The 55,928-nt window shown below is 56.2% G+C and carries 58 protein-coding genes, 1 tRNA gene and 6 pseudogenes (1 of these 65 running past the window's edge); 45 read left to right on the forward strand and 20 right to left on the reverse strand.

What is annotated here, in order from left to right; genetic code table 11:
- Positions 1-625 precede the first annotated feature (625 nt).
- The gene (locus tag DV706_RS20270) at positions 626-823 is read left to right on the forward strand and encodes a hypothetical protein (RefSeq protein WP_136351009.1); all 198 of its coding nucleotides are present in this window, start codon (positions 626-628) and stop codon (positions 821-823) included.
- A gap of 39 nt (positions 824-862) precedes the next feature.
- Complete coding sequence (locus tag DV706_RS20275; protein WP_006065940.1) at positions 863-1,519, forward strand: DUF7504 family protein; 657 nt, start codon at positions 863-865, stop codon at positions 1,517-1,519.
- Positions 1,520-1,612: 93 nt separating this feature from the next.
- Here DV706_RS20275 and DV706_RS21365 read toward each other — a convergent pair.
- A tRNA-Met gene (locus tag DV706_RS21365) sits at positions 1,613-1,687 on the reverse strand.
- A 65-nt stretch (positions 1,688-1,752) separates the two neighbouring features.
- Between DV706_RS21365 and DV706_RS20280 the strand changes: the two genes are divergently transcribed.
- Positions 1,753-2,070 carry an RPA12/RPB9/RPC11 RNA polymerase family protein gene (locus DV706_RS20280; RefSeq protein ID WP_006065941.1) on the forward strand — a complete coding sequence of 106 codons (318 nt, stop codon included), beginning with the start codon at positions 1,753-1,755 and terminating at the stop codon, positions 2,068-2,070.
- 169 nt (positions 2,071-2,239) lie between these two features.
- On the opposite strand, the pseudogene DV706_RS20285 reads toward DV706_RS20280, so the two are convergent.
- Positions 2,240-2,533 (reverse strand): annotated as a pseudogene (locus DV706_RS20285) (nicotinate phosphoribosyltransferase); the annotation flags it as partial.
- A 650-nt stretch (positions 2,534-3,183) separates the two neighbouring features.
- On the opposite strand from DV706_RS20285, the gene DV706_RS20290 reads away from it, so the two are divergent.
- Both DV706_RS20290 and DV706_RS21890 read left to right on the forward strand, forming a co-directional pair.
- Complete coding sequence (locus tag DV706_RS20290; protein WP_006065943.1) at positions 3,184-3,627, forward strand: hypothetical protein; 444 nt, start codon at positions 3,184-3,186, stop codon at positions 3,625-3,627.
- A gap of 467 nt (positions 3,628-4,094) precedes the next feature.
- Entirely contained in the window at positions 4,095-4,265 is a 171-nt protein-coding gene (locus DV706_RS21890) for a hypothetical protein (protein ID WP_006065944.1), read from the forward strand.
- 469 nt (positions 4,266-4,734) lie between these two features.
- On the opposite strand, the gene DV706_RS20300 is transcribed toward DV706_RS21890, so the two are convergent.
- Positions 4,735-5,565 (reverse strand): IS5 family transposase, encoded by an 831-nt coding sequence (locus DV706_RS20300; RefSeq protein ID WP_136351012.1) that lies wholly within the window; start codon positions 5,563-5,565, stop codon positions 4,735-4,737.
- A gap of 367 nt (positions 5,566-5,932) precedes the next feature.
- Between DV706_RS20300 and DV706_RS20305 the strand changes: the two genes are divergently transcribed.
- The gene (locus DV706_RS20305; protein WP_136351013.1) at positions 5,933-6,487 is read left to right on the forward strand and encodes a DUF7342 family protein; all 555 of its coding nucleotides are present in this window, start codon (positions 5,933-5,935) and stop codon (positions 6,485-6,487) included.
- Between the two features lie 7 nt (positions 6,488-6,494).
- Positions 6,495-6,938, forward strand: coding sequence for a hypothetical protein (locus tag DV706_RS22170; protein ID WP_206537762.1), 444 nt, complete (start codon positions 6,495-6,497; stop codon positions 6,936-6,938).
- A gap of 131 nt (positions 6,939-7,069) precedes the next feature.
- On the opposite strand, the gene DV706_RS20315 is transcribed toward DV706_RS22170, so the two are convergent.
- From DV706_RS20315 to DV706_RS20325, 3 genes are all read right to left on the reverse strand, one after another.
- Positions 7,070-8,314 (reverse strand): RNA-guided endonuclease InsQ/TnpB family protein, encoded by a 1,245-nt coding sequence (locus DV706_RS20315; protein ID WP_006065948.1) that lies wholly within the window; start codon positions 8,312-8,314, stop codon positions 7,070-7,072.
- A gap of 207 nt (positions 8,315-8,521) precedes the next feature.
- Positions 8,522-8,797, reverse strand: coding sequence for a DUF3006 domain-containing protein (locus DV706_RS20320; protein WP_006065949.1), 276 nt, complete (start codon positions 8,795-8,797; stop codon positions 8,522-8,524).
- The gene (locus DV706_RS20325) at positions 8,797-9,774 is read right to left on the reverse strand and encodes a ComEC/Rec2 family competence protein (RefSeq protein ID WP_006065950.1); all 978 of its coding nucleotides are present in this window, start codon (positions 9,772-9,774) and stop codon (positions 8,797-8,799) included. Before DV706_RS20325 ends, DV706_RS20320 begins: the two co-directional genes overlap by 1 nt.
- Before the next feature lie 627 nt (positions 9,775-10,401).
- On the opposite strand from DV706_RS20325, the gene DV706_RS20330 reads away from it, so the two are divergent.
- Both DV706_RS20330 and DV706_RS20335 read left to right on the forward strand, forming a co-directional pair.
- Positions 10,402-11,250: a hypothetical protein gene (locus tag DV706_RS20330; RefSeq protein WP_006065490.1), complete on the forward strand. Its 849-nt coding sequence runs from the start codon at positions 10,402-10,404 to the stop codon at positions 11,248-11,250.
- A 337-nt stretch (positions 11,251-11,587) separates the two neighbouring features.
- Positions 11,588-12,082, forward strand: coding sequence for a hypothetical protein (locus DV706_RS20335; protein ID WP_136351014.1), 495 nt, complete (start codon positions 11,588-11,590; stop codon positions 12,080-12,082).
- 272 nt (positions 12,083-12,354) lie between these two features.
- Here the strand turns inward: DV706_RS20335 and DV706_RS20340 are convergent, their stop codons facing one another.
- Complete coding sequence (locus tag DV706_RS20340) at positions 12,355-12,828, reverse strand: nucleotidyltransferase domain-containing protein (RefSeq protein WP_006065491.1); 474 nt, start codon at positions 12,826-12,828, stop codon at positions 12,355-12,357.
- 267 nt (positions 12,829-13,095) lie between these two features.
- Here DV706_RS20340 and DV706_RS20345 point away from each other — a divergent pair, with 267 nt between their 5' ends.
- Positions 13,096-14,874 carry a transposase gene (locus DV706_RS20345; RefSeq protein WP_206537760.1) on the forward strand — a complete coding sequence of 593 codons (1,779 nt, stop codon included), beginning with the start codon at positions 13,096-13,098 and terminating at the stop codon, positions 14,872-14,874.
- Between the two features lie 158 nt (positions 14,875-15,032).
- Here DV706_RS20345 and DV706_RS20350 read toward each other — a convergent pair whose 3' ends face one another.
- Positions 15,033-15,947, reverse strand: a complete 915-nt coding sequence (locus DV706_RS20350; RefSeq protein ID WP_006065493.1) for a phosphotransferase family protein — start codon at positions 15,945-15,947, stop codon at positions 15,033-15,035.
- Positions 15,948-16,277: 330 nt separating this feature from the next.
- Between DV706_RS20350 and DV706_RS20355 the strand changes: the two genes are divergently transcribed.
- The 3 genes from DV706_RS20355 (at position 16,278) to DV706_RS22380 (ending at position 17,850) form a co-directional block, all read left to right on the forward strand.
- Positions 16,278-16,559, forward strand: a complete 282-nt coding sequence (locus tag DV706_RS20355) for a PadR family transcriptional regulator (protein WP_006065494.1) — start codon at positions 16,278-16,280, stop codon at positions 16,557-16,559.
- A 143-nt stretch (positions 16,560-16,702) separates the two neighbouring features.
- Positions 16,703-17,638, forward strand: a complete 936-nt coding sequence (locus DV706_RS20360) for an ArdC-like ssDNA-binding domain-containing protein (RefSeq protein WP_006065495.1) — start codon at positions 16,703-16,705, stop codon at positions 17,636-17,638.
- 77 nt (positions 17,639-17,715) lie between these two features.
- Entirely contained in the window at positions 17,716-17,850 is a 135-nt protein-coding gene (locus DV706_RS22380) for a hypothetical protein (protein ID WP_275040529.1), read from the forward strand.
- Between the two features lie 97 nt (positions 17,851-17,947).
- On the opposite strand, the gene DV706_RS20365 is transcribed toward DV706_RS22380, so the two are convergent.
- On the reverse strand, positions 17,948-18,583 hold the full coding sequence (locus DV706_RS20365) for a hypothetical protein (protein ID WP_006065496.1): 636 nt from the start codon (positions 18,581-18,583) through the stop codon (positions 17,948-17,950).
- A 200-nt stretch (positions 18,584-18,783) separates the two neighbouring features.
- Between DV706_RS20365 and DV706_RS20370 the strand changes: the two are divergent.
- Positions 18,784-18,912: pseudogene (locus tag DV706_RS20370) on the forward strand (IS5/IS1182 family transposase); the annotation flags it as partial.
- Between the two features lie 266 nt (positions 18,913-19,178).
- On the opposite strand, the gene DV706_RS21590 reads toward DV706_RS20370, so the two are convergent.
- On the reverse strand, positions 19,179-19,520 hold the full coding sequence (locus DV706_RS21590; protein ID WP_049889712.1) for a hypothetical protein: 342 nt from the start codon (positions 19,518-19,520) through the stop codon (positions 19,179-19,181).
- A 296-nt stretch (positions 19,521-19,816) separates the two neighbouring features.
- Here DV706_RS21590 and DV706_RS21895 point away from each other — a divergent pair, with 296 nt between their 5' ends.
- The 15 genes from DV706_RS21895 (at position 19,817) to DV706_RS20455 (ending at position 31,998) form a co-directional block, all read left to right on the forward strand.
- Entirely contained in the window at positions 19,817-20,380 is a 564-nt protein-coding gene (locus tag DV706_RS21895; protein ID WP_006065499.1) for a hypothetical protein, read from the forward strand.
- 161 nt (positions 20,381-20,541) lie between these two features.
- The gene (locus DV706_RS21900; protein WP_169331113.1) at positions 20,542-20,697 is read left to right on the forward strand and encodes a hypothetical protein; all 156 of its coding nucleotides are present in this window, start codon (positions 20,542-20,544) and stop codon (positions 20,695-20,697) included.
- Positions 20,697-20,891 (forward strand): hypothetical protein, encoded by a 195-nt coding sequence (locus tag DV706_RS20385; protein ID WP_006065500.1) that lies wholly within the window; start codon positions 20,697-20,699, stop codon positions 20,889-20,891. Before DV706_RS21900 ends, DV706_RS20385 begins: the two co-directional genes overlap by 1 nt.
- 383 nt (positions 20,892-21,274) lie before the next feature.
- Positions 21,275-21,877 (forward strand): DUF7437 domain-containing protein, encoded by a 603-nt coding sequence (locus DV706_RS20390; RefSeq protein ID WP_006065501.1) that lies wholly within the window; start codon positions 21,275-21,277, stop codon positions 21,875-21,877.
- Positions 21,874-22,374 (forward strand): hypothetical protein, encoded by a 501-nt coding sequence (locus tag DV706_RS20395; protein WP_006065502.1) that lies wholly within the window; start codon positions 21,874-21,876, stop codon positions 22,372-22,374. The genes DV706_RS20390 and DV706_RS20395 overlap by 4 nt, the downstream gene beginning before the upstream one ends.
- A gap of 722 nt (positions 22,375-23,096) precedes the next feature.
- Positions 23,097-23,993: a hypothetical protein gene (locus DV706_RS20405; protein WP_006065503.1), complete on the forward strand. Its 897-nt coding sequence runs from the start codon at positions 23,097-23,099 to the stop codon at positions 23,991-23,993.
- 280 nt (positions 23,994-24,273) lie between these two features.
- Positions 24,274-24,516 carry an HNH endonuclease gene (locus tag DV706_RS20410; RefSeq protein ID WP_240756948.1) on the forward strand — a complete coding sequence of 81 codons (243 nt, stop codon included), beginning with the start codon at positions 24,274-24,276 and terminating at the stop codon, positions 24,514-24,516.
- Positions 24,517-24,880: 364 nt separating this feature from the next.
- Complete coding sequence (locus DV706_RS20420) at positions 24,881-25,765, forward strand: hypothetical protein (RefSeq protein ID WP_136351017.1); 885 nt, start codon at positions 24,881-24,883, stop codon at positions 25,763-25,765.
- Complete coding sequence (locus tag DV706_RS20425; RefSeq protein ID WP_006065506.1) at positions 25,743-26,912, forward strand: DsbA family protein; 1,170 nt, start codon at positions 25,743-25,745, stop codon at positions 26,910-26,912. Before DV706_RS20420 ends, DV706_RS20425 begins: the two co-directional genes overlap by 23 nt.
- 334 nt (positions 26,913-27,246) lie before the next feature.
- A complete protein-coding gene (locus DV706_RS20430; RefSeq protein ID WP_006065507.1) occupies positions 27,247-28,173 on the forward strand; it encodes a transcription initiation factor IIB in 927 nt (308 codons plus the stop codon).
- Positions 28,174-28,250: 77 nt separating this feature from the next.
- The gene (locus tag DV706_RS20435) at positions 28,251-28,763 is read left to right on the forward strand and encodes a winged helix-turn-helix domain-containing protein (protein WP_006065508.1); all 513 of its coding nucleotides are present in this window, start codon (positions 28,251-28,253) and stop codon (positions 28,761-28,763) included.
- Positions 28,760-29,212, forward strand: coding sequence for a hypothetical protein (locus DV706_RS20440; protein ID WP_006065509.1), 453 nt, complete (start codon positions 28,760-28,762; stop codon positions 29,210-29,212). Before DV706_RS20435 ends, DV706_RS20440 begins: the two co-directional genes overlap by 4 nt.
- Positions 29,213-29,412: 200 nt before the next feature.
- Positions 29,413-30,234 (forward strand): SWIM zinc finger family protein, encoded by an 822-nt coding sequence (locus DV706_RS20445; RefSeq protein ID WP_006065510.1) that lies wholly within the window; start codon positions 29,413-29,415, stop codon positions 30,232-30,234.
- A 245-nt stretch (positions 30,235-30,479) separates the two neighbouring features.
- On the forward strand, positions 30,480-31,364 hold the full coding sequence (locus DV706_RS20450; protein ID WP_006065511.1) for a biosurfactant protein 1: 885 nt from the start codon (positions 30,480-30,482) through the stop codon (positions 31,362-31,364).
- 109 nt (positions 31,365-31,473) lie between these two features.
- On the forward strand, positions 31,474-31,998 hold the full coding sequence (locus DV706_RS20455; RefSeq protein WP_049889714.1) for a DUF6735 family protein: 525 nt from the start codon (positions 31,474-31,476) through the stop codon (positions 31,996-31,998).
- Positions 31,999-32,014: 16 nt separating this feature from the next.
- On the opposite strand, the gene DV706_RS20460 is transcribed toward DV706_RS20455, so the two are convergent.
- Entirely contained in the window at positions 32,015-33,274 is a 1,260-nt protein-coding gene (locus tag DV706_RS20460; protein WP_006065514.1) for an RNA-guided endonuclease InsQ/TnpB family protein, read from the reverse strand.
- A gap of 146 nt (positions 33,275-33,420) precedes the next feature.
- Here DV706_RS20460 and DV706_RS22595 point away from each other — a divergent pair.
- The 5 genes and pseudogenes from DV706_RS22595 to DV706_RS22600 all read left to right on the forward strand — a co-directional run.
- Positions 33,421-33,519, forward strand: a pseudogene (locus DV706_RS22595) (DUF6735 family protein); the annotation flags it as partial.
- 75 nt (positions 33,520-33,594) lie between these two features.
- Positions 33,595-34,017, forward strand: a complete 423-nt coding sequence (locus DV706_RS20465) for a hypothetical protein (protein WP_006065515.1) — start codon at positions 33,595-33,597, stop codon at positions 34,015-34,017.
- 108 nt (positions 34,018-34,125) lie between these two features.
- Positions 34,126-34,617 (forward strand): hypothetical protein, encoded by a 492-nt coding sequence (locus DV706_RS20470; protein WP_006065516.1) that lies wholly within the window; start codon positions 34,126-34,128, stop codon positions 34,615-34,617.
- Positions 34,618-34,623: 6 nt separating this feature from the next.
- Entirely contained in the window at positions 34,624-34,989 is a 366-nt protein-coding gene (locus tag DV706_RS20475; protein ID WP_006065517.1) for a DUF7568 family protein, read from the forward strand.
- A gap of 77 nt (positions 34,990-35,066) precedes the next feature.
- A pseudogene (locus tag DV706_RS22600) lies at positions 35,067-35,210 on the forward strand (DUF7567 family protein); the annotation flags it as partial.
- Between the two features lie 13 nt (positions 35,211-35,223).
- On the opposite strand, the gene DV706_RS20480 reads toward DV706_RS22600, so the two are convergent.
- A complete protein-coding gene (locus DV706_RS20480) occupies positions 35,224-36,528 on the reverse strand; it encodes an IS4 family transposase (RefSeq protein WP_083902013.1) in 1,305 nt (434 codons plus the stop codon).
- 84 nt (positions 36,529-36,612) lie between these two features.
- Between DV706_RS20480 and DV706_RS20485 the strand changes: the two are divergent.
- A pseudogene (locus tag DV706_RS20485) lies at positions 36,613-36,876 on the forward strand (DUF7567 family protein); the annotation flags it as partial.
- A 201-nt stretch (positions 36,877-37,077) separates the two neighbouring features.
- Positions 37,078-38,028, forward strand: coding sequence for a MarR family winged helix-turn-helix transcriptional regulator (locus DV706_RS20490; protein WP_006065867.1), 951 nt, complete (start codon positions 37,078-37,080; stop codon positions 38,026-38,028).
- Between the two features lie 37 nt (positions 38,029-38,065).
- Here the strand turns inward: DV706_RS20490 and DV706_RS20495 are convergent, their stop codons facing one another.
- On the reverse strand, positions 38,066-39,430 hold the full coding sequence (locus DV706_RS20495; protein ID WP_006065868.1) for a restriction endonuclease: 1,365 nt from the start codon (positions 39,428-39,430) through the stop codon (positions 38,066-38,068).
- Positions 39,431-39,552: 122 nt separating this feature from the next.
- Between DV706_RS20495 and DV706_RS20500 the strand changes: the two genes are divergently transcribed.
- The 6 genes from DV706_RS20500 to DV706_RS20520 all read left to right on the forward strand — a co-directional run bounded on the left by DV706_RS20500 (position 39,553) and on the right by DV706_RS20520 (position 43,044).
- Positions 39,553-39,957: a DUF6166 domain-containing protein gene (locus DV706_RS20500; RefSeq protein ID WP_006065869.1), complete on the forward strand. Its 405-nt coding sequence runs from the start codon at positions 39,553-39,555 to the stop codon at positions 39,955-39,957.
- Between the two features lie 17 nt (positions 39,958-39,974).
- Positions 39,975-40,253 (forward strand): DUF7389 domain-containing protein, encoded by a 279-nt coding sequence (locus tag DV706_RS20505; protein WP_006065870.1) that lies wholly within the window; start codon positions 39,975-39,977, stop codon positions 40,251-40,253.
- Between the two features lie 40 nt (positions 40,254-40,293).
- The gene (locus tag DV706_RS20510) at positions 40,294-40,953 is read left to right on the forward strand and encodes a helix-turn-helix domain-containing protein (protein ID WP_006065871.1); all 660 of its coding nucleotides are present in this window, start codon (positions 40,294-40,296) and stop codon (positions 40,951-40,953) included.
- A 60-nt stretch (positions 40,954-41,013) separates the two neighbouring features.
- Positions 41,014-41,172 (forward strand): hypothetical protein, encoded by a 159-nt coding sequence (locus DV706_RS21600; RefSeq protein ID WP_006065872.1) that lies wholly within the window; start codon positions 41,014-41,016, stop codon positions 41,170-41,172.
- Positions 41,173-41,254: 82 nt separating this feature from the next.
- On the forward strand, positions 41,255-41,476 hold the full coding sequence (locus DV706_RS20515; RefSeq protein ID WP_006065873.1) for a hypothetical protein: 222 nt from the start codon (positions 41,255-41,257) through the stop codon (positions 41,474-41,476).
- Between the two features lie 152 nt (positions 41,477-41,628).
- Positions 41,629-43,044: an ATP-binding protein gene (locus DV706_RS20520; RefSeq protein ID WP_006065874.1), complete on the forward strand. Its 1,416-nt coding sequence runs from the start codon at positions 41,629-41,631 to the stop codon at positions 43,042-43,044.
- A 600-nt stretch (positions 43,045-43,644) separates the two neighbouring features.
- On the opposite strand, the gene DV706_RS20525 is transcribed toward DV706_RS20520, so the two are convergent.
- From DV706_RS20525 to DV706_RS20535, 3 genes are all read right to left on the reverse strand, one after another.
- The gene (locus DV706_RS20525) at positions 43,645-46,083 is read right to left on the reverse strand and encodes a DEAD/DEAH box helicase (RefSeq protein WP_006065875.1); all 2,439 of its coding nucleotides are present in this window, start codon (positions 46,081-46,083) and stop codon (positions 43,645-43,647) included.
- Positions 46,084-46,086: 3 nt separating this feature from the next.
- Positions 46,087-47,526: a ribonuclease H-like domain-containing protein gene (locus tag DV706_RS20530; RefSeq protein ID WP_006065876.1), complete on the reverse strand. Its 1,440-nt coding sequence runs from the start codon at positions 47,524-47,526 to the stop codon at positions 46,087-46,089.
- A 99-nt stretch (positions 47,527-47,625) separates the two neighbouring features.
- Positions 47,626-48,465 carry a hypothetical protein gene (locus tag DV706_RS20535; protein WP_049889759.1) on the reverse strand — a complete coding sequence of 280 codons (840 nt, stop codon included), beginning with the start codon at positions 48,463-48,465 and terminating at the stop codon, positions 47,626-47,628.
- 714 nt (positions 48,466-49,179) lie between these two features.
- Here DV706_RS20535 and DV706_RS20545 point away from each other — a divergent pair.
- Positions 49,180-50,106 (forward strand): M78 family metallopeptidase domain-containing protein, encoded by a 927-nt coding sequence (locus DV706_RS20545; protein WP_006065878.1) that lies wholly within the window; start codon positions 49,180-49,182, stop codon positions 50,104-50,106.
- A gap of 44 nt (positions 50,107-50,150) precedes the next feature.
- Here the strand turns inward: DV706_RS20545 and DV706_RS20550 are convergent, their stop codons facing one another.
- The gene (locus tag DV706_RS20550; RefSeq protein WP_006065879.1) at positions 50,151-51,428 is read right to left on the reverse strand and encodes an RNA-guided endonuclease InsQ/TnpB family protein; all 1,278 of its coding nucleotides are present in this window, start codon (positions 51,426-51,428) and stop codon (positions 50,151-50,153) included.
- Positions 51,429-51,922: 494 nt separating this feature from the next.
- Between DV706_RS20550 and DV706_RS22180 the strand changes: the two genes are divergently transcribed.
- On the forward strand, positions 51,923-52,258 hold the full coding sequence (locus DV706_RS22180; RefSeq protein ID WP_240756950.1) for a hypothetical protein: 336 nt from the start codon (positions 51,923-51,925) through the stop codon (positions 52,256-52,258).
- 61 nt (positions 52,259-52,319) lie between these two features.
- Complete coding sequence (locus DV706_RS20560; protein WP_006065881.1) at positions 52,320-52,643, forward strand: hypothetical protein; 324 nt, start codon at positions 52,320-52,322, stop codon at positions 52,641-52,643.
- A gap of 448 nt (positions 52,644-53,091) precedes the next feature.
- On the opposite strand, the gene DV706_RS20565 is transcribed toward DV706_RS20560, so the two are convergent.
- The 3 genes and pseudogenes from DV706_RS20565 to DV706_RS20575 form a co-directional block, all read right to left on the reverse strand.
- Entirely contained in the window at positions 53,092-54,483 is a 1,392-nt protein-coding gene (locus tag DV706_RS20565; protein ID WP_006065882.1) for a Cdc6/Cdc18 family protein, read from the reverse strand.
- A gap of 1,055 nt (positions 54,484-55,538) precedes the next feature.
- A pseudogene (locus tag DV706_RS22185) lies at positions 55,539-55,768 on the reverse strand (type B DNA-directed DNA polymerase); the annotation flags it as partial.
- 97 nt (positions 55,769-55,865) lie between these two features.
- Positions 55,866-55,928: the end of a hypothetical protein gene (locus tag DV706_RS20575; RefSeq protein ID WP_006065883.1), read on the reverse strand. 312 nt of this gene lie beyond the right edge of the window; the window shows 63 of its 375 coding nt (coding positions 313-375); its start codon lies beyond the right edge, outside the window — the gene reads right to left on this strand; the stop codon is at positions 55,866-55,868.

Below are 55,928 nucleotides of genomic sequence, written 5' to 3' on the forward strand. Positions count from 1 at the left end.
ATGTCGCCAAACTCGTTCCCAGCGAGAGACCTCGAAACGTTCGTCCTAAATGCGACGCGGACGCTTCGAACGGAACTACGCGAAGAGGCAGAGCGACACCTGATACAAGGAAACGTAAGTGCGGTTCTCGAACGAGACGACCACTTTCGACTGGAAACGACACGTGAAATACCCGACGGAATCCACTCGGGATACACCGGAACTGAAGCCGAACTCTGGCAGAAGCCGGTATCACGAGTCGAGTTTCTTTCAGGGGCACAGGGGTTCGTTCAGATCTGGATACCCATTTCTGAAGAGGAAATCAGCTTAGTATCCGTAACTCGCGGAGAATTCGATCCAAAGACGGCTGTCGATGACGTACGCCAAACTGTATCGGAAACGATTCAGTAGTGCCGTTCGGCGATTTCACAGCCCTTTCGGTACCAGTCCTCCGGAACTCCGAGCAGGGAAACGTATTTACGAATGAGTGCGAAAGATGTAGGTAACTTCGGCTGCGGTCTCATTTCCTTCGTTGCGCCATCCACGACGCTATTCGCCGGCGGTGATCGATCCGATTGCACCGCGTTTTGGACAGTGAACGCGCTTCGGTCGGGTCACGAGGGTATGAGACCGGAGAGGTGAAATTATGACATCGGAATTCGACCTCCCCTGTTCGGCATGTGGCGGTGATCTTCGAGAAGCAACGATCGAATCCCACGAACTGGGGTTGCAGGTCGAAACTGAGATGCCCCTTCTCGTCGCCGAATGCCGAACCTGTGGTGAGCGCCATTATCCCGAAGGTACACTTGCTACCCTTCGAGGGCATACGTCCTGGGAGTCGTGAACGAGCCGGCACCGCACGAGAATACATACGTAACCAAATATGAATCACTCTAAAGTAGATGACTGGACGACAGATGATGTATCCATTGACTGTGATGAACTTCCCGAAACAGTTCCGGATGGAGCGACGCTATGTATCGCAAAACCAACGCCACTCACGGAGCTAGCACTGCCATTACGCATTACGAACCGATACGCAAACAGTGCGGATTGTCGGATTATCGTAACGTCGTCGGTTAGTGCCGAAGAAACGATTCGACAACAGGAATTGATCGTCCAGTCAGGGGAGTCCCGACTTGGAGTCGTCGATACGACAGGCGAGGAACGCCTCGATGCACTCTATCAGGAGAATCCCACCATTTTTCTTCCCCGTCCGGGAGACCTCGCACAGATCTCCATCGCTGTGGAGGAACTCGAAGAATCGCTATCTTCCTCGTGTTCAAAGACGCACGTGGTTCTTCGATCGCTCACTCCGATACTCGCCGAATCGAGCCTTGACGGTGTCAGAAGTATCCTCGAACGTATAATCGAACACCAACGATCCAATTCGTCTCTCACCGTATTCAGCGTCGAGTATACTGAGCACGGCAAAGCCACGATGACAGCGCTGAAGAAACTCGTCGATGGAATCGTGTGGATCGAGCAAACGACAACTGATGACCTTCAACTCAACTATCGACGGGTGCGAAATCTATAGCGGCTATTATTCATTCGTAATCCAGTGTTCGAACTGCGACACTGACTGCGTAGTGTCACGTAGGTAGATTCGCGGAGCAAAATTCGTCAATGATAGCGGGAGGAAGATTTAAATTACCGGTCTGAGGGTTATGAGCCCGCAGGAATCCCCTGGCTATCCCATCCCGCTACGTATATTTCTGAACGTAGTTGAATCAAAAACCTATATTTGTCACGTGCGTGAATTCATTTGCAATGCAATTCTGCGACGGGTGTGGTTCGATGATGCACACAGAGGGCGACACGTGGGTGTGTCGCTCTTGTGAGAACGAAGAGTCACGGGACTCGCAAGCAGAAGCGGCGATGGCCACCCGGGAGGGGCAGCGGGACAACGGGGCACCCGCTGTGGCCGACGCGACCCAAGGCTCCATTGAGACGATGCAAGAGCCCTGTCCAGCGGACGACTGCGACAGCGACCGGGCCTACGACAAGATGATGCCGAAGCCGGGCGGTTCCTACGAGGTTCGGCTGTTCACCTGCGTCGAGTGTGGCCACAAGTGGCGCGAGTCCTGACGGCGCATCTCGTGAACCCTCTCCTAAAATACGTACAGACTCCCCTCCTCATTCCTTCCAAAAATGAACGCCGATAAACAACGGCTGTCCGCGGGTTCTGCTCTAAACTGAAAACGAATAGACTGAGGGGTGATTGTGCAGTTTTGAGCCGACAGAAACCAAGATTTTGTTACCGAGTCGGTTTCTCGGAGGGGTGAACAAAGCCAACAGTTTCGGCGTCGGTGTTCGCACGCGTTGCAGCGTCCTCGAGATCGAAGTCTCGTACAATCTCGCCGTCGCGGATCAGCGGCTCTAATAGCGGTTTACGGTCAGCAGGTGGCTCGTGATCAGTAAGCGTTACGCAGTGTTCGCCATCAGGCGTCCTGTAGATGTCCATCACACCGGGAAGCTTCCCGCGCTTTGCGATCGCGTTCTCTCCCATTTCCACGATATCCAGCGCGAAATCGATCGGATCTGCGTTACTGAAGAGACGGAACACGCGCCGGAGTGACGCGCTTCACCCCCGCCCACGGTTGGGCTGGGAACTCGCGCTGTTTATTCTTTAGACTGATCAATTAATCGTCACCCTTCGTCATCCATGGGATATTTGCCACAATTATTATATATTTACGAGAGATACGGTTCGAAGAGGTCAGAATCCTCGTCATGCATTTCTCAGGCCTTGTACTATCTGTTTTCGACCGAATGGGGTGAATCTGCCACGAGTCGCAATAGACCACCGTCAACTGCTGTAATTCGCTGTTGATGAGTTCAACCTAGCGTATGACGCCGATTCTCTCGAATTAGAGGGTCTCACCCCCTCGTCAAGCACAACTAACCCAGATGACCGTGTCTTGAAGTCCGTCGAGGCCTTCATTAACGCTTGAGAACTGCCCGACAGATCTCTCGTCCAATCTAAGCCGGTATTCGGATCCTCTGAACCTCGATAATTATCCAAAGGAAAGCTAGGGTACAACAGTGCAAACGCCGCTGGCTCTCTCTAGCCGAGGGGCCATCAGACGACATGAGTCTATTGAAGATATATCAGATACCACTCATCGGATAATGATGCGATTTGCGGTGGAGTTTGTCGCCCCGAGAGGAGCGAGGGGCTATCACACCCACTCAACAACCATGTCTTCAGAACACGAGCAACAGCGATCACGACCAACTGGCGAGCAAACTAAACAACCGAGCGAAGAACCGTGGGCAGATCTCGAGCTGACGCTCCCACATACCAGAAGTCCGACTGCCATCGTCTCATTTGTCGAGTGTGCACTCGTCGAACTCACCCACGAAGACGTCGGAGCCGAGTTCGTCTCGACTAGTGTTGCAGGAGTGAAGCGAACACAGTTCATCGCCGTCGACGACGTCGGTGAGGAATTCAAGAAGCGGTATCTCGACGAACGACTCGGTTGGCACGAAGCAACAGTTAGCCGCAAAGCAGTTCGCGACGAGCTGGTCAATCGCCTCTCACAGCGGTCGTCACTGGTCGATGAGGTAGGTCAGAATGACGTCGTCACCGCTCAAGATAGATTCCAGGTGAAACCAGTTCGGGAACTTCGAGTTCAAAAGTAGATTCTTAACCAACACAAACCCAATTATCACGCCTGTTGTTGGTTAAGTCTAATTGATGATAGAGGCATTCCAGACTACGGTGGGAACGATTCCTCGAAGCAAGACCGACACCGACAGCCACACAAGAACGAGCATGTCCAACAGCGAGTCCCTAGATGATATCCCTCGTTCGAGGACGCGTTTCGCGGTGACGATGTCGAACAACGCGTCTACGGGACAATCCCCAGACTCGTGGTCCGACGACACCGATTGTCATTGCCAGGCGAGCTAATCGTGACGACGCCGACGCTGCTGTCGGTATTTGTCCGAACAGGCCAATTGACGCCTGCTGAGGCACTCACCGTCCTCGAGGACATCAGCATCGCTCGAAGTTGGAACGCGAACAGCTACGTCCGCGGGCACGCTCATTACTTGAAGATGCCTAGCGGCAAAACCCTCATACCACTGGCATCGGAAGCGACACACAAGTGACGTCCGACAACGACTCCTCGGCGACGGTCGACGAAGAAATCCGCCGACTGTACGAGCGGTATCAGGCGGCCGAGAGCGACGACGAACGTCACGAAATTGCCCTCGAGATGGGGAAGCTTGACGGACGCCGCCACGCAGACATCTACGCAGCGCTCGAAGACGAGTGACTCAACAGGGTTCTCAGCGCCTCCTTAGCTATCGACAGCTGTTTTACTATCCAGTGAACAATTCCCCCAAACTGGACAGAATCAGAATTTTCTACCGAATACAACCGATTCACTCTCTCATACGTCCCGCTTCTGAACTCCTCGAGCAATTTCGCTACTTACCAGAACGGTTTCTCATCCCCGAAGGGGTGAGGGGAACATAGACTCCCCTCACTGACTATGAGTTCTGAGCCACCAACACCGAAACTGGGAGTCGGCTGCAAGACGCCTCGAGAGATAACGGCCACGTCACGGGAGACTCGTCGACACCTCTCTGTTCCAAACGATCGTAGCAGAGTCTCAATCGTCTCGTATGTGGAGTGGGTTCTGATCGAACTCACGCATGATAGCCTTGCTGCCGAGTACCGGTCGTCACATCTCTGGGGCACCAAATGCACGGCTTTGTTGAATCGCCGTAAGGCGGTGGATTTCATTGTTTGACGGCACGTTTGATGTTGTAGACGACACACATCAGAGCAATTTCACGGAACTCTCGATACCAGGTACGCGCTCGCACGGCATAGCCGAGCGAGCGCTTGACGGTGGAATTGACAGTTTCGGTCATTGACCGCTGAGCGTACCGATCTTCGTCAATTCGGGCGTTGTGTGCGTGATCATACGGAGCGAAGATCCGGTGTTTGATCAGCGGTCGAATGTCGAGTTCACGGAGCCGCTCGCGGAGTTGCTGCTTGTCATAGCCCTTATCGGCGGCCAGTGACTGCAGATCGCCCGCATTTCGGCGGGCGATCTGCTCACAGAGATCAGCGTCACTGCCTTCTAACGTCGTCGAACAGTGAAGATCAAGAACGGCTTGCGTTGCTGTATCGACGAGTTTTGTGACTTTGAGCGTTTGAACCCGGTAATTCGTTCGGTGGCAGTAGTGGCGGCTTGCACGATCACGTTCGTAGAATGTTGCGTCGATAGCAGCGTGTTCGGATGGATCGTGTAGCTGCGCCGACTGGCGCAGCAACACTCGACAGACGCTCATACTGATCCGGTCGAACGCCTTACACAACGTGGATGGTGAGGGGAGATCGGCCGCGTTGAGGCCGATCTCCCCGGTTATTTGTGGCATCTCCTTGAGTAAGTCAATCGTCATTCGGTAGGACGTATCGAGGTAAATCCGCAGACAATGCAGGGAAACGAGGGCATAGTCGGCGAATCCGCCGCCACCTTCCGGGGCGGCGGATTCGTCTCCGTCACCAGTGACTCTTTGAGCGACCGGCACAACTTCCCCAATGAAGCGGGAGATTTGGGTCATGGACAACTCGACTCTCCCGCTTCAACTCCTTTGATTTAGCGAACCATTCCGCCGCCGTCTAGTGATTCAACACAGCCAAATGCACACAGTATACCGCAGAGAACTCTCGAGGAGAGGCCTTCTCGAAGCGTCACTACGATGCTCGAGTTGGTTGGCATACCGAGACACTCGTTCGGGAGGAACTCCGAACAGAGCTCGTGAACAGGTTGTCACGATCACGTCCAGAGACATCAGATCCGGATCTCGATGCAACGTGTCGATGTGACCGTTTCGTGCTCAAACCGATCAGACAACTTCCTTAGCGAGAGACACGAAACAATTCGTAAGTATACCAAACTATTAGTCCGAGGCGACTCTACAGGGACCAATGAGCGATCAATCACGTGCGTGGCCACCGGAGATGGACGCTGCTGACCGCGTCAGGCATGTTGCGTTGACTCGAACGACGCCACAAAATGCTGGCTGGATTGCTGAAGAGGCAGACGTCTCGAGGGATACGGCTGCCAAATATCTCGATCGCATGGCCGATCAGGGCGACCTCGAGGTCGTCGAAACAGCTGACGGCACGTGCTACAAGCCAGACGACGTCACGCAATTCTTGCGCGAAGTCCGCACCCTCGCTGAAGAACAGTCTGTAGACGAACTCACCAACGAATTGCGTGCAATCGGTGACGAAATTGACTCGTGGAAAGCAGCGTACGATGTCGAGTCACTCGAAGAACTTCGCCGGAGTATTGGAGGTGAGGATCTGTCGTCCAGCGATCGACGTGAGCGCCTCGAGACGATCGAGGAATGGGAGTACAACATCCAGGTACGGGAAGCGCTTCAGCTTGCCATCAGCCTGCAGAGTTCACTGACGAAGCTTGACGCAGATCCGCGTATCGGAGAGATTGGCACAGGGACGCTCCCGCAAGAAGGCTAACAAACAGATGGTACTGTTTCTTGCTGGTGGCCGAGGATTCACTCGGCGCGAAGGACTTCGTCGGATCAAAGAACGCCTCGAGAAAGAACCTGGTTTCTCCAACGTCCAGTACCGACCATCACGTCTCCGTCCTCGATCTATTGTTGCCGACGTTGATACTGAGATGTTCTTAGGGAAAGGATTCCCACGAAAGCAGGCTACCTTTGAGGTTGCCTGGCGTCCCCGTGCTGGAACTGATGTCCAGCGTGTGCAGTGGGCCGACGATGCAGTCAGTCTGGGATGGCACAAAGATGACGACCACGAAGACCTTGGGACAACTCACTTCCAGATCGAGACTGATGAGGAACTATTCCACGAACCTGGACACCTCGAGGCGGAAGCGCCACTGAGTTTCTTGGAGACCTGCCTACAGCGACTCCCTGCAAAGCTTGAAGAGACAATCACGGAGTAAACTACCCCACCCTACTCCTTCGGCGCATACGCGCCTCAGTCCTTGAGGGTAGCGTGGGACCGACGGTCCCACGGACCATGCGAACGGGCAGGCCCGTTCGCAGATGGGGCTTTGATGTGGACTCCCGGCAATCAGTCGCCAGCAATAGGCTGGTAACTCTCGCCGTTCAACATCCCACCAGTTATACGCACGTCTACTGGTGCGTCTCCGCTCCCCGACGTGGGCGAAGAACGGAGTCTGTGTTTTCGCTTCCGGGCGTAGCGTAGCCCGATATTCTTCGCTGCATTGTAGTCCGCGTTCACCTCGTAGCCGCACTTCTGGCACTCGAAGTGTTTTCCGTGGCGGTTGTTCTCATGCGTGAACCCACAGTCCGTCCGAGAACAGCGTTGGGACGTGTGCTTCGGCGCGACTTGCTCCACGGCGACGCCCTGTTCGACCGCTTTGTACCCGACGTACTCGACGAGGCGTCGGAACGCCCAGATGTGGTGCCACTTCGCCTGCGGAAGCCGCTTGCGGATGTCCGTTAGATCCTCGAACACAATCACGCCACATCCGTTCTCGACGGCTTCCGAAACGATCTCGTTGGCAACCGTGTGGATGTACTGTTTCCGCCATGCTTCTTCGCGCTTGCCGAGGCGAAGCAGGGCGTTGTGCGCGGCTTGCGTGCCGCGCTGTTGCATCTCACCACGCCGCTTCTCGAACTCACGGCACCAGTGGTCATACTCGTCACCTCGCCAGAACGTGCCGGTCGAAGCCACTGCGAGGCTGTTAACGCCGAGGTCGATACCGAGGACTGTTTGGTGCTCAGTATCTTCCGAAACCTCGTCATCGTCCGAATCGTACTTCCGGGTTGTAATGTGGAAGTAGAACTCGTCGGTCGCCTTGTCATATTGGAGTGTACTCGCCCGGAACTCGTAGTCCTCCGAGAGAACGTACTGCTCGTAGGGCGTCGGGCTATCCGCCGGGAGTTCAAACTCGCACTCAACGCGCCCGTTGACAGTTGAGAGGGATACGCGGTCGCGATAGAACGTTGCGCTTCGCTTGTCGTAGACCATGCTCCACGAGGTGAACTCCGGTTGGCTCACGCGCTTGCCCTGTTTCCACCGTTCAACGACGCCTTTCGTCGCCTGGACGGCACGTCGGATGGCCTCTTGAACGAGGTTCGCAGTGAGCTCAGTTTCTTCCCGCAGCTCCGCGTAGAGTGCGTCCCGTGCGGTCGTGTTCGCGGTAACGCAGTTCGTGTAGGAACGGTCGTCCCAACAGAACTCGGCAGCACGATTCGCACAGTGAAGAAACTGTCGCGCGGATTCGTGGAGGTCGTCGCTTCGCTCATCGGGCACGACGAGTTTGACCGGCGCAGTTCGACGCACCTCCATATTTCAGATTACTACTTGACGGTTCTTATACTCTCGGGAGTCGGGTAGCTACTGTCGTGCGGTTGCGTCGTCCTTAGTCGGTTTCTGCTCACGGGCCGTAGGCCCGTTCGCACGGCTCGAGGGATCTTCGATCCCTCGCTGTCCTCTCCGACCTACTCGCTCGCTCCTTGAGGTCGGAGGCTCCACCTCGAATTTTGCTGAACTTGGTTACTCTCGGTCCGACAACCTCGTCGAGAGACGATCGAGGCGCTCCTGTGCAGACTCCTTGCGAGACTGTGTGACTTCAGGGAGATATTCGACTTCGCGGAGTTCGTTCGCTTCAACGGCGATTTCGAGAACTGCCCCTTCGTGTTGAGCCGCTGGTGGTAGCATCGTTACGTCGACATCGAGTTGGTCGACGGTCTCGTCGTCCTCTTCGAGCAAGAGCACCGCTGTCTGTCCGTCGACGATCCGATCGAGTGTCGCGGTGTAGGTTTCAGCCATTAGCCGACTAGTGGTGCTGCAGGCACGTCAACCGAGTGGGTGAGCGACGCTTGGGTGTCGTCATCGTCAGCTGGTTTCTCCTGGAGGAGATCCGAAGCATCAGTCGAGAATTCGTGTTCCGTCTCGAGTTCGACATCGCTCCCGTCAGTCGTGAGGATGACATCGCCGTGAACGGCGGTCCAGTAGGTCTCGATTCCTCGATTAGCGAAGTCCTCGAGAACCTCGTCGTGTGGATGGCCGTACTGGGAATCGTACGCACTCGAGATAATCGCCACGTCCGGTGTCACCTGGTCCATGAACGGCGTTGTCGAGGACGTCGTCGAACCGTGGTGGCCTGCCTGGTAGGCATCTGCCTCGAGTCGCTCTCCGTGTTCGTCGACCATCCGCTGCTCAGCGTCGGCTTCCGCATTGCCGGTGATGAGATAGGAGAATTCACCGAACTCGATGGAGAGTGACACACTGTTGTAGTGAAGGTCTGAGCCCGACCCTCCTTCAGGCGGGTTGAGGACATCGACAGTCGCGTCGCCGAACTCGAGGTGATCGCCGTCTTCGACGATCAGAAGTTCGACGTCGTGGCCGCCGATGTGGTCAGCATGCCCGTGTGTTGCGACGAGATGGTCGATGCGATCGATGTCCTGGTCCTTGAGGTACTCGATCACGCCAGTGCCTCCTTGACGCCAGTCGCCGGAGTCGATTAGCATCGTCTCACCGGAGGGTTCGATCAGGAGCGTGGCGTCGGCCTGGCCGACGTCGATGTGATGAATCTCGAGTTCGCCATCGACATCAGGACCATCACCTGAGTTGGGTTCATCGGCTTCGCTCTCATCGGTCTCCTCTGGATCGGTTTCGTCCTCATTGGCTTCTGTATCGTCTTCAGCGCCGTTCGGATCGACATTTTCGAGACTATCATCTGTTTCTACTGTCGGCTCATCAGTCCCTACCCCAGTTCCATCAACACAGCCCGCAAGAACGAGCATTGCCGCGACAAGGACTATCAAGAGAAGGCGTTTCACTACCTTTGTGATCGGTTATCACTACATGATCGTTCAGAATTCCATGAGGCAAAGCAGATATCTAGACGCTGAAAGCCCCTGACGCGCTCGAGTCCCGCGCCTCGCTGCGCGCCTCACAGGCTGTGGTCTTGGGTCGCCGGGGTTCCTCGAGCAACGGAAGACGCTTCGCGCCTTCCGAGCATCGCGAACGCAAGCGTTCGCTCAACGCGTCAGCCCCTTTCGATCCCACCCACGTGGACCAATGAGCTGGCTGTCGAGGGAGGTTGTTCCTTCCTCAGAGACGGCACGTCCCGCTCGACGCTTCTAATCTCCACTCACTCTCGCTCTTCGGATGCCAGTATTAAGCGCGCTTTCGGTCATCGCTCGCGCTCAGACGCGAAAACGGCTTAAAACTGGCCGCTCGCTCCGGTTGAAGCGCCGCGCGCTACTGGTTGGGTCGAATACCAGTGCGTCTCGCTCGCGCCCTGACGGGCGCTTACGAAGGCGCGAGCGAGACGCGTGTGATGGATGAGTTGGACAGCGAGAGAGCCAGGGCTGGAGAGTCGTGGTGTCGGAAAGACGCCGAGTGAGCGCCTTTGGACTTAGAATCCAATGTCTACTAAGAAGTCGGTTAGCAAGGTTGTTTCGGTCGATGAACAAGCATATGAGCAGGAAGCAGTTCCAGAGGGGCACGAGGACGTCGTCGACGAGACTCCGGAGTTCCGGGTCACGGTGGAGATGGAGATTCAGGCGAAGGTCGATGCAAACCACCCAGACGGGATCGTCGATACAAGCGGGGATCGGATCTACGGCGTGACCTTGGCCCAGGAAGAGCGCATTCAGGCCAGAGAGGAAGAACTCGAGCGAATCAGTGTACAGGCGGCGTTCGGTCGACAGGAGGGACGAGCGGAGCGAACGAGAGCGGTGGTTGAACAGAGGTATCGTGATCGGGGGCCAGTCAAGGAAGTCGATCCTCGAGAGAAACTTGGACGAGCGAAGTTGGGCCAGATCAATCGGCAGGCACAGCGGTTGTCAGAGAACGTCACCGGTGGGTACACACGAGCGGTCATCGCGAAGCGGATTGCCAGTCGGGTGCTCAAGGGCGCGGATATGTTCGAGGCAGTGATGGATACGAAAGAAGAGATGCAACACGAGGCAGGGACGATCGTGCCGATTGGGGACCTCGAGGAAATCAGGCGAGGCGAGGTCAGTGTTGAAGGTCGTGTGCTCGAACTGTGGGAGCCCTCGAGTCCGAGTATCCAACAGGTTGGGTTGCTCGAGGACGAAACTGGTCGAACGAAGTTCACGATCTGGGCGAAGAGCAATCAGACGATGGTTCGTGAGGGTGAGCGAGTACGGTTCAGGGCGGCGGCAAAGAACTGGTACAATGGGCGGTGTTCAATCGCTCTGACTCACTGGTCGGAAATCGTCTTCCCAGAGCGCGGCCGCTGGTGGGAGTAGCCGAACGAACTTTCTTTTTTGCTGGTGCCCGGTTACCCACTACCCACCTCCCCACCCACCTCCACGTTCCGGGCTGCTCACGGCCTATGGCCGTTTCGCTGCCGGGCTTTCGCAAATATGTCTAAAATCACATCAGCTGAGTTCATTGAGTCCCTCAGAAGATGATAGGTACTGACTGCTGCATACAGAGAATGGATGCAGCAGGACGTTCGCTTTATTTCTCCCAATTGAGTTTGAACTACCCGGTATAGAACCTGCGAACTGAGCAGACTGGTTAGGACAAATAGCGGTTTGACCGTGAAGAAAGTATTTAGGTGTGTTCTCTAGAATCCTGAACATGAACCGACGCGCGTTCCTTGGTACAAGTGGAGTTATTCTCTCATCTTCAGTAGTTGGTTGTCTCTCCAATACTGACGAAATATCCTCTGAAAACGGGGACAAAGCAAGTGATTCGACTGAAGAGAATTGGGAAGGTTCGACTCCGACACGTGACGAGTCTTCTTGCTCTTTTCACGCGAAGTTAGTGGAAGAACCACCGGAAGACGCCTCAATAGTGCATGTTGAAGAAGAAAAGTTGGAGGACGTCGCTATCATAAACCGCGTTTTCGAGAAGGCGGGTAATCCAGATGAGTATGAAGGAACAGCAAAAATGCGAAGCGGTGAGTATGAACAAATCCATGCCAGCCCAGACTCAACTGAAGAGTATGAAGAAGCGGTAGAAGCACTTGACTCTCTCCCTAGTTACAACAACCTCGATTACCCTAGCGGCGTTTACCTAACCACCGAGACCGAGGGAATAGTAGCCGTAATCGCCGAAGTATGTCCACTTTGATTGATATATCACTCTTATGTTTTGGTTTGGGAATTTCGGAAACATATCACATAATAACCCATCATTCGTCGCATTCGGTGATATAATATGTGTGTCCCCTGCACTGACCGATCGCTACCCATTACAGATCGGCTCTCACCTCATGCCACATTCGCGCTATGAGTTCAGCAGACACTGAACGAACAATCCGATTCCTGTCAGAAACGACGTGACCGACTCAGAGGACGTATTCAACAGACAACCGGTATTTGAGCAGGTGTATACTACGCGAATTACTCCTCGATGTATTCTGAGAGGAGATTGGCCCGTTCCGACCGTCCTAACGCCTCGTAGGCTTCAGCTTCATATTGAAGTGAAAGAACGGGGATTCGAATGTCATCGAGGTCGACAAATCTACGATGCTCGGATATATCGACCGGAGGCTCCCAAGTTCCATCGCTCTGGCGCTTTTGGATCGCCCCCATGACTTCCACACGAACGTCGTCGAGTTCAAATGCACCAAAGTGAGAACAAATCGTCTCCGTCTCTGAGAAAGATATTGGCTCGACGATCTCCTCCGCGAACAGTTTTTCAATCGCATAGGCACCGTCTTCAGTCGTCTGAACATCAATATCGTTCGGTGTCAACGGGACTCCTTGTAGCACGAAACTGGTACTGCCGGTAAGTGCCCACACATCCAAGCGGCCATCAAGTGTCGCCGAGAGCGTTTCGAGTGCGTTGAGGTACTGTTTCTCAATCGGGGGCATCTTCGTTCTACTGCAATCAGCATATCACAATAAGTGTGTTCTCGATACCGACCGATCTTCACTCTGTGACCGGTACACGCTGTGTATCTCTCACGGCTCGCTCAGCGTGTCCTGAAGCTGGCAGAAAGTGTGTGCAAGATACAGAGGCTGACGGCACCGTAGAAAGGGTATCCCATGAGTTATTAGAATATACTGAATAACTATCGTGCAACTTTGTTCTATAATCTCCATAAAGTATTTACCTAGGCAAGCCGTTAAATCAGTAACTTGGCTAATAACGTGTTCGAAGAAAATAATGAGCATCACCAGGAAAAGTTATTCTCACCTGTAAAAGACCTTCCACCCCGCATTGACGAAAAGTTACAGAACCACTGGTCAACCCACTTTTACCAACATATTTTCACCCAGATAGATGAGACGAAGTTCGGGCGGCTATACCACGACGGGTATAGCCGTCCGAACAAGCCTGTTAATGAGCTTGTTTCACTGGAGATCATCAAACACCTGCTCGACCTCTCTGACGAAGAGCTTGAATACGCCTACATCTTCGATTTTCGCGTCAGAAACGCACTGGGGAAAGAAACGCTCGGCGACAACATCTGTGAGAAGACATTCACCAATTTCCGCCGCCGGTTGATGGAACACGAAGAAGAGACTGGTCAGGATCTGTTACACGAGGTCTTCGAAGATCACCGCAGCTACTTCCAAGACGAGTTTGAGATTGACGCCAGTACGCAGCGGATGGATTCGACGTTCATCGAGGCGAACATCAAGCAACTGTCCCGTGTTGATCTCCTCGCCAAAGTCCTCCACAACTTCCTGTGCGATCTCCCCAAGGAGATCGTACAGGAATTGCCCGCTGGTATCGACGAGTTCGCAGACACCGACAACCTGGAACTGTCCTACCAGCTTGAACCAGGCGAAATTCCAGCAACCATGGAAACACTCGCCGAGCATACCGCGTGGCTTGTTGATCGGTTCGAAGATGACGATGAATACGCCGAATTGGAGAGCTTTGCTCATCTTCAGCAGGTTCTCGACGAACAGTGTTATCGCATTGCCGAGTTCGAAGACGACGAGGACGTGGACGATTCTGATGACCAGCGCCAGCCCGGTGACGACTCGTCACCGGACTGGCAACCCCTCCGAACGTACACTTCTCCCGAAGAGAAGACAGAGACTGACCAAAGTGAAGAAAACACAGAGTTATCCGGGGAAGACACCGATGACCGGTCCGATCACGTCGGGCTGAAAGAGCCCGACGCGATCGACAGCGGCTCGTTGCAAAACCCACACGACGAGGAGGCAACCTACCGCTACAAGAACGGAGAGGATTACCACGGATACAAAGCGAATGTAGCGGAGACGTGCAATGGTGAGAATCCATTCCGACTCATCACTGCGATTCGAGTCGATACCAACAACACGGACGACGGCGACCTCCTTGACGAGGACATACCGGAACTCTCGGCTGAGACAGGGCTACGTGACCTGCTCGTGGATGGTGGGTACACGCACAAGGAAGTAGAGAAGCGCTGCCGTGATCAGGAGATCACGCAGCACTTCTCTGGAATCACAGGTCAACGACCAGCAGAGGAGAAGATGTCACTGGCTGCACCGGAATGGGACGGTACCAGAATGGTTGCGTGTCCTGCCGGACACGAACCATTCGACCAGAACCACTACGAAACCGGTCGAATTTCTGGAAAAATGGAGAAGGAGTTCTGTGACGGATGTCCGCACAGAGAGAACTGTTTCGTCAAGGAACAACAGCAACACTACAGCTACGGCTTCAGAGAACGGCGGGTAGAAATTGCGCAGCGACGCAAGCGGTTAGATGATCCGGCTGAACAGGAGTTTCTGAAGTTACGTGCCGGAGCTGAGTCGTTGATCAACGAGATGTATCACAAAGACGGGGAGAAAGCGACGTTCACAGGGAAAATCAAGGTGAAAAACGGATCAATAGCGAAAGCTATCGGGAGAAACCTGAAGCGAGCCTCCGGATTCCTGGAATCGGAGGCGAAGCGAGAGAAATCGGCAGGATAGTCGGGTAAAAAATACCGTTTGTCGCTGTGGCTGGTGCTTCTGTAGTGGCGGCTCGCTTCTGATGAGATAATCACTGGTGATTGGGACGGGGTGTTCTTGTCAGAACACCCCTTTCTGCGGTGCCCTCAGAGTGTAAGTTCAGCAGAGCATATCGGTTGTTAAGACAGGCTGTTCAATATTTCAGTGATCCAGTTATCGAGTCGCTCGGCAATGGCTGACGTTTCTTTTCGGCCGTGCTGGTTTTGCACGTACAGCGACTCGAAATAGTACACACCATTCAGGAGTGCGTAGTGGTGTTGTCGCCGTTCAAACCCATCCGGCAGCGGACGGACCGACTCGTAGCTTTCTCGGAACGCGTTTCGAGCGTCACTCTCTTCTGCTCCGAACGCTGGGAACACCGTTCGCCAGTAGTCGTACTCGCCGGGTGCGGCGATCGCGTGCTCGAAATCTATCATGCACGCCACCTCCCCGTTGTCGACAGAGACGTGTTCCGGCGTAGCCCAGCCGTGACAACATACCGGACTGTCGGCCCCAGCGAACGCGTCCGGATGTCCATCGAGATACTCGATTACCTTGTCGACCACGTCAGCATGACCGTACCGGGCGAGGGTTGGACGACGGCTGCAAACGTACTCAGTTGCGGCGGCGTGCCACTCGTTGTGACTACGGATTCCAAGACCATCGTCTGGTCGAAACGCACCATACGTGCCGAGAAACGGAGCCGTCTCGTCGTGGAGTCTTGCCAGCCCACCCCCAGCGGCGCGCGCCCAGCTTTCGTCCGCATCTTGCTCAGTCTCGGGCGAGGGAGCGTCATCATGCCACGCGGCGACATAGAACTCGTCCTCGACGAGCAGCGTCTCCGGGACCGGAGTCGAGGTGTGTTCGCCGATGAATGCCATCACTCGCCCCTCAAATCCCGCTTTTCCAGTTGTGCCAGTATTCAGCTTGGTGACGGCGCGCTGGCCGTCGATGGTTACTTCATATACCTCGTGTGGCGGGACGTCGTGGAGTTGTCGGAGGACGTCGTGGCTGTCGAACTGTACTTCAAGTCTATTAGCGATCTCGCGTCTCATAGAGGTGACGCCACGTGACGGGTGACGACCGGTCGTACGTCGCACAGTGCTACGGCTACGACCGAGTAGAGGGTACTCAATTTTCAATGGAGTAATAAAAAAATTCTGGTCTCGGTACACCACTGCATCGGTCGTCACCGACGAAGAGTAGTGCTGTGTACCCGCCCTGCACTGAGTGATCATCACCTTCGCAAATCGGGCCACGCTTCGTGTGACATTCGCGCTGTCTATTCAGCAAGACTCCTAAATACATCACAGATCAAGGATTTCAACAGAGCGCATCAGTCACAATTCCGTAAATTTACTTGACGACCTCCCATAGAATCGCCCATGTACGACCTGACCGGGTTTCAACGTGACCTCCTGTACGTGGCTGCTGGACTCGATGAGCCTCACGGACTCGCAATCAAAGACGAACTCGAGGACTACTACGAGAAAGAGATCCACCACGGTCGTCTGTATCCGAATCTTGACACCCTCGTCGAGAAGGGACTGATCGAGAAAGGTGAAGCCGACCGTCGAACGAACATCTACTCCGTAACGCGCCGAGGACGTCGGGAAATCGAAGACCGACGACGCTGGGAAGACCAGTACGTCGAAGATACGCTGTGATTTGGGCGGAGTCCGTTCTGCAACGCTGCTGAGAACCTTCCTATCTCGTCCACCGTCTCGACGCTGACCGCACGGTGGTTTTTTCCAGACCCGCTGATGGCCAGCGGTCTTCTCGAGTTCGACTCGAGGGACGTGACTTGATCATGGCTACGAGCAACAGCACCCGGGAAACGTTCGACGATTCAGAGAGCCGGCACGACGAAATGCACAGTACGATCGAAACGTGGCTCGAGGACCTCGTCTGTGAGGTCGACGACGCCGTCTCGAGCGAGCAGTTCAGAGAGTGGCTCGGCGTCCAGAGTGAGTTCCACGACTACTCTCCTCGAAACACACTACTGATCCAGGTCCAGTGTCCGCACGCGACTCGAGTTGCCGGCTACAGAACGTGGCAAAACGAGTTCGATCGATGTGTGAGCGAAGGCGAAAAAGCGATCTGGATCTGGGCGCCGATCATCGCGAGGAAATGCCCCGAGTGTGGAAACTCGTCGTCGTACCACGAACGGAGTGACTGCGAATACGACGAAACGGAACCCGACGAGTGGAACAAGGGGCTTGTCGGCTTTCGGCCAGCACCAGTCTTCGATATCTCCCAGACAGAGGGAGAACCACTCCCGGAACTCGAGACCGAGGCAAACGGCACTGCCGACGAACTGGTGCCAGCACTCCTCGAGGCAGCGGTTGTCCTTGAGGTAGTGGTTGAGGTCGTCCCTCCTCAGGAGTGGTCTCACGGCAGCGCCAAGGGCGTCTGTCAGTATCGTCTGGAGAAACAGCCACTCGTTGAAGTGCGTGATCGCGAAAACGAGGCTGATCTCGCTGTCACACTCGTTCACGAGTACGCTCACGCACTGCTACACGGTGGTCTCGATACCGAAGACGAAAGGTCGAAACGCGAACTCGAGGCTGAAGCCGTCGGATACATCGTCGGTCGGCATTTCGGGGTGGACACGAGTGGGTCAGCGTTTTACCTCGCCGCGTGGGAGGGGGATGAGCCGGAGGCAATTCTCGAGCGGCTTGAACGAATCAGTTCGACTGCGCAGGAGATCATCGACGTCGTCGAGGAGGAAATGGTCGATGTGTGACGGACACTGTTGTTCGAAATCATTGAAGCACTCGAGGATCTAGCTGGACCGCGTTCGTCGAGAAATTGAACGCCGATGTGTATAGCCTCGACGGAGAGAACAAGATAGCGGTCGAAGTTGCGATGGGAGTCAACGACAGAGAAATCAACCACGTCCAAGACCACCTGGAAAAGGACTGGAAGACGATAGTCGCCTGCCGGAACCAGTCGTGATGAAAGGCCTAGAACGGAAGCTGGAAGAATCAGACGCCGACAGCTCCGAAGTGCTGGTGACCACGGTACGAGACCCTGACAGCGGCGACGTTGCGCCTTAGTCCTTCACGATCTCTGGGTCGGACAGTGGGTAGGGCAGCTGTTCGAGGAACTCGTCTTCCGATACAACGATACCTCCGTAGTCCCTGAGCCGATACTCGCCGTTGTACCGGCCCCAGGCGTTGATCTGGTATATCTCTGGTTGGCCTGTGGTCATCCCGTGGCTTACAAACTCGATGTTTGACTCCTCGATTTCATCGGTGAGAGGGGCGAGCTGGTTAGCGATCTCCTGCGATTTCGGCAGTGTCTCGGCGTAGGGCATGACGGTCCACAAGGCATCTTCGTGGTGGTCGATTACAGGGACGAGCAGATGATCGAGGGGCTCATAGCGGGAGAGAATAACTTCGTGCCAGTTCGACATCCATCCCTCGGTGTAGTCTACCGGGTACAGCGCATCTTCCGTTCCTGTCTTCCCTATCTCCGGAAGTGCAAACTTTACTACCAGACGTTGGTCTCCTTCCGCAATGTTGGATGGGACTTCGTAGACTGCCCGACTACGCCCGTTGTCAAGGTGATTGAAGTGCTTATCCAGGGTTTTGTACGCCTTCTTGAGGTTCTCTTCCTCGTGGATGATCTCTGCCGTCTTGTCGAAGAGCCGTCTGAATGAGTCGTCGACCTCCTCTGGAGGATTCACGATATCCAACCTGTTATATTGATAGATTAGAAACCTTTCGGGAACTTTCTGCTATTCTTTCCTGTTGCCTCTCTGATCGTACAGCCGAAGTTCTTCCGGCGTGATGACCGCAGTGGCTCCCCATACCTGGACAACTATCCGGCCCTGAACCTGCGTAATCGCTTCAAAGACTTCTCGGTGGATGTCATCAGTATCTGTGGCAGACCGTCTTCTCTGTGATCAAGCGCACTCTCGGCGACGCCGTGCGTACGCGATTCTGGTATCGTGAGTTCCGTGAAATTGTCCTGATGTGTGTCGTCTATAACATCAAGCGTGCCATCGAACAGTAAAATCAACCGCAGTATGGCGATTCACCACGGCCATTTCGAGAGATCTCACATCACTATTAGGGCAACACCGTACTCGTGTTCGCGTTGTGTTTTGTGCGCCTGAACAAGGTGCAGGCGCATCAGAGAAGGTGTCTGCGTGAAAACCCAATGACACAGCGAAGGATACGTACTGCCGATCCCGTAAAGACGGCGTGCCTCAATCTGGTTTGTGAAAAACCAACGTCAACGGTATACTGCTCGCCAGCTTGTGCCATTTCGCACCAGGATCAGATCCAACTCAAGATCACGGAGGCCCGATCATTATTCTCGAGGTTCAGCAGACTCGAGGACACCACGTTGTACTCGGCGTCGACGAAGAGTTCTGTGAGACAGTCGTCTCGGCCTGTGAGCTTCGAGGAGAGTGGTTCGAAATACACGGTGACAAGGAGATCAGAAATCGACTGGACGCGATCGTGACGATCTGGATGGTTGGACGTCGGCGTGGGCGTATCCACACTCGAGTAGCGTGGCTGGCTCTCACTGCTGACGCTTGCCAGTGGTATGCCGAATCGTTGCAAAGGGCTCGAGAGGATGAACTTGATTGGCGGGCCAAAGACGCCTGTCGACATCTCAAGAGTGTGCTCCGAGAGTATCGACGAATGAACGGTCGTATCTACGAACTCAGAACGAAAAGGTAGTGCCACCGTCTCGAAGCGCTAACAGCGGAAATACTGGAAACAATGGTGTCTTGATGATACCCAAGTTACCCCACATGAGAATCGTTTTCGGATTTCGTGGGGGAACTTTTAACTTGCTCAGAAAAACACCGCTCCTTTCGAAACTATATCTCGACGGCAGACGCTACAAGCGATTTTTTGTGCGCCAACAAGCGTGAGGCGCAACTCAATGTGCCTCGAGATCACTGATGAGTACAGATCAACCACTCCAGAACGAGACGCATCGAGAATACCAACTCAAGCAGAAAGACACGAGCGATCGGGACCGCAGCTACCCAGGTGACGTTGCCCACCTCAACGGACATGAACTCATAGCTATTGATGAGTGGCTTCCCGGAACTGAGCCATCACCGTATGAGATCGACCTCACAGAAGGCTATGAATACCGCACACGCTACTGGCGCTGCAGAAAATGCGGCCAAGAACGCAATCGTCGAGAGGAATTCATCAACCCTTGTACGGACACCCAACCACCGACTGCACTCGAGGCAGGCGGCTACTCTGTCGATGAGCCACGAACCCGTCGCGCGCTGAGCGAGGATATGGACGTTCGTTTCGCCAGCGTGGGGCCAACCTACGAGGTCGTCAGCGGGAGTGGGAACACCTACATGGTTGACGTCGAAGCGGAGACGTGTACTTGTCCGGATTGTGAACAACGCCAGCCCTCCGGTGGTTGCAAACATCTCAGACGCGTCGACCTCGAGATTCGGACTGGGATCACTCCCGCCCCGGATGGGACATTCAACCGGTGACTGTGGGTAGAACCGATCGTCCGTTCGAGATAGTTTGTCGTCCCCGAGAGGAGTGCGGGGGTTCGACTGAAGCCACCGCAGACACCGATGCGAACAAACAACGTAGCACCAGCGTCGCCAGACGCTGAGACGACATGGCCCCTGAAGCGAGGTATTGCCAGATGACCAAGTATAACGAGTGTCGGCTACCGGCCTGTACGAGACTCACCCGCGATCGGGCAGGATACGCTGGCCGATTCTGTTCGGACAGCTGTGAAGTCCGCTATGAGCATCTGCAGGCAGACGCTCGAGACACAGCTCAGGAGGATGCGTACTGATGCTCGAGCAGATTGATCATCGAGGCAAGCGCTTCACGATCGAGGACGACATTGATGACAAACGGAGAATCGAACGCCGACGGCGGGCAGTTGCCCTCGAACGACAGGCCCAGAGAGAACTCCGCGAACTCGAGCGGGCGAAAGCGGTCGCTGGTCCAGCCGGGATGAATCCCGACGTCGAGGTGCTCGACTGATGACGCCAGAGGTGCCCTGAAACCTGCACTGTCGCCTCCCGTTCTCTGGATCCCCCTCCTCTGGCCGAGATGGACTCGGGTGTGAGACTGTCCCGTTGCTCGGTATCCCTCGACCACTCGAGACTCCGTCTCGCTTGCTCCCGCTGCGCGCCTCTTTTCATTCAGTGTTTACGGGGTCGGGGGACGACCGAGTCAGCCTTACCCTTTCTGAGCCCGCCAGGCTATCGGCTGAGTCGCTGCGTGTCAAGTCCGGTTGAACCGTGTTTCTCTGCGGCCCGTCCCGCTCACCGCTGCCGCCCGCCGCGTCGCTCGCACCTAGTCCGGATAGATTGACCGCAACACTCTTTATTGATTCGCTGTAAACTGTAAACACTCAATTGCCCATGTCACGCACCTCAAACCGAACCAACGGGGATGTTATCCGCGACTTCCTCTCGGTCGCGGACCTCCTTGAGGAGCCACAGCTCGCCAAACTGTACGCGTATCTCGCCCGAGAGGAGGAAGCAACCGTTCAGGAACTCATGAACGAACTCGACCTCGCACAGGGAACGGCCTACACCTATGTGAACCGGCTGGTCGACGCCGGCGTCATCGAGGCGACCACCGACGAGCAACCCCGGGTGTACGTCGCTCGCGACATCAATCTGACCGTCACAGCAGCTGATGACGCTCGCGAGTACACGATCACGCCCGCGCTCATCGACGCCATCGCCCGTCGCACGACCGACGACAACATCGATACCTACATCGACCGCCACGGCATCGCCGGACTCGCAACGGCACTCACCTACACCGTCGATCGGGAACGTGGCGAGGTCACCCACCGGCTGATGGCTCGTGATCTCGACATCTCGCCGCTCGCCGCCGAGATCATCCTGCAGGCGCTTCGCCCCGTCGTCCACGAGCACTTCGGTATCGAGGAGGCAGGCGCGTCGGTCGCGGATATCGAGGGTGCTGACCGGGACATCGCCGGCGACGACGTGTGAGCGCCATCCATATCGCTGATACCGGTCTGTTCGTCGCGATGGGAAAACCGTCGAACCGTCGGTATCAGGTCGTCCGAACGTTTGCATGCCGGAACGACATGACGTTCGTCCTCCCGGAACGCGTCTACGACGAACTGACCGTCAACGCGCCCGACGTCGAGACGCCGCCGGTCGACACGGCAATCGACGAAGGGTGGGCCCGAGTCGCAGCCCCGTTGGGATACACGAACGCACTAGTCTCCCGGACGATGGACGGCGTGCAGCGATACATCGCGAACGCTGATGACCGCCCTGCCGACGAGATCGAACGTGCGGATCCAGCGCTGGCAGGGGTCGCCGCTCAAGCGTTCGTCGACGAGACCGCTGACCACGCTTACATCTATACGACGGATACCCTCGCTGGAGAAGGGGCTGAGAATGTCTTCGCCAGTGAGGGCTACGGCGATTCAGTCACGTACGTGAACGGCTTCCGCTTCGTCGAAGAGCTTCTCGAGTAGGACGCTCCTCGTTGGGTCCACACACCGATCACTGCGGAGCAAAATTCGATATCAGTTCGCCAGCGATAGCCGTTACTGTCTCGAAAGCCCTCGGTCGCTCGGCATCCCGCGGCCCACGCTGCGCTCCTCGTACCTACGGTGCTTGCGGAGTCGGGGGACGACCGAGACAGCCTCGCCCTTTCTGATTCCACCAGGATATCGGCTGTCTCACTGAGCGTTGAACCCGGTTGAACAGGTTCTTTGTTACGGCACGCCCCGCTCGCCGCATCCGCCCTCCGCATCACTCGCGACCGACCATTCCGGGCATGCGGCGAGCAAGCTCGCCGTTCCGGGCTGAAATGAATCTGGTCTCGACGCCAGCATTAAGCGCGTTTTCGGTTGCGCCCCTCGCGGGCTTTCGCGTTCCAGCACTTTGGGCCGCTCCACGCGGCGAGTCATACCACGACTCGCCGTGCTCACGACCGTCGCGCTGGACACGGACCCGCAGTCCGGGCCGGACGCGAGAAACGGCTTAAAGCTGGCCGCTCGCTCCGGGCGGGTCGGCGCGCGGTTCTGGTTGGATGGCCTCCCCGAGACGCTCTCGCTCGCGCCCCAAGGGGCGCTCACGAAGGCGCGAGCGAGAGCGCACAGATGGTTCTGTCGATCGTTGTCGTCGGAAAACCGCGATGTAGCAGCATCGCGGTGTCGGGCGCTGAGCGCCTTCGGAATTTTGGAGAATTCCAATGTCAAGTAAGAACGTTACCAGTGAAGTAGTTTCGGTCGATGAACAAGCATTCGAAAAAGCGGACGAAGCGGTGGTCGACGAGGACGGCTTCGAAGTCGTCGATGAGACACCGGAGTTCCAGGCAACGGTACAGATGGAGGTGCAGGCGAAGGTAGATGCCAACCACCCGGACGGGATGGTCGACACCAGTGAAGAGCGGATCTACGGTGCGACTCTTGAACAGGAAGAGCGCATTCGGGCGCGAGAGGCGGAGCTGGAGCGCATCAGTGCCAGGGCGGAGATGGGGATGCAAGACGGTCGGGAGAATCGGACGCGAGATATCGTAGCGAAGCAGAGTGCTGAGCGACGTGTTGAGTTCCAGAAACGGGCGGCGAGCGTGAACCCGTGGGCGGATCCGGACCGAGACGATCCTCGTGCAGAACTGACGCAGGAGCAGTTGGCGGCGGTGAACAAGCAGTCAATGCGGCTGGCAGAGAAGCTGGATGGCTGGTCGCGAGCAGCGATTGGTCGGCGAATGGGTGAAGCCGTCGTCGATGGAAAAGACCTGATGAGTGCAGTCGTCGGGGTTTTCGAAGAGTTGCAGACGGCGCCGGGACAGGTGGTCCCCATCGGGATGCTCGAAGGCGTCAATCGGAAAGAAGTGAGCATCGAAGGTACTGTGACACAGCTGTGGGAGCCGTCGAGTTCAGCTATTTCCCAAGTGGGGCTCATCGAAGACGAAAGTGGGCGAACGAAGCTGACGTCGTGGGTCGCAAGTGACCAACCCTGGATCGAAGAAGGCGAACGAGTTCGCATTCACGGGGCTGCGAAGAACTGGTACAACGGGCGCGTCTCAGTAGCCCTCACTGGGTGGAGCACCGTGATGTTCCCAGAACGCGGTCGGTGGTGGGAATAGCCGGTCATCGCGACTCTCTTTTTTGCTAGGTGCCGGACCGACCCAGACCCCACCACCCCACCCTCCGCTCCGTGCTCGCTTCGCTGCGCGCGCAGCCACGACCTCGAGAACAGTTTATCTGGCGCCGCGATGGAAGTCGGCACAAGTAGACCTGCGAGTGACAACGAACTGTACGAATGCAACTAAACGCCGTGCCGGGTATGGTGAGTCACAAACTAAGGGAATTGAGTGGAAGCGACAGGAGTGCGGAGATGCGCGCTGGCGACGACAGCTCCACCGAGTGCTTGAGCGTGACGACTACTGCTGTCAGACGCCTGGTTGTGATGTCGATCAATCCGAGTACCACGCTCACTGTGGAACCGAGCTTCATATTCACCACATCAGGCCTCGGCGAGAATTCGTCGATGCGGACGGTCGATATGACGCCGAGGCAGCAAACGCACTCGAAAATCTCATTACACTCTGCACTGCGCATCATCGCTTCTGGGGCCAGTTCGCTCCCCTTCAGCCCGATATCCGCTAACCCCTCCCGGTGGTGTTTATCCCCCCAGCGATGGGTCGTGGGGACACCAGCTTCCCGTCCCATTATGCCCGAAGAGACGATACTCACGGCCCGTGAACAGCTTCGCATTCACCTCTGCGAAGCCCGCCGGATGACCGACTCGCTAATCAAGACTATGTCACTGCCAGCGACGTGGCCGAAGGTTAGGGAACATGCAATATCTGCAATCAGCTTTCGGTTTCCAATTCTGGGATTCAGTCGATATCAACGGTCTAGGTCGACCGAAACCCGCGTATAGCATCTGACAGCCCGCAGACTTTAAGTGCCTCGTTCTCCAACAATAATCTGTCTCCATCCGAACACAACCAGGAGATCAGGTGAAAGTTTGACGCGGCAGTCCTCAGCAAACCCGAGCGGTGTACAGAATTCCGTAGAGAGTTCCCTATCGGACTACAGCGGGCGTAAAGAGGTCATTCTGCGGTGGGACCCGCACGGGAAGTTCATCCGATTCAACGACGGGAACCGGCTCGTGTCCCACCTGATGGTGAACTACAGCAAGGCGAAGACCGCCTTCGAGAATCGTACTGAACGATTCGACGCGCTGCTTGAGCCTCACCAGACCCTCACCATCACCGGTACGGAGAGTGACCTGGATACGTTGGAGCGGCCAGTGTGGGAAGTGCTGGACTTCTTTGAGGAGATCGAGAGGGAGTTTCGGTACATCCCGGACTGGAGCTGGGTCTACAACAAGAATATGAGTCCCACCGAGCGACGGGAGAGCCTCGACGACTACACCACCCGACTGGATGAACTCTACAAAGGAGCCGAAACACTCGGCCTGGACCACGTCGAGTTCATTCCACTCGCCAAGGGACTCCACGATGGGCACTTCGCTGAACTGGTCGAGACGTTCGAGCGGTGGGATGTTGACCGGTTCGCCATCTACGGGACGCAGACCCGGAGTCTGGATAGGCTGGTGAACCGTGTAGACCAAGCCATCGACGTACTCGACCCAGAGGGCGTGCTGGTCATCGGTCGGCAAGCACCAGAGGATGTCGCGGAATTTCCCGACCTGGTTGACGGAGTTGCAGGGTTCTGGAACTGGAAAGAGGCGTGCAATCTGACGGCGGACGGCTATTCATCGGAGGACTTTGCGACATGGTTTCACAAGGTCAAGAACGCACTACGGACGGAACGTACCGGCAGACAGATCGGTCTCAACTCGGCCACTCAAGAGGTGAGAAGTGATGGGGGACACAGGCAGTACTGACTACGAACCACCGATAGACTCGGGTGACGACTCCTCAGAGGAAGACGACGGACCTGTACCCACAGGACTGGATGACCACACGACTGAACCAGAGCCTGAAGAGACTGAGGAACCCGAAGACGACGATCCGTCAGGGACTCCGGGTGGCGCTCCCGTTGGTGGAGGTGCAGGGGCTGGTGCTGCAGGTGCCGGCGCAGGTGCACCTACGCCAACCCCGGAGGAGCCATCAAGCGAGGAACCTGACGACGATGAGGGGGCCGAGCCGGAGACGCCGGACCAACCTGAGACTCCCGAGGAAGATGCACCTGAGCAGGAACCGGAACAGCCGGAACGTTCCGAGCCGCAGGAACCTGAGGACCCTGACGATCACGAACAGGAGGACGAAGATGATGACGATGACGACGAGGAGCAAGAAGCTCAGATAGTCGTCCACTCCGACGCCTGGGACAGCATCGCGTGGGGGATCTACCCTGTTCGGCTCCAACTCAAAGAGGAGTACGGCGACCAAGTCCAATTCGACGACCGACTGGTCCCCGTCCGTGAGTTCGATTCTCCCGAGGATCGGGCGCAACATTGGGAGAAGTGGGAGCCGCGTCACGGGATGCCGGTGAGCACTGGGGTCTGGAACGAGGACCCACCCGAGTCGACGGAGCTTGCGAACCGAGCGTTCGCGGCTGCACGCGAGCAGAGCATCCCACTGGCGAAGCGGTTCATTCGTCGGCTGAGGACGGCCGCTATCGTTGAGGGCACGAACATAGAGGACCGCGAGACCCTCCTCGAACTGGCTCGGAACGTCGGGCTGGACACCGACCAACTGGAAGAGGACTGGGAAGATGTGGAACTCCGACAGAGTTCACGGGAGGTGGAGACACCGAAGACCACCATCCACGTTGATGGCGAGACAGTCACCCAGCCCGGTCTGGTGACGGCCAACGACGTGAAGACTCCCCTAAAGCGAGCAGGACTGGAGGGCAATGACCCACAGTCACTCCCAGGCTTCGTCGATGAGCACGGTCCAGTTGCTGTGAAGGAGGTCCAGCAGGTGTACGAATACTCACGTGAGGAAGCACTCGACGAACTCGAGACCGCAGAGGATGTCGTGCCTATAGAGTTCGGTGAGACGTCTCTGTGGACGACGTTCCAATAGGTTTAGCGTCTAAACGGAAACGGTCTATATTCCGTCAGCCATCTCAATAACATCACCCGTCCAGGGCCTACCAGTAGCAAAGTACTCCGTAGAAGGAAGAGGTCACTCCGGTGAATTCTAAGGGTTTGAACCAGCCAACTCTTACGATACAGCGTCCTAAGCGCTGTTTGAATTTCATATTTAGTTCGTTGTAGAGGGATACATAACAGTACCTCAAACACTATAGTCTGAGCTACAATCCAGCTGAACCGAAGTCCGTACTCGATAGCGTTTATTGACTCTCAATGGGTGAGAGGTTCGCCGTATCCGCGAATCTCGATAATTGGTGAGACACATGGCGACGAGAGATATCTACGAACCAAGCTTCGACGAGGACGTCCAGACAAACTCCAGCACGAACCCATGTCCGGAGTGCGATGGCCGGGTCACTACCAACTCGGTCGAAACCATCTGTGAGGACTGTGGACTCGTTATTGACGAACAACGAATCGATCACGGCCCTGAATGGAGAACTTACGATCAGGACCAGCGAAAGCGGACGGGCGCTCCACTGACTGCGGCACGTCACGACCGAGGGCTGTCGACGGAAATCGGTCGGTGGAAAGATGCGAACGGGAACGAACTCTCCGGGCGAAAGCGCCAGCAGCTATCCCGGATGCGGCGTGAACAGACTCGTGGTCGCTTCCAGTCGAAAGCCGAGCGAAACCTCGCACACGGCTTGGGTGAGGTCCGGAGAATCGCGAGCGTCCTCGAGCTCTCAGGTTCGGTTCGGGATCAGGCGTGTCAACTGTTCCGGAGCGCTCAAACCGAAGATCTGCTTCGAGGTCGATCAATCGAGGCGATGGCGGCAGCAAGCGTCTACGGGGCCTGTCGATGTAACGGCCACTCACGGTTACTCGACGACGTCGTCGACGCAGCACGCGTTGAACAATCGAGAGTCACGAATGCGTACAAGACACTGAATACAGAACTCGGACTGCCGACCCAGCCTGTTCGCCCTAGCGAATTCATCCCCCGACTTGCGTCAGAACTCGATGTTCCAGCGTACATCCGACAGCGAGCTCGAAGGTTGGCTGAACAGTCTGAATCGACAGGAGTAGCGTCGGGTGTCAAACCATCAGGATTCGCAGCCGCCTGTCTGTATAAGGCGGGTCGTGAAGAGGGACGATGGCTGACGCAGGCGGAAGTCGCTGCGGCGGCGAGCGTCACTGCAACGACCATCCGGTCGCACCGAGACACATTAGAGGAGCGGGTAGCCTGACAGTGCTCCTGTACAAGCACCGTGAAAGGATAGTTTTCTCAGGAAATTATTTATTTATAGAGTGCGTAGCACCCAGTATGACCGAGACGTGGGATGACATCAACGAGCAGGTCAAAGCGGACTGGAAAGAGGAGACCACGCCATTTGAGCGGGTGTACGAAATCGTTGAGCAAACCCACGGCGGGCAGTCGGCAGCCGAGATCGCCGACCGCGCCCTCGTGAGCGAACCGACGGCACGTCGACACTGCAAGGCGCTCGTGAACACGGGCTTCGCCGAGACGGAGCAGGACGGCCAAACAACGCTGTACAAGCGAAACAGCGACCGGGTGTTGATGTCGCGGATCCGTGAGCTTCGTGAGGAAGCCAATCGGCCGGAGTTGCTCGACAGCATCAAGGAAATGAAGACCGAGGTTCGGCGCTATGAGGACCGCTACGACGTGGTTTCACCCGAAGAGCTCAGCCAGCAACTCGACGCTGGCGAGACGGAGGGCTGGGACGACCTCACCGCGTGGCGAACGACGCGGCAGAATCTCGCCGTCGCCCAAGCAGCACTTGCCTATGACGAGGCCAGCCACCAGCTCGCTGTATGAGCGAGGACGACCGAGCCGGCGAGTTCGGACCGATCTATCTCCCGGCGCTTCAGCGGATTCGTGACCTCTGGCTCGAGCTTGAGCCGTTAGTCGACGCAACGTCGTACGATGACGTCGTCGCACCCACGGAATTGCAGATCAGTCTCAGCGACGGCCTTGGAGACGCCGACGCTGCGAGACTCGATATCCAGTGGAGCGAACTGGGGATGTATTCGTTTCATTACGTCGATAGCGAAGACGTCAACTGGCGATTCGATCGGCACCCGAATACACACTCACCCGAAATCCATTTCCATCCTCCTCCCGAGGCCACCACGACGGCAGCCGAACCGTCCTGTATCGACGTGACCGAGGTGTCACTCGTCACTCGTGCAGTCCATACGATGTGGCGAGCAGCGTACGAGGACGAGGACCTAGATCGGCTGAATAGTGCGTCAAACCCACCGTAAGGATGACTACCGCGAAAGTCTAGAAGGGATGTCACCATTGAGACACGGCCGTATCGGTATCCCGTCGCGCCCGTAGTGGTGTTGATGCGGCACTGCAACAGTATCGCGACTTCTCTCAGAGTGAGAACGTTCCGATCTGGAGCGAAAGCGAGATCGACGGATCGGTTTTTCCCGCTCGCGCTGGAACACCGTCCACGCACATGGACGTAACCGAAAACATGGTTCGGGATGTCTGCACGGACGCGGTCTTCGAGCGCGGCGAACGATACCTTGCTGAGGGCCGTGTCCATGAGATTCACCGCGTCGACGCCACCGTAACCGCCGTCGTGAGCGGCAGCCGTCAGTATGATGTCCGTGTTGACCTCGCCGCCGACGGGTTTGCCCCGTGGTGCGACTGTCCGTACGACGGGCCGGGAACGTGCAAGCACGTCGTCGCCGTGTTGCTTCGGTGTGTTGACGACCGTCCCCCAGACGAAGGCGATCGACTCGACGCTGCACTCAACGGTGCCGACGCCGACGAGCTCCGCGCGTTCCTGCGTGAAGAACTCGTGACCGATGCGGACCTCAGCGATCGGTTTCTCGCCCATGCCGGTGGGTCAACGAGGCGGTCGGTCAACGAACTTCGCACCTCGATCGATCGGCGGTTTGAGGAGACGAACCCTGAGTACGACGTCGTTTTCGAGCCGGTCGACTTCACGCAGTGGTTCGATCTCGCGAACGAGTACCGCAAGCAGGAGCAGTACAGATCGGCGATGATCGTCTACCGGGGACTTATCGAGTCGCTTGACGACAACATGGAGCGCGTCGACGGCGCATACGACCACTTCTCGAGTGCGTTCAGACGGGCACTCGACGGGTACGTCGACTGTGTCGTGGCCACGGAACGCGACGCCGACACGGTCACAGACGCCGTCGCATTCCTCGATGAGCGAGCGACGTCGGGAACGCCATTCCTCGCGGAGCACTTCGAGCGGGCAGCGGCCGAGCTCCGAGAAAAGGTAGGCGAACAGTCCTGCGAGTAGCTCACGCGGCGTCGACGACGTTCGGAGCGCGTCATGACTGGTCCGCGACGAGCGATACTTGGACTCGCCGATATTGAGGGGCACCGCGTCAGTGAGGGCGGCGACATCAATGGTCGTAGCGCATCATACACCTAGTGATGTATTGGAGAGTGTTACGAGGTGTCTTCGCGTAATTCAAGAAGAAGTCGCGAGCACGGTCACCCTGACGTTGAAATACCATCCCGGCAGAACCTACGAGCCAATCGATGTACAACCGAGATTCTGACTTTGAGGAGCTGCGGCCGACCGGCGAGGCGACCCACATACCAGACGATAAGCTGAGCGGATGTGGGGATTGGGAGGCCCGCCGGCAGCGTGTTGCATCAACCAGTACAGGATATCCTGACCAGCAGACCGAGTCTGAAAACAAGTGTCAATCCTGTGGGGCATCGATTCCGACCTCTCAGACGAAGTGCCGGTTCTGCCTCACAAACCATCTTGATGGAACCAGCGACGAGAGTCCCACACCAGATACTGAGTGGATACTACTCCATATCGTCCATCTGCTCGTCGAGGCGTCGACGTTCTACACCGCCGTCGCGAAGGGTGCTGCTGCGGCCACGCTACTCACGAAGGCTGACAGGGACCCAGCGGTCGACAACTGCCAACTGATCTACGACCTCGATGTAGAGCCCGCTGCACAGCTGGCCGACAAGTGGCCCTCGCTGCCCGAAGCAGTTCGAGCTACCTCCGAAAGCGGTGAACAGCTACTCACCGCCGCTCGTGAGCGGACGGGACAGACAGATTCGACGCATTTGCGGAATGAAGGGGCGCACACGACGTTCCTCTACGACGAGGGTGGGTACGACATTTGCGTCGAAGGTCGGCTTACAGCCCTACTGGAGTGCGCGGAGAACGACGTCTGGTTGGTGCCAGCAATTGCACTTCAGCGATCCGTCGACGACGAGCACTTAGAGGATCGTCAACCCAGTGCTCCCTCGAAAACACGTCTTGAATGTCGCAAGTGTGGTCGAATGACTGAGCATCAGTTCCAAGAGCTCGAGACTGTCCCAAATGACGAGTGGTCGGGCCAGCCAATGTGGAATTGCCAAGTATGTCAGTCTCCTCGTCACGGACCAGATCCCGAGTAGGATAATCGGCTGAGTAGTATCTTAACCAACTCAGAATGTAGATGCCGAAAACTGTTGGTTAAGACTTGTCGCGTACGAACGTACCGGTGGCTAGTACACGCTCCACTACATTCACTGGGGCGTAGCGAACCTAAAGCTCAAACACCACATCACAGCTGAAACGCCGTTCGGTGGCGAAGGCACCGACTCCAAGTGGGCGAAACAGCTGCTGGCGGAACTGGCCGATGGCCTCGAGGCAGATGCCGTCGAGCCGAAACCCCGCGCCACCGGCCTCACGCTCGACGAGATCGTCGCTGACCACCTCGACTATCTCCATCACGAGGCGTTTTTCGTGGTGTCGACGACGTTCGAGGTGACCGCGTATCGGACGCTGTGGTTCGGCCTGCAGTACGACTCGGAGACAGTCGAACAGGGAGAGACAGTCGGGAACGGAGCGCTCGCGACCGTGCGCTGGTACGATGGCGAGCCGGTCGGCGACGGCCACCTGCAGGGACAGTTCACGGCCCTCAAAGACGTCGTCGACGACATGATCGACAAAGGCGTGTTCACGCTATCGACGACGAGGCAGTATGTAAACTACCCCGCCCTACTCCCTTGGCGCTCCGCGCCTCGGTCCTTGAGGGTGGGGCTTTGATGTGGACTCCCGGCAATCAGTCACCGCCAATAGGCTGGTGACTCTCGCCGTTCACCGTCCCACCATTCAGACGCACGTCTACTAGTGCGTCTCCGCTCCCCGACGTGGGCGAGGAACGGAGTCTGTGTTTCTGCTTACGGGCGCACCGTAGCCCGACATTCTTCGCCGCGTTGTAGTCCGCGTTGACCTTGTATCCACACTTCTGGCACTCGAAGTGTTCGCCGTGGCGGTTGTCCTCATGCGTGAACCCGCAGTCCGTCCGAGAACAGCGTTGGGACGTGTAGTTCGGCTCGACTTGTTCCACGGAGACGCCCTGTTCGGGCGCTTTGTACTCGACGTACTCGACGAGGCGTCGGAACGCCCAGAAGTGGTGCCACTTCGCGTGAGGTAGCCGCTTTCGAATGTCGGTCAAGTCCTCGAACACGATAACGTCGCACTCGTGTTCGACGGCCTCTGAGACGATTTCGTTAGCGACCGTGTGGATGTACTGCTTCCGCCATGCTTCTTCGCGCTTGCCGAGTCGAAGCAGGGCGTTGTGCGCGGCTTGTGTCCCGCACTGTTGCATCTCTCCACGTCGCTTCTCGAACTCGCGGCACCAGTGGTCGTAGTCGTCTCCGTGCCAGAAGCGTCCGGTGGATGAGACGGCGAGACTGTTGACGCCGAGGTCGATACCGAGGACTGTTTGGTGCTCGGAATCTTCCGAAACCTCTCCGTTCTCACCGCCGTCGCCTTCGGAGTCGTACCTCCGTGTGGTGATATGGAAGTAGAACTCATCGTCCACTGGGTCGTACTGGAGCGTGCTCGCTCGGAACTCGAACTCGTCGGACAACACGTACTGCTCGTATGGCGTTGGACTGTCCGAGGGGAGTTCAAACTCACACTCGAGACGTCCATTAACAGTCGAGAGCGAGACTTTGTTCCGGTAGAATGTGGCGCTTCGCTTGTCGTAGAGCATACTCCACGACGTGAACTCCGGTTGGCTCACTCGATTCCCCTGTTTCCACCGTTCGGCGCATCCTTTGACGGCCTGGACGGCGCGTCGGATGGCTTCTTGGACGAGGTTCGCGGTGAGGTCGGTTTCGTCGCGGAGTTTGTCGTAGAGAGCGTCTCGTGCGGTCGTGTTGGCCGTGACGCATTCGGTATAGGAGTCGTCGGACCAACAAAACTCTGCGGCACGATTGGCGCAGTGAAGGAACTGGCGGGCGGATTCGTGGAGGTCGTCGCGTCGCTCGTCGGGAACGACGAGTTTGACGGGGGCGGTACGCCGGACCTCCATATTTCAGATGTAGTGCTGACGGTTCTTAACTACTCGGGAATCAGGTGGTCGCAGTATGCCGGTTGTGTCGGACTATGTCGGTTTCCTCTCCGGCCTACTCGCTCATTCCATTCGCTCCTTGAGGCCGGAGGCTCCACCTGAAAACGCTGAAACGAAAGCTGGCCGAGCGGATCGGAGACCGACAGGAGCTACTTATCCCGACTGGCGAATCACCCCTCGAGAAAGCGAGCCTGAACCACTCCTAGGTCGGTCTGCTTCGTGGCAACTGCTGTTTTTTCAGGGGCAGGAATGGGTGAGCCCCTACGTGGGCTCGTGATTCCATGACCGAGCAACCAGCCGACGATCCGTTCCACGACTGCGAGTTGAGCCCCGAGGCAATCTTGGGAACGCACACCTTCGAAGACGTCCTATTCACCGACGAAACGGAGACACCGGTGAACGTGCTGACGGGCCAAACGCCAGCGCACTCGCAAGCGACCGTCGACGAAGCACGTGAGTTCGCAGCCAGTATTGACACCGACACACCACATATCGCACTCCCAGCCTCGGTGGAGACCCAGATCGAGACCGCCAGCAAGCCCTACACCGCAGCCGCATTCTTCCATTTCAAGGCAATCGGCTCGCTCGAACTGCATCGAACCTACCACGCGGCGTACAAGTCAGATGGGTTCTCGGTCGCATTCGAGGCCAACTACGAATCTGGGGATCTGACCATCACCGTCGAGCGTGCGAACGACCCCTGAGAGAGGGAAGTGCCGAGAGTGGTTTTTGTGCGCCGGCGATGGGTGCCGGCGCAGTACGGGGTGAGCGAACGACGAATCCCAGTGCGTCGGCGCTTCGAGGTGTTCGAGATGCATATGGTAATTTACGCGCTGGTAGAGGCATCGACAGAAGACGAAGCGCTATCCACCGGAAAGGCGGTGTTCGAACGACTGGTCGGCGCCGATCCACACGCCTGCGCTGTGTTTGACTACTTTGTCACCTTTGACGACGAGGACACAACCATTGCGGGCAAAGCACGGTGGGGCGACCTCCCGATAGCGGCGGCCGTCGATTCCGAGAAAGGGCAAAAACTGCTCGATCGTGGATGGGAAGCAACGAAAGCGGAGTTCGAGCGGAATCTCGATCAAGTGAGAGAGGCACTTGACGAGCTCTCCAGCGAGGATATCATGCGCGATGAGAGCCTTGCTCGGCACGCGTTCCACCAGGTCGGCGCGTACGACGGACCGACGATCTTCCTCTACAACGAATACGCGAACGGCATCCGGCATCGCGAGCAGTTGGATCGACTCCTTGAGGAAAGTGAGGATCTCTGGATTGTGCCCGCGGACGTCCACTTCTGATCGACTATGCCCCGAATCACTAACTGGCGACGGGAGAGCCGGACGACCACACTCAAGTACCGGAACGCTGAGACCGGAGCGATAGCGGTTCTACACAGAACTCCAGACTCGTACATCTACAAATGGCGAGGAGCGATCCTCGTCGATGGGTACCCCATCTGGTCGCGAGGGTACGAGACAAAAGACGCGAAATCGTTCCGTGAAGAGCTCCGCGAACGGCCAGCGCCCGAACCGAGTTGTCCCGAGTGTCCGAACGACGACGTCCTTGTCGGTGAGAAAGCAGCTGACGGCGCGAAAGTACAGCGCTGGTTCGTCTGTCCCGACTGCGGGTACGAAACGCCCTCGCGAATCGTGTACGGCGCCGAGCGCTGATTGATGGGAACGTATCTTCGGTGACGTTTATTTTGGGCCGGAATGGGTGGCCCGTCTCAATCGGGCCAGATCCACAGATGAGTCTGGAAGTCATCGACCGCCACAGCGAAGCACTATTCGAGTTCCTCTGGTGTCCGGTCTGCGGGCACGAGATATTCAGTCACATCCCCTTCGAGGGGATGTTCTGCAAGAACTGCAATACGCAGGTTAAACTGCAAGAGCATTGATCTTTAGCTAAACCTCAGCGGTCGGTTGGATGGTGGTAGCGAGTTGTTCTTGGAGGATTGGTCGTTGCTTGTGGATCTTCTGAGCGTCTTCGATCAGTCGTTGTAGCAGTGGCGGCGGTGAGTAGGCGAGATATTCTCTCAGTTCACGGAGGATGAGCTGGGCGTGCGACCGAAAGGTCGCCGCCCAGCGTTCCGGCGGGAACACGATCCCATCATCAGCGTGCTCGATGACCAGCCCGAGCAAATCACGACTCACGACCAATGATAACAACGCTGCGTACAGCAGAATCTCTACGATATGCTTCTTCGTTGTGTCGAACTTGTCTAGCTCGTACTGAGTCTTGAGTTCTCGAAACAACAGCTCTACTTCCCATCTACATCGGTAGATCGTCGCTAGATCGGCCGGGAGAAACTCTTCCCGAGACAGGTTCGTGATGTACAGATGATAGTCGTCGTCGTCCTCGTTGCGGACGCCGACGACGCGGAACCGTTTCGTATCATGTGACTGCGTGCCCGCGTACTCTCGCCGGTCGAACTCGACCTCGACTTCCACGTCGATGTATTTGCGGGAAAGGTCGTCGACGATGTCAAAGATTTTCTCGCCTTCCAAGGGAATGGCGCGGCCGCGCCATTCCCGTAATTCCTCGGTTACAACCGGGTTTGCGCTCTTTTTCAGCCGGCTAACAAAGTAGCCGTCGTTCTCGTCGATCAACGCGAACCGCCGGTACTTGAAGTAGGCGAGATCGAAGATCGCTAATCGTTCTTCCAGCCACGAACCTGTGTTGAACAACGTGCTGTCATGCGTTTTCTCGTCTGTGACGCTGAAGTGTTCGACCGTCTGATCAGTGACGTTGTGGAGCAGGTGGAGCTTCGCTCCAGCCTGCTCCTCGTGACGTGCTTTGTACTCTTCAGAGAGCAACTCGTGCAACCGCAGGACGGTTCCATCAGCGATCATCACGTCCCGAAAGCGGTCGAACTCATCAGAGACGGTGTGAGGCACAGCGACCTCGTCGAACCCGTATTCGACGAGGTCGCGGAGGTACTCTGCGAGTGTCGGAGTCAACCGCTGATAGAAACCACCCGGAGAGATCGACTCGTCAGCAGTGGAGTTGTAGGTTCGTCTGAAGGCTGCAAGCGTTCGGCTTTCGCCTGCGGCGAAGCCGAACGCAAACGACCAGACAAGTGGCGGGAGCTGAAGCTTCCCCTCGCGCTCGACCACGCCGACACCTTCGGCGTGGTCTTCGAGTGCTTCAGAAGGAAGGAGGTTAGTGAGACGACGTTCAATATGACGTGAGGAGGGTTCTGTGTGCACAGCTGAATCCTCCTCATTCCTTCCGAAAAGTTGTCCCGATAAGCCGCCGCAGTCATGCGATTCTTCGCTTAGCTAAAGACGGATGAACTGCAAGAGTCACGGGAGACACGCGGCTACGAGGAGGCCGTCCTCGCCTGCTTCAATACCGCCATGACCTGGAATCTCCACGTCGACGAGAAGCTCCGTCGCGATCTTCCGGATGGATCGGCGCGGGTGAAGGTCTTCGGCGCACCGGGTGCCTACCAGGTCGACTGGTGGAGTCCGAAGCCAGATGTGGACTGGACACCTGTCGAGCGCAGAGAGTTCGCCGACGTCGAGGAGCCTGAGGAGGTCTCCCACCTAGCTTAACGAGAAAATTTTCGTTGTGAGAGTGAGCGGTCACTCCACATTCCCCCGTTGGGACGGTCCGACCGACGAGGCCTTCGAGCGGGCCAGCTGGCGATTCCACGGGTCGCTCGAGGACGCACTCACAGAACCGGTTCGGAACGAAGCAGACGTCAAGTGAAATCCCAAATCGTATTTATACAGTTAAGGTTTAGAAAGACCCAGATGATTACGAAGGCCGGACTCGCCGTGCTTGACGCGCTGAGTACCGGCCGTGAAGCGACACCGGAGGAACTCGCGGCTGATACCGGGTATTCACGAGAGTATCTCTACGACGTACTCGATGAGTTGCTCGCAGCGGGATTGCTCTCAGAAACCCGTGGCCCCAGCAATCAGCGTCGAGTCCGCATCGCGGAACATCCCGTCGCCGAAGCGTATCGAACGCTCCAGTCGGAGTTCAGCCACGTAGACTGGACGGAACTGCTCTCCCCAGCCACACTCCGCGTGTGTTGGTATCTCGATAGGCCACGGCATATCGCTGATATCGCAGACCGGCTTGGAATCACCCGACAAGGTGTCCACAGCGCGTTATCACCGCTCAAGCACCGAGCATTACTCTCCAGATCCGATCCGAAGTACACCCTCCGTGACGAAGTCTCGCCGCTGCTGGCGTTCGCTCGGGCCACCGTAGAGCATGAACATCGAGCACGAGTCCGGGAAATCGCCCCCAGCGCCACGATCGCGTGGTGCGATCCGAAGCGATCCCTCGTCCGCGTACAGACCGCTGAGGATGCGGACGCGCTCCAAGCAGCTCCAGACTGGGAGATGACCGGACTGGGCCGGTTTGCAGCGTATGGTCTACAGTTTTTCCTCGCCGGCGAGCCTCCGTTCTGGTATGCTCCAGACGAGGAGCTAACGCCTGCTGAAGCCGTGTGCCATACGCTCCTTCTCGGTAGCGGATCCCGTCGCGTCAGTTATTCGATGCTGTTGATCGAGACGCAAGATATCGATCAAGAAGCACTCATCGAGACCGCACGGTGGTACGACCTGGAACCTACTGTGGACGCGTTGTATCGGCCACTTCAGGGTGACTACGACAGGACAGATGATCTGCCAGTCATCCTTCCAAAGAAGGACGAATATATGGCACTCAAAGAGCAGTACGGAGTTTCGTAACAACAACGCCCGCAGCCCGGCGGAAAATTGCGACCGATTAGATGATGCCGCCGATCACGAGAACGCCGAGGACGATTAACAGGGTCGCAACCACACTCCCGCCAGCCAGCAGCTTGTTCTCCATTGCCTTCTCGTGGAGTGGCATCTCTGCGTACTCCTCTCGGAACGACTCGAGATTCTTCTCGTCGTAAAAGTACTTCGTCTTCAGCGCGAACCGTTCGGTCACCGCACAACCTGTACAGACCGGTTCCTCTTCGAGCCGTTCGGTCTTGATGTGGCTGTCGCAGGCGATCGCCCCGCAGTTCGGACAGTAGGTGTACGTCCCGTCGACGCCGCTCGTCTCGCAGTGGACACACCGATGGATCCCGTCCTCCAGAGTGACCCGTGAGGGGCCAGCGGCATAGTGTTCGTACGGATACGAATACTCCAGTATCTCTGTCGTCTGCCGAACCTCAGGTAGATACACCGCCTCAATCGATTGCACTGAGATGTCCGAGAGATTCGGCTCACACGTCTTGTTGTAGGTGACGTTGTTGTCGCCGGTATAGGTCACCGTCGTCGTGTGGTAGTCCTGAAGGCGGTCAACAGCCCACTCCTTGTACTCCGTTTGGGTCTGGCCAAACCGGCGCTCCTCGACGTCATCGAATACCTCGGTAAACTGCCCGGTATCGAGGGGGACCGTCGCGTGGAAATTCTCGGTGACCAGCGTCGCGACATCGTCGTCGGCCACCTTTGGATGGCCGCGCTCAGCGTGGACAACGAACTGTGTGCGGTCGTTGATCCGGTGGATGACACCGACGGAGGTCTCGAAGACAGTGTTCGTGTCGGCGGTGATCGCGACCACCGGCCGAAACGTTACCTGCGAGTGCGGCACCGGCAGATCCGCGGCCTCGATGTGCTCGATGTCGCGGAACGCCTCCTGGACAGGTGCGTCGACATCCACCGCCGGGTCGTACGGCCGTAGTGTCTCGTCACAGAGGATCTCGATGCGGCCGTTGTAGAGATCGAGACCGATCTCGTCGGCGATCTCCCGGAGGTCCTCACCATCGATCAGCTCGATGGGATGGGGATCATCGTTCTGCTGGAGACGCTGGGCGTACTCCTGGGCGGGATTCGTGAACCGGCCGGTCGTCACGACCATCCCGCGTTTCGGGCCGTCAAAGTCGAACGTCGCGATCGCCGAGTGGAGCTTCTGGACGACCGGGCGCCCGACCGTCCCCGTGTGCTTGCACTCCACGATGATCGCGCGCCGAGTGCCGTCGACGACCTCCTCCATGATGACGTCCCGGCCCTCGTCAGCGGTTCGCTCAGCCTGACGGACGTTCTCGTACCCGAGATTTCGGAAGACGTCCTCTATCACGTCCTCAAACTCGAACCCTGAGAGATCGTCCAGTACAGCCATCCCGATATACCTGAACAGTACGTTGCAACTGCCAAATACGTTGCCGAACGCAGTCCCGTCCTGTTTTTGAACCCCCGAGAGGGGTGCGGGGGTAATCGGACGAGCCTCCCGCGAACCAACCTATGAGTGGAATCAGCGACCCACGTTCGCACGTACAGTCACGGACCTCGGCTGATCCCGACGTCATCTACGTCGGTTACCGTCGTCGAGGCCGCGCTATCGTCGAGAACCAATCGGACCAAGAACAGCTCACGCCAGAGCGGAGTCTGGAGGTGGCGAATCACAGTCCTTCGGGATTCGAATGGGGATATGGTGGCAGCGGGCCGGCCCAACTCGCACTCGCCCTCCTGCTCGATTACACTGATAACGAGGAGTTGGCGCTTGCGGAGTACAAGGCGTTCAAGACCGAAGTAGTGAGCCAGCTAGAGTGTACAGGACCCGACGGCTGCTGGCGACTCACCGGCCGCGAGATAGATGCAGCCCTTCGTGAGATAGTCGACGATCCAGTCGCACCGTCCGTCAACTAACGATCAGAGAGCAATCAATGTCAGAACACACCCAGCAGCCACGTACGGGCCTAGAATCGCCGCAGAACCGTGAGTGTCAGGCACCAACCGAGTACGTCGAGCGAAGCGATGTTGGCGTCTCACTCACGGTCAAACTTACTCGCGGTACTGGCACCCGCGATCAAGACAAGATCACGGCCAAAGTGAAGGGTAAAACGCTCGAAGACGCCCGCGAAGATATGGAAACCCTCCGCGAGTATATCCACGACCTCGCTGAGGACACTCGCCAGATCCAGCCAGCCGACCCACACGAATAGTATTTCTTTTGACTATTGCACAGAATTGTGTAGCCATAGAATGTACGAAGTGTGCGGTGAGAAGGAACTCAAGGTCATCCTCGCACTCGACTCAGATGATTCCATCTCCGGTGTCGCGCGGAAGATCGACGAGAACCGAGAGACGATTCGTCGCGTCGTGAATCGGCTCGAGGAGGCGGGATACGTCGCGTACGACAATGGGAACCATCTCGTCGATCAGACACTCCGAGACGCCGGTCTCGAATTTCTGACGGCGGCAGCAGACATCTCACCACCGTCAATTTCAGAGGCGTATGTCCTCCCGCAGTTCGCGGGGATGGAGTATGCATACACTGGCATCGATGCGGTCTACGTCTGGACCCGCGGTGGCTACCAGGTCGCTCGCGACCCAGAGGACTATCCGCTGTTCATCGCCGTCCACGAATCCGAACTCGACGCCTGGACGGAGTTCTTCGATCGATTCGGAATCCCGACTTCGGAAGAGCGCCAGCCTATCGAAGATCTCGATGGCGCCATCCAGGTCGTTCTGGAGCCACGGTCACAGATCGATGCCGAGATGGTCGACGGACGGTCCGTCATCCCGCTCAAAGAAACCGTTGCGTTCGCAAACGAGCACTACGCGCACTTCCAGTCAGCACTCGACATGCTCGGCCGTATGTACGACGAGGTCAACACTGACGCGAACTACCGCCCAAACTAACCTGGGCTGCCAACAGAGTATCCAGGGATGTTTAATTCATTGTAGAGCAATGGCGGAGACATGGCCACGGATCTCACCGAACGGGTGCTCTCGCGGTACGTGAATGACAAAATCGATCGAGAAACAGCGATCGAACTCGTTGGACGTGACTGCGTCAAGCGTGCAGAACGCGAACTGCAGGCAGTCGAAGACGATGTTCGGTGGGGTCTGAGTGCGTGACGTGCAGCTGATAGCCGGTCACGGAAGCAGGTCAATCTAGAGCCTTTTTTTTCTCGCCTCAAAAGCGCGGAGGCGAACATCAGTGAGTGATTCATCAGATCAATCTGTAGAATCGGGCGGTCTTACGCCAAAACAGCGTCTCGAGCCACCAAACACGCGGCTCATCAACGCCGGTATCGTGACGATCAACGACATGGAGACGTTGCGAGCCTGCGTTGCCTACGAGAATGCAAACCTGGGACGCGTTCAGATCCTCCGCCGGCTTGAACAGCAGGCCAATGAAATCCGCTCACAAGAGGACTGACGGGACATTCGGAAATGTCTGTCGGAGCCTTAATGGGTGTTAGCTCGAATAATTGGCCCACCGAATTAGAGTTTTGACTATTATAGTTCAGACTATTATAGTTCTGCCCCTAACTTCGGAACACGTATGTATCTCCCACCACGACTGGGAGTATGGACCAGTTCGTCAATCGTATCGATGAACTCGATCGGTTGCAGGCCCTCTATGAGAGTGACGCTGCAGAACTCGCAATTATCTATGGGCGCCGCCAGATCGGCAAGAGCGAACTCGTCCGCCAATCGATTGCCGACCGCGACGATGCCGTGTACTATCAGGCAGTCCAAGGAACAGCGACGACACAGCTCAGGCGATTCGTCGAGGCAGCAGCGACGACCTACCCAGACATCACGGCCGTCAAAGAGGAATGGGAACCGCTCTTAACGTACCTCACCGACAGAGACGCCATCATCGTCATCGACGAATTCCCGTACCTCATTGAATCGAACGAGGGGCTTCCGTCGGTCATTCAACACCTGTGGGATACAGCTGTCGAGGAGAGTCAGGCGACGCTCGTACTCACAGGCTCTGCAATCGGCATGATTCATACCCACGTCCTCGATGGCGGTGCGCCACTCTACGGCCGGGTATCCCAGACACCGAATGGCCGCCTCGAACTCACCCAGCTGCCGTTTCGTTCCATCCAAGAGTTCGTGCCGACGTACGATCCCGAAGAACGGGTGTTCGTCTATGGCGTCTTCGGCGGCACACCCCGATATCTCAGCCCACTCGATCCATCACAGAGCCTCGGAGAGAACATCACGCGGCTGTTGTGCGACCCGGATGGCCCACTCCACGACGAGCCCGAAACCGTCCTCCAGATGGAGCTCAACGAGGTGAACACGTATTTCTCCGTCCTGGAATCGATGGCCAGCGGGAACCGCAGTCGAAACGAGATCGCCCAGGGAGCCGGCATCGAGAGTACCAACACGTCGTACTACTTCGACCGGCTGGAAACGCTTCAGATCATCGAGAAACACTACCCAGCACTCGCCGACCCGGCACGCAGCAAGCGGACGCGATACCAGATCCGGGATCCCGTGTTCCAGTTTTACTTCCGCTATCTCTACGGCCGCGGGGGACAGTACGAACTCTACGGCGAGAACGCCTACGCAGATCTCATCGAACCGGAATTGCCCGACTTCGTCAGCGAAACGTTCGAATCGCTCTGTCACCAGGCGGTGCCGGCGCTCTATGCAGACTACCAGCTCACACAGGTGCCAAGCCAGTGGTGGTACAAGGGCTGGGAGGTAGATGTCGTCGCACCAACTGACAAGTCAACGCTGATCGCTGGGGAAGCGAAATTTACCAACACCCCCCTCGGTTATGACGTGCTCGCTGACCTCGAAGACGACGTGGAGCACATCGACTGGACGCCCACCACAGGCGGTGAGCCGACGTATGAACTCGCCTTATTCAGCCGATCCGGGTTCAAACGCTCGGTCGAGGAAGCTGCAGACGAGCGTGATGATCTTCGTCTCTTCGATCTATCTGATATCGTTGCTGTTCTTGAGAGTGAAACCGACCAGTAACGCCAGAGGGTAACAGCTGGGAATGGTTTTTCGAACCCTAAGGGGGCGCGAGGGAATCGAACGTACCCCCATAGGTGAATAAATGAAAGAAACCACTGAGACGACAGCGTCTCGAGTACCGATCGCTCTCCATAGCGCCGAACTCCCCGTCGACGAGCATTCCTTTAATTAGTTTTTCTAGTCATCCATCTTGCTGTCAGCAGGACGGATCTCTTCTTCGACTCGAAGACTCTGATGGCATATTGAACAATATATTGGAATCGGGGCATTTGGCGATCTCATCGGACGTTCCACTGCTGGAAGGTAGGGGGATATACGTCCTCGTGTGTTAACCAACAACGAGAAGCGAGAACCTACGATTGTTGGTTAAGAAGTTTTGCTGGTTTGCTCAGCCCGTCTCGATTCCATGGTCTACAACCCTATCGACAATATACAAGTACATCTAAACCCCTTCTCAACAGCCGCAGGCTGACGGCAAACCGATATGGTTCATCTATCGAATCGGGTAGTCTTACACCGGAACAGCGTCTCGAGCCCCAAACACGCGCCTCATCAACGCCGGTATCGTGACAATTCACAAAGACCACGGCGTGCGCGTATTTAGTTGGTAGTTGCATCCTCAACTTGTTCAAGCGCAGCACGGAGAAGGCTGACCGCTGCTGGCCGATGAAGCGGCTCGTTCTGATTTCCACACTGGCTGCTCATCAAGCATGCGGGACAGCCAACGTCGCGCCCGCAGTCACAGCCATCAATTCGCTCAACAGTCCGCAGGGCGACCGCCTGGAAGTGTTCGTAGACACTGTGTGCGAACCCGACACCGCCCTCGATCGCATCATGAATGAACCACACCGGAGCTCCGACTTCGTGATGACGAAGCGTGGACAGTCCCCCCATGTCGCTGTTGTCTAACCGGAGTTCCAGCGGTGCCATCTTGATCATACCATGCTCGCCACCGTGGAGCCCACCAACTACAGTGTATTCTTCTTCACCCATCGATGCGAACTCTGCGCCCTCATCCGGTTGAAGATAGGAGCTTCGCGGAATCTCGCGCAGCACCCGAGTAACGATCTCCTGGGGGAATGCGATCCACATGAGCTGCGTGCGGAGGGAAATCGGATCAAGATCAATGGGAATCAGCGGTTCGACGACTTCACCAGTGTGCATGTCGATGACGTTGTAGGCAGTGTAATTGATATGCACCGTTCCCATGCCGGCACAGAGTTGATAGCCGCCGTCTAGATCATATGATCGCTCAACGTCCAAGTCGGTGATCTGTTTGTCATGGATCGCCTGGGTATAGTTCGTGGAATTCGAGCGTTCGACGGTGACGTACGGGTTGATGCGGTCCTCAACGACTTCCTGAACTTCGTACTGGTCCCCGTCATACAGCACCAACGCGCCGGGATGATACTCTCGGTACACACGCTCTTTGTCGAGGGGCTCCATGTCGATCTCTCCGTCCACCTGCCTCACATCGTATTGCTCGTCAGTGGTCGCGTACAGCGAAATTCCACTCTGTGGGCGGGCGGTCCCGTTGTACTGGGCGCCCCGGTCCAAGTCTCCAACCATCTGCCCGGCAGCCTGCCACATGTCGATCGCTCGTGCAAGCCGATCCCGTGGGCCGAACCACTCGGTGTCCGCTTCAGTGAGGGGGCGTTCAGATGCAGCACAGAGGATGTGCTTAGCGTACACCGGGTTATTCGAGAGATCGATGACGGCATCCTCCACGTTCTCTTCAAGCACGTAGTCGGGATTGTTTAGAATATACTGGTCGATGGCGTCTGATTGGGGAACAAACACGGACAGTGAGTCGGTGGTACCCCGGCCTGCACGGCCGATACGCTGCCAGAATGATTGCCGGGTGCCGGGATAGCCAGCGAGTACTGTCGCATCCATTGACCCGATATCGATTCCCAGTTCCAGCGCACTGGTCGAGATTACCCCGTCAACCTGACCACCGTTCAACTGATTCTCAACGGCGCGTCGCTTCTGTTTGCTGAGCCCAGCGTGGTACGGTGCAACGTCGATATATTTCCCATCTGGATGGTCCCGGGCGGCTTCGATGGCGCGCTTGACGCCAATCTCCGTGCCTTGCCGCGAGTCGGTGAACATCAGCGTCTGGACATCATTTTTCGCCAAGTGCACCAAAGCACCTGCAGCTTCATCATCTGCGTTCTCTCGCATTGAGGGGAGAATCTCGTCCTCATCCAACTCGCTGACTAACTCGTCCGTCTCCTGGATCGGAGGCTGCCAGAAACCGATCTCCCGACGGCCGTGAGGACTACCATCCTCGTCGATAACTTGGAACTCGGCCCCGGTCAGATGCTCGGAGTGTTCCCGAGGGTTACCGATCGTAGCAGTTGAACAAACCAGCTGCGGATCAGAACCGTAGTGATCGAGCAAACGTCGGAGCCGACGGATAACCCATGCAACGTGCATCCCGTGAACTCCGGTATAGGTGTGACACTCGTCGATAGCCATGAGTTCACAGTTCTGGAAGACGTCACGCCACTTCATGTGGGAGTCGAGATACTGGTTGATGCCTGCGAAGTTCGAAATAACAACATCGACGCGGTCTCTGATGAGTTTCTTCCGATCCTGCTTCGTATCGCCATCGTAGGTTTCAGCGATAGCGTCGATATCAAGCTGGTTGAACAGGTCGTTGACTGCTCGTTCTTGATCCGCGCTCAGTGCTTTCGTCGGATACAGGAAAAGGGCGCGAGCGTCCGGATTTTGAATCTTCAGGAGACAGAAATAGATCGCGTAGATCCAGGTTTTCCCCGAAGCGGTGGAGGTCGCGACGGTCGCATTGTTGCCCGCTTGCAGCTCTCGAATCGCCTCAGCCTGATGGCTGTAGAGGTCATTTTCAAGGTGGTCTGCAAGCCCATCCGGTAGCACGTCTGTAGCTGGGACTGTGTTTGCTGCTCGTGGTGGGTCCGCTATTGTGTCGACGAGTTGCCCCTTGTAGTTGGGGAAGGTCTCTTCGAGTGTTTCGATATTCAGGACTGCGTCAAGCGACGGAGTTGGGTTTTGGCTCATGAATTAGAAATCGCTAAGGGTTCCTTGGGACGTGGAGTTCCTATTCGACGAACGAGTTCCGCTACTGTTTGAGGTCATTCGGTTGGTCGAATCATTGATTTTGTGATAAATGTGCGCTAACGCTCGGACATCGTCTTCGCAGTATCGTTTGTGTCGCTCCCAATCTAACTCGGTGGCAGGGCAGGGGTTTGCAGCATAGCGTTGGAACAATCGGGCGACTTCAGCACCAGTCAGACCAGTATCGAGTGGTTCCCAGCCGAGCGCCTCCGCGACATCCTCCAGTTTATTCGTCAACCCAGGTAGTGTCGCGTTGTTCTCTCTAACCGCCCAGTCGTAGAGATCGAACCGGTACGTACTTTCCCAGAAGTCGAGGTATCTGGGGCAATGGTCCGCGATATGTTCGTTGATCACGGGGAAATCAAAGTTCCAGCCGTTGTAGGCCACAATAGGCTGATCTTGCCCGAATTCAGCGAGCCACGACAGAAATGCTTCAAGCGCCACCTCTGGTTTTGATGGATCCGTCTCGATGAACGGCATGTATCGGTCGTTCTGGGCTGGAAGGTAGACACCGATGAGCCAGACAATTGTGGGATTGAGTCCATCGGTTTCGATATCAATAAAAATTGGATCGCTCTTTGGCAGGCTTGCACCCGGTGCCTTCCGCACCTCGCCTTGCTCGATCACCTGTGCGGATTCGATGGCCGTCCGGGCAGTTGCTTGGCCTAACCCGGAGAGTTTCGAGATCTCGTGGACCGACGATGTCGAGAGGTCTTGCCGTGAGTGAATGCCTGCCTGGTAGAGCGTCTCTACCCGTGATTCACCGATCTGGTCGACGGCTTGCAGCCCGAATTGCTCCAGCTTTCTTGTTTTCCCGCCGACAACGCCGTCGGGTTGGAGTTCGAAGTGTGCGACACCGGCATGGATGGTTCCTTGCTGTTTATTCGTTCCAGGCATAACGCCCTGGACATCAACGCTCTGCCACTCCGCACGATATTCCGGATTTGCTTCAATCGTGAGGTGTGTGAATTCGCCTACGGCATCATGCTCAGCGAGCACCGCCCGGTACTCTGTAAGGCCGTCAAGTCGCGCCTCTAAATCGATGAGGTCGACGGAAACAGCGAGCTGATCCGAGAGGAGGAATATCTCTGAGCACCCTTGATCCGGGTTCGTCTGCATATTTTGAATGACGGTCTCAAGATCTCCGGGGGTAGAAATCCAGACCAACTGGGTGTCATTTGTTCTTGCTATTTCGATCGGTTTGCCGGAGTTGAGCGGTTGGGTCATCACCCGTACAGAGTCCCCGAGTTCAGCCCTTAGGAACGGCTCGTGGATCCGGTGAGGGGTGAAGACGACATCGGAATCGAAGTAGCGGACGATATCTTGGAGCTGGTTCCCTCTACAGCGCTGCATTGTCACCTCCGGCAAGACCGTCAACCCGATCATGATTTGCCACCGGATCGACTGTTACGCACGGTTCTCATCCGTGGTAGTTCTGGGTTCGGCTGCGCGTCAAGTTCGATGATAAGCTTGTCCATGAATAGGTTACCCCCGTTCTTCTCCTTGGGCCAGCGCGAGGTCACACCCAGAGCGGAAGCGACAGCTAACACATTTCTTCCAGTGATTGGCACCGGACGGCTCGCCGCCGTCACGCCAAAAGGCTGCATATGCACGGAGTTGCCTACCCCGCTGAATGTCCCGTTCGTAAGCAAGCGTATGTTGGCGGATGTTCGGGTGGAGTGTTGACTTCTCGTTGAGTTTGACCGCAATATCGTCGCCGTCTTCGGCTGCGAGCAGGAGTTGTGCTCTGCTCACCTCGACGGCGTTGAATTTGGACTGCGGGTATTTGAGATAGCGGGTAGAGAGGTCTGAGACATCGAATCCGATTCGATCTAGTAGGTTTCCGTGACACCATAAGAGGAATCTCTCATTCGGAAAGAGCTGGTCAAGATACCGGTCTTTGGTTACGCCACGAACGAGCGTCAGTTGAACCGGTTGACTGTCTACGAACCGAAGAAAGGTCGGCCGCCCCACCAAAATCATGTTCACGATCTCATGAGCGAGTGGGAAGTAGATCAATGAGACATCGCCTGCCTGAATATCGTCCCAGGCGTCCGCGAGTGTGTACTCATCATCGGTGGTCCCCGTCATTTCGACCAGTTCATTATGTTGTTCCTGTGCACGGATGAGTCGCTCTGGGAGGGATTCCTCATCCGGGATTTCAGCACGCTCAAACTGTGCTTTTTGCTCGCAGTAGTGTTGGGTCTCCAGAGTGCTGAACGGGATGATTCGCTCTCTGTCATCTTCCGAGATTGACTCGAACAGCGCTAACTGGTGTCGAGCAATTTCGGTGGGTGGTGTCGAGTGCGTCCGATCGCCAGCCATATGACAAATTACTCCTGCATACCCCATAGGGTTCCCTATTTTCCAAAATCGGCCGCAGTCTATCGATTTGGGTAAAATAACCAACACTTCATTTAAGTACGAAGTCCTCAACTTGATCCCCTACAATCACACGTACAGTAATTGCATCAGTACCCCTCTTCGAACGTATCAAGCATGGTCTGCAGGGTGGCAACCCACACCTGCCGCTGTTCCGCTACGAGTGGTTTTTCGCGCCCTCCAGAGAGGCGAAGGCTCTAAATCGGGTTCTCCAAGATGGTGATTTTCCGTGAGTCAGTGACAGCGTCCGACTGGTGTCTCGATCGGGAAGATTCCAGCCGATATCGCAAACACACAGTCAGGGGTGGTCAATCCCAGCGAAGTGCCCGAAGAGATTGAATCGATCGCGGTTGGGATCGCCGGTGAACAGCCACCGATGATCCTACTCATCGCTCTTAAAGCGGCTCAGTAGTGGTACATCCACGGCAAGAACGAATCCGATCCCACGTCCAAGTAGACCATCGAATGGACACGGTACCTTACGACTGACGTGCCCAGCGACGTCGAGCAGTTCGACGCATTTCTCGAATACCTCACCACGCTCGGCTTTGCGAAGAAGAAACAAGCCTTCCGCCAGATAGCACTGTTTTTTCTGCCCCGAAGGGGTGCGGCGCGATCTGAATCGGCGCAGTTGCGATACTTCAAGTCCTGAAAACCATGGCTACGAGTAGTGATTCGTCGGTCTCGTTCGAGGAGACCGACACCCGACACGACGAGATGCACAGTACCATCGAAGAGTGGATCGACGACCTCGTCGACCGCGTCGACGATGCACAAGCAAGTGAGGAGTTTCAGGAGTGGTTAGACATCCAGAGTCGCTACCACGACTATTCGCACCGAAATACGCTCCTCATCAAACTGCAGTATCCAGAGGCAACAAAGGTTGCTGGCTATAACACGTGGCGAAACGACTTCGATCGGCATGTCCAGGAAGGCGAACAGGCCATCTGGATCCGGGCTCCGATCATCACTAAGCGATGTCCCGAGTGTGAGAATTCGCCCAGCTACCACGAGAAAATCGGCTGTGAGTACAACGAGACGTCGCCGGATGAATGGTCGAAAGGACTCGTCGGGTTCAAACCAGCGCCAGTCTTCGACGTGTCCCAAACGGAAGGAGAGCCGCTTCCCGAACTGGAGACTGCAGCGATGGGCGACGCCGACGACCTGGTGCCTGCGCTCAAAGGGGCAGCTGATGAACTCGGTGTGAAGGTACGCATCGTCGATGCTAACGACTGGAACCATGGCGACGCGAAGGGAGTCTGTAAGTACCGGAGTCTACACGATCTCCAGCCAGTCGTCGAAGCAAGAGCCCGATCGAACCTAGCAGACCTCGCCGTCACGTTGATTCACGAGTACGCCCACGCGCTGCTCCACTTCGATATCGAGAATGAACCCGAACGGGCAAAACGAGAAGTCGAAGCAGAAGCCGTCGCGTACATTGTCGGTCGGTATTTCGGACTCGACACGAGCGGATCTGCGTTCTATCTCGCTGCGTGGCAGGGCGATGACTCGGAGGTGATTCAAGAGCGCCTCGGCCGAATCAGTTCCACCGCTCAGGAGATAATTGGGTCACTCGAGAAGTGACGATTCCGACAACCTCTGAAGCAGTACTCACAGTCAGAGGTGAACTACCCCTGCCTATCGGTGGCTTGCGCCGCCTCCTTGAGGCAGGGGCTTCCTGTTTCGACGACGCGACTTGCAGATACTTCAAGAGTATCCACAGCGGTCGCAGTCTCCGCAGGCGTAGATTCGGAGTGAACCACTCCTAGTCGAGTCCAGCCGCGCTGCTGGACGTTGAATGCAGCATTCCAATCCCGGTCGATTTCGAAGCCACACGCCGGACACGAATGCTCTCGCACCCACAGCGGCTTCGCGGTTTCAACCCCACACTCCGCACACTCTTTCGTGGTGCCTCGCGCTTCGACTTCGACGACGTGACAGCCGTTCTTATCGCCGTGGTGTTCAAGTATAGTGAGGAAGTCCCGCCAACCAACCTCGGCCTTGTTTCGGGCGTTCTGTCGGGATTCAAGCATACCCTTCACGTCGAGGTCTTCGACGAACACGGCGTCATACTCGGTGGTATAGAAGTGTGCGAGTTTGTGCTTGAAGTCCCGCTTCTTGTTCGACATCCGCGCGTGGATTGCAGCGACGCGGCAACGTTGTTTCTCCCAGTTGTTCGAGCCTTCCTGTTTCCGGGATAGTGACCGCTGTTCGCGTTCGAGGCGGTCGCGGTCACGTGACAAGTTGAGACGGTTCACCGACCGCCCGTCGCTGTCGTGGATGAAGTTCAGCACGCCGAGGTCGAGTCCCACTGTGTCCTCAGGGTCGATGTCTTCGGGCTCGGGTTTCGCGGGGGCGTCGGTGTCGATGGTGAACGACGCGAACCACGCACCCGTCGCGTCTTTCTTGAGCGTGACTTCTTTGATGGCGTCGTGGTCTGGAAGGTCGCGGTGGAAGCGAACTAGAATCTCTCGGGTTTCACCTTTGAGTTTCTTCAGCGTCAGGAGTGCGTGCCCGTCGGGGCCACTCTTCTTGTCGAGTTCGAAGCCCGATTGACGGTACGTGAAACTCCTGTACTCACGCGGTGCTTTCCAGTTCAACGACCCCACGGTGTAGCCGTTGGCTTTGAGTTTCCCGAGGTTGTTGATGTTGTCGCGGATGCGTTCAACGGCTTTCTGCAACACGGTGGAGTAGACTTGTTTCAAGTCTGTCCACCAGTCTTTCAGTTCGGGGATCGTGTCTCGAACCATCCAGACGCGTTGTCGGAGCCTGCCGGCGTCCTCAGGAATCTTGTTGAATTCTCTGAGCGCGTGGTTGTAGAGTTGTCGTGCGGTGTTGCGTTGCCAGTCCATTGCTTCCTGTTGCTCTTCGTTTGGGAAGAGTCGGTAGCGTGGACTGTACTTCATGCGACGTGTTCATGGCTACGAATTATCGATAGTTAAGGATTCTGAAGGGAGTCGATTGTGACTCGTACGGGCGTCCTCAGAACCTTCAGTTCTGATGGGCTGCACAAGAGCTTGCTCTTGTGAACGCTGTATCCCCGCCCTACTCGCTGGCCTCAGGCTCGGTCCTTGAGGACGGGGGCTTAGCGCCCTCACTTTCAGCTAATTGAGTTCCAAGTGCGGTATAAACGGTTTTTCACGCCGTCGAAGGGCGACGGCGTGCGCGAACTCGTCACGTCGATTCAGCTGAAATCATGACCGAACGAACTGACAACGTCGAGATACAGAACGAAGACGAAACAGAACACGATGAGCGAGTGTATTCAACAGATGGTGGAGTTGTAGCATCGACTCCAGCAGCTTCGAGAATTGCTGAAGCTCTCCAGCAACCCACTATTGGCGAAGACCCGTGTCAGGAGGAACTCGAACCCCGCACTAAACGAGCTCGAACCGAAGAGATGGACGTTTCGTTACTCCAGAAGGGGGGAATCTACGAGGTGCAATCGGAGTCAGGGAACATCTACGAGGTCGATATCGCGAGTAAGACGTGTACGTGTCCAGATTTTACGAAGCGGAATCCAAGCGGTGGGTGTAAACATCTACGGCGAGCCGATCTCGAAATTCGGAGTGGGAACGTCCCTCGTCCCGATGGCCGTCTCCCGGAGATGATGGACATGGTCGAACAACTTGCAGCGGAAATTCGTGAGTTGGACCAAGAGATTGAAGAACGAGAGGAGCGACGACGAGAACTCGAAGCTACGGCGGCGGTTATCGAAGAGTTCTCGATCCAGTAGACGAGAGTTTTAACCAACAAGTCTAAGATATTGGCCAACAACGTTGGTTAACAGAGCCCCCATGTCATACTCTCCACCAGACCCACCTCGCGAAGTCCCACCTGACATCGCTTCGAAGCTCGAGGAACAATCTCCAGAGGTGCTTCGGCAAATCGCTCGATTCGCCGAGGAGCTTGCCGAACATCGCGAGCGAGAAGCACGACTAGCTGAAAAAGAAGAGGATGAGGAGGTCGAAGACCGACCAGAGGACCTACCCGATGACGTTCCTTCGAAGGCGACGATCACAATCAAGGAGATCAACGACAATCGCTACTACTACTGGCAGTGGCGAGACGGAGAAAAAATCCGATCTCAATATAAAGGCCCCGTCAGTCCCGACGAGTAGACGAGATTGAACCAGAGCCGAAGGTTTGTTTCAGCACCATTGAACCCTCAGCAGACGACACCCCCCAGAGTGTGAATGGGATCGGTTTACCGACACCCCTCAGTGTGAATGGTCTACCACCAGGGGTGCCGTGATTGAGAAGCTCTTAATACCAGAAGTCCCCGAACGGTAGGAGGTTTCTCCACGACGTCCTCATCGAGGAGACCGACGACGATTAAAAATCGTGAGATCCACCCCCCATTTTCGAGCTGTAAATCGGAGAGGGAGAGGAGACAGCACATCAACATGCTATAGAACGTCGTATCTCTAAGGTCACCCACCCCCCGTTTTCGAGTAGTAACGAGACACCCCGACAAATGACACCCCCCATTTTCGAGCTGTAAGCATCACCCGGGCCGCGAACACCCCCCGTTTTCGAGTAGTAAGTGCGGGGAGAATCTGAGCGAGATTAGTTCTTGCTCCGGAACTGCTTCAGCCGTTCGCGGACAACCGCGCTGATAGTCGCCTCTTCGTGAGCTAGATCTTCGAACCGGGAATCCTCACGAATCGTCTCCATAATCGTTTCCGGGTCCTCGGAGAGGGAGAAATACATATGCACTCCTCTGCCTCGCCCCTTGCCTCGACGCTCGGAGTCCAATACCCCGTACGTACTCTGCTCTGTGACGTGATTTACGAACGTCTCGCGACTGTACTGATCCGAATCCATCGTATCAGCAATGAATTGGTACGTCTTGAACGTAGGTCCAGCAGGTATCCACTCAGGATGTTCTCTTGCGTAGTGGGCAGTAGCCGCCACAGCGTAGATGGAGAGTTTCTTTTGAGTGGATATCCCGCTGATATGGCGTAGTTTGCGATTTTCGGTGTATTTCTCCTGGGCTTCACGGACATCAGTCTCGGTAACAGTGTCAGCTCCACGCCGCTCGGCTAATTCGCCAGCCCATCTGAGGAGATCAATTGCTTTCCGTGCATCTCCATGCGTTTGGGATCCGAACGCAGCAACAAGCGGAACGACGTCATCTGTGAGTGAGTCTGGCTTGAAGGCGTCTCGTCGGTTGTGGAGAATACTACGGAGTTGGTTCGCATCGTAATCGTCGAAGAAGATATCGTCAGGGTTGTAAGAACTCTGTGCGCGGCTGTTGAGATCTTTCATGAAATCGGCGTAATTCGTGATAGTCGTGAGTGATATCGGCCCATCAAAATCGGCGAGTTTTCGAGCCCGTGAAAGCTGGTAGATGAGAGAATTGTACTCTGCTTCCTGATACGGTCCCTCGAGCATATCGATTTCATCGAGAATGAAGATGACACCGTCATAGTACTCGCGCATCAGTTCGTACAGTCGCTCCAGCTTCTGATCTGTTGAGACTCCGGTTTGGGGAACACCAGGATCAACGCCGAGGTCGTCGGCAGCAGCTTTAACTAACCGATAGACAGCCCGATCTGCAGTCTTCGGCCCCTCGCAGTTGATTGAAATGACCCCGAAGGTCTTGCCTTGGGATTCACACAGTTCGACGATCTGTTTGCAGACTGCATGAATGATGAGCGACTTCCCAGTTCCAGAGGGACCACTCAGAAGCATATCTGGGATGCCTTCGTTCTGGAGCACGGGTTTCAGATTGTCGACGACACGGCCCAGTTGGTCATCACGACCGACGATACGATCCTCGTCGATGATGGTATCTGACCGAACGAGGTCTTTGTTCGCGAAGACCCCCCCAGACGACTCAGTTTGTAGTCGATCCCGGATTGAGATGCCACCACCGTTTGTTGCCTCTTGAGAAGAATCGGCGAGTTCCGAGCCATCCTCAAACGTCGACTGTGACGTATCTATCTCCTCACCCATCGACTCGGGATTATCAGGAGCAGCAGAGGAGGATTTGCGATCCTTTTCACCTTCTGGATGATTCGAACCTGCTCTACGTCCCTTTCGTCCCATTATGAACCCCCTCGAACTCTGGGTATAAAAATGTGGACCCTTGTGGAGTTGTAACCGGGTAAAAACAGGCTATCTAACAACTACAGCCGTGTATTCCCGAAACCAGCCAGATACCGTCTTCGGCATCTAACACCCTCCGTTGTCGAGTTGTAAGGGATCGCCAGGAATCTCTATCGTCGAACTCCCTCGATGACCCAGACCCCCCGTTTTCGAGTTGTAAGACTTCGAGGAGCGTCATCACACCTGGTTCGATTCTCCCACCCGCCCCATTTTCGAGTTGTAAGTAACAGTGAGTCGCACTGAGTATAGAAGCAGATCTATATCGGCTGAATTTTGCGAATGATGCTTAGGGTGAAACGGTGTATCCCACACCCCCCGTTTTCGAGTAGTAAGCACCAGAATTGTCGCGAAAGGGTAACGCTCGTACGAGCAGTTCACAAATGAGAGTAATACCGGTTAACAAACATGATGGTTGGTGAAGTTCGTGTGGTGTACTCGAACATTCTACCCTCTCCCCCCTTTTTCGAGTTGTAAGTCGCCGGGTGCAGACCACTCTAGACCCCATGGAGTGAGAATGGAGTTCACAAAATAGGACGTAGAGGCGATGAAACCAGATAGTTCTCGAGATTGGGACCATGTGCGAGATGAGGAGATTCTCTATACCCAGAGATTCCAATCTTCTAGCTGGACTAGAAGATTTATTTCTTTTGTTCCCATTACGGGTATGGTTAGATAACGCGCATCATAAACTTTCGCATTTCTAGTTGTAACTTAGAGAAATGGATGTTCAGGTCTTCTATCGCGTGTATCTGCCACAATCGGCTGTTTTGCAACCCCTCTTCCTGTTCACCCCCTCCCCGTCGTCACGAGTTTACAACTCGAAAAAGGGGGGAGGGGGTTCGTTAGGCCCAGTCCGTGATATCGACTACACGTGTTCCATTGAACTCGCGTCGGATGTCGTTCTAATTCCAGTCAAAGGGAGACAGTAGGATCTCAGCAGCTCGGACTAGCTGCGTCTCGTAGTACAATGCGTCGTAGGTGTCGATCTCTACGGGGCGAGGGCGACGTGGTCCAGTGAGGATTTCTCGTCGACGACGGCGTACTCGATATCCTGTTTGGGATGGACGGCAAGGTCCTATTCGCGAGCCTGTTTAAGTACCGATACGTTTTGCGTCTTCTGTGTGTGACCTTCTCGGTGTCAGCGGATCTCCTGCTTCAGTCCCGGACTTCTGGGAATCTCCGCGGGCTCTGCCCCGTGAGAAGCACTTCGTAACTGGCCTACCTCACCATTATGCGAACGTTGGATAGCTCCGTCCGTTCTGCTGGATGTAGGCCTCCTCGACAATGTCGTC

The organism is Natronorubrum bangense (assembly GCF_004799645.1).
Lineage (GTDB): Archaea > Halobacteriota > Halobacteria > Halobacteriales > Natrialbaceae > Natronorubrum > Natronorubrum bangense.

Bases quoted from the DNA above. Each gene is read 5' to 3' on its own strand.
- DV706_RS20390 (WP_006065501.1), top strand. From the start codon at position 21,275: ATGTCACGCACCTCAAACCGAACCAACGGGGATGTTATCCGCGACTTC.
- DV706_RS20290 (WP_006065943.1), top strand. From the start codon at position 3,184: ATGTCTTCAGAACACGAGCAACAGCGATCACGACCAACTGGCGAGCAA.
- DV706_RS20495 (WP_006065868.1), bottom strand. From the start codon at position 39,430: ATGGCTGTACTGGACGATCTCTCAGGGTTCGAGTTTGAGGACGTGATA.
- DV706_RS20355 (WP_006065494.1), top strand. From the start codon at position 16,278: ATGTACGACCTGACCGGGTTTCAACGTGACCTCCTGTACGTGGCTGCT.
- DV706_RS20435 (WP_006065508.1), top strand. From the start codon at position 28,251: ATGACCGAGACGTGGGATGACATCAACGAGCAGGTCAAAGCGGACTGG.
- DV706_RS20270 (WP_136351009.1), top strand. From the start codon at position 626: ATGACATCGGAATTCGACCTCCCCTGTTCGGCATGTGGCGGTGATCTT.
- DV706_RS20385 (WP_006065500.1), top strand. From the start codon at position 20,697: ATGCTCGAGCAGATTGATCATCGAGGCAAGCGCTTCACGATCGAGGAC.
- DV706_RS20275 (WP_006065940.1), top strand. From the start codon at position 863: ATGAATCACTCTAAAGTAGATGACTGGACGACAGATGATGTATCCATT.
- DV706_RS20450 (WP_006065511.1), top strand. From the start codon at position 30,480: ATGTACAACCGAGATTCTGACTTTGAGGAGCTGCGGCCGACCGGCGAG.
- DV706_RS20510 (WP_006065871.1), top strand. From the start codon at position 40,294: ATGTACGAAGTGTGCGGTGAGAAGGAACTCAAGGTCATCCTCGCACTC.
- DV706_RS20520 (WP_006065874.1), top strand. From the start codon at position 41,629: ATGGACCAGTTCGTCAATCGTATCGATGAACTCGATCGGTTGCAGGCC.
- DV706_RS20550 (WP_006065879.1), bottom strand. From the start codon at position 51,428: ATGAAGTACAGTCCACGCTACCGACTCTTCCCAAACGAAGAGCAACAG.
- DV706_RS20335 (WP_136351014.1), top strand. From the start codon at position 11,588: ATGAACCGACGCGCGTTCCTTGGTACAAGTGGAGTTATTCTCTCATCT.
- DV706_RS20320 (WP_006065949.1), bottom strand. From the start codon at position 8,797: ATGGCTGAAACCTACACCGCGACACTCGATCGGATCGTCGACGGACAG.
- DV706_RS20300 (WP_136351012.1), bottom strand. From the start codon at position 5,565: ATGACCCAAATCTCCCGCTTCATTGGGGAAGTTGTGCCGGTCGCTCAA.
- DV706_RS22180 (WP_240756950.1), top strand. From the start codon at position 51,923: ATGGACGTTTCGTTACTCCAGAAGGGGGGAATCTACGAGGTGCAATCG.
- DV706_RS20560 (WP_006065881.1), top strand. From the start codon at position 52,320: ATGTCATACTCTCCACCAGACCCACCTCGCGAAGTCCCACCTGACATC.
- DV706_RS20545 (WP_006065878.1), top strand. From the start codon at position 49,180: ATGGCTACGAGTAGTGATTCGTCGGTCTCGTTCGAGGAGACCGACACC.
- DV706_RS22170 (WP_206537762.1), top strand. From the start codon at position 6,495: ATGGTACTGTTTCTTGCTGGTGGCCGAGGATTCACTCGGCGCGAAGGA.
- DV706_RS20490 (WP_006065867.1), top strand. From the start codon at position 37,078: ATGATTACGAAGGCCGGACTCGCCGTGCTTGACGCGCTGAGTACCGGC.
- DV706_RS20470 (WP_006065516.1), top strand. From the start codon at position 34,126: ATGCATATGGTAATTTACGCGCTGGTAGAGGCATCGACAGAAGACGAA.
- DV706_RS20305 (WP_136351013.1), top strand. From the start codon at position 5,933: ATGAGCGATCAATCACGTGCGTGGCCACCGGAGATGGACGCTGCTGAC.
- DV706_RS20360 (WP_006065495.1), top strand. From the start codon at position 16,703: ATGGCTACGAGCAACAGCACCCGGGAAACGTTCGACGATTCAGAGAGC.
- DV706_RS20325 (WP_006065950.1), bottom strand. From the start codon at position 9,774: ATGCTCGTTCTTGCGGGCTGTGTTGATGGAACTGGGGTAGGGACTGAT.
- DV706_RS20315 (WP_006065948.1), bottom strand. From the start codon at position 8,314: ATGGAGGTGCGTCGAACTGCGCCGGTCAAACTCGTCGTGCCCGATGAG.
- DV706_RS21600 (WP_006065872.1), top strand. From the start codon at position 41,014: ATGGCCACGGATCTCACCGAACGGGTGCTCTCGCGGTACGTGAATGAC.
- DV706_RS20530 (WP_006065876.1), bottom strand. From the start codon at position 47,526: ATGATCGGGTTGACGGTCTTGCCGGAGGTGACAATGCAGCGCTGTAGA.
- DV706_RS20430 (WP_006065507.1), top strand. From the start codon at position 27,247: ATGGCGACGAGAGATATCTACGAACCAAGCTTCGACGAGGACGTCCAG.
- DV706_RS20565 (WP_006065882.1), bottom strand. From the start codon at position 54,483: ATGGGTGAGGAGATAGATACGTCACAGTCGACGTTTGAGGATGGCTCG.
- DV706_RS20445 (WP_006065510.1), top strand. From the start codon at position 29,413: ATGGACGTAACCGAAAACATGGTTCGGGATGTCTGCACGGACGCGGTC.
- DV706_RS20525 (WP_006065875.1), bottom strand. From the start codon at position 46,083: ATGAGCCAAAACCCAACTCCGTCGCTTGACGCAGTCCTGAATATCGAA.
- DV706_RS20440 (WP_006065509.1), top strand. From the start codon at position 28,760: ATGAGCGAGGACGACCGAGCCGGCGAGTTCGGACCGATCTATCTCCCG.
- DV706_RS20460 (WP_006065514.1), bottom strand. From the start codon at position 33,274: ATGGAGGTCCGGCGTACCGCCCCCGTCAAACTCGTCGTTCCCGACGAG.
- DV706_RS20465 (WP_006065515.1), top strand. From the start codon at position 33,595: ATGACCGAGCAACCAGCCGACGATCCGTTCCACGACTGCGAGTTGAGC.
- DV706_RS20340 (WP_006065491.1), bottom strand. From the start codon at position 12,828: ATGCCCCCGATTGAGAAACAGTACCTCAACGCACTCGAAACGCTCTCG.
- DV706_RS20405 (WP_006065503.1), top strand. From the start codon at position 23,097: ATGTCAAGTAAGAACGTTACCAGTGAAGTAGTTTCGGTCGATGAACAA.
- DV706_RS20330 (WP_006065490.1), top strand. From the start codon at position 10,402: ATGTCTACTAAGAAGTCGGTTAGCAAGGTTGTTTCGGTCGATGAACAA.
- DV706_RS21895 (WP_006065499.1), top strand. From the start codon at position 19,817: ATGAGTACAGATCAACCACTCCAGAACGAGACGCATCGAGAATACCAA.
- DV706_RS21590 (WP_049889712.1), bottom strand. From the start codon at position 19,520: ATGTCGACAGGCGTCTTTGGCCCGCCAATCAAGTTCATCCTCTCGAGC.
- DV706_RS21900 (WP_169331113.1), top strand. From the start codon at position 20,542: ATGACCAAGTATAACGAGTGTCGGCTACCGGCCTGTACGAGACTCACC.
- DV706_RS20500 (WP_006065869.1), top strand. From the start codon at position 39,553: ATGAGTGGAATCAGCGACCCACGTTCGCACGTACAGTCACGGACCTCG.
- DV706_RS20505 (WP_006065870.1), top strand. From the start codon at position 39,975: ATGTCAGAACACACCCAGCAGCCACGTACGGGCCTAGAATCGCCGCAG.
- DV706_RS20350 (WP_006065493.1), bottom strand. From the start codon at position 15,947: ATGAGACGCGAGATCGCTAATAGACTTGAAGTACAGTTCGACAGCCAC.
- DV706_RS20280 (WP_006065941.1), top strand. From the start codon at position 1,753: ATGCAATTCTGCGACGGGTGTGGTTCGATGATGCACACAGAGGGCGAC.
- DV706_RS20425 (WP_006065506.1), top strand. From the start codon at position 25,743: ATGGGGGACACAGGCAGTACTGACTACGAACCACCGATAGACTCGGGT.
- DV706_RS20475 (WP_006065517.1), top strand. From the start codon at position 34,624: ATGCCCCGAATCACTAACTGGCGACGGGAGAGCCGGACGACCACACTC.
- DV706_RS20535 (WP_049889759.1), bottom strand. From the start codon at position 48,465: ATGGCTGGCGATCGGACGCACTCGACACCACCCACCGAAATTGCTCGA.